The organism is Candidatus Ulvibacter alkanivorans, assembly GCF_003333325.1.
Lineage (GTDB): Bacteria > Bacteroidota > Bacteroidia > Flavobacteriales > Flavobacteriaceae > Ulvibacter_A > Ulvibacter_A alkanivorans.
The window spans coordinates 57,672-114,865 of the sequence record NZ_QOLC01000098.1 but is presented as its reverse complement, the minus strand read 5'-3'; the positions used below and the strand labels follow the sequence as shown (position 1 = coordinate 114,865).

Genomic DNA, 57,194 nt, shown 5'->3' with positions numbered 1-57,194 from the left:
GAATAGGATACGAGATGGTGGCCATGTTTACCGATGCCGGGCATAATGTACTGGCGCTTTCCAGAAATGATGTGCCGGTCTCCGGATTTGAAGAATCGAATTGTCATTGTTTTCCCTGCGATATCACCGACAAGAACGATATAGCAAAGGTGCCAATTTTTATCAAAGAGCGCTGGGGGCATGTAGATGTGCTTATCAACAACTCCGGTTTATTGGTCAACAAACCATTTTCGAAGACCTCAGTATCCGATTTTAAAGAGGTGTACGATGTGAATGTATTTGGACTGGCAGCACTTACCCAAGCCGTACTGCCCTTTATGAATAAAAAGGGACATGTGGTGAATATAAGCAGCATGGGCGGGGTACAAGGCAGTATGAAGTTTCCGGGATTAAGCGCCTATAGCAGTAGTAAAGGTGCGGTCATTAGTCTTACGGAAGTATGGGCAGAAGAATATAAGGAAACCGGTCCTGCTTTTAATGTACTCGCGTTAGGAGCCGTACAAACTGAGATGTTGGAAGAGGCGTTCCCGGGCTACGAAGCGCCATTAACTGCCAAAGAAATGGCTAGCTATATAATGGACTTTTCATTAACCGGACAGCGCTATTACAACGGGAAGTTGTTACAAGTCTCTAGAACTACACCCTAGGAATGGACAAAGTACTTGCTAATTACATCCCTCAAAATGCCGTAGCTCCGGTATTCGAACTTATTAAACAACACCAAGTACATTTAAAGATCGTAAACGAACGTGTTACGCGGCATGGGGATTATAGAAAATTACCAAGCGGGCAACACCAAATAACAGTAAACGCTAATCTGAATCCGTATCGATTTCTCATCACTTTGCTGCATGAGATCGCTCATTTAGTGGCCTTTAATAACTACGGGCGTGCCATTAAACCACATGGACGCGAATGGAAACAGAGCTTTCAAGCAATAATGCTACCCTTTATTCGACCGGAGATCTTTCCGAAGCAATTATTGCCCCTGTTAGCGGTTCATTTTAAAAATCCTAGAGCCACCAGCGATACCGATGCCAAACTATCGCTCGCCTTAAAACAATATGACCCGCCAAACGATAAAAATTATATATTTGAAATACCGTATGGGGCTTTATTTCGTTTGTATAACGGAAAGGTGTTTAAGCGAGGTAATAAACGAATAAAACGCTATGAATGTTTGGAAGTAGCGACAGGTCGTACCTACTTGTTCAACCCCAACGCAGAAGTGGAATTTATAAAAGCAGGAAATGACCAATAACTATTATGCAGTGATCATGGCAGGAGGCATCGGTTCTCGGTTTTGGCCGGTGAGTACTACCCATTTTCCTAAGCAATTTCACGATATGCTCGGCACAGGGAAGAGTTTATTACAAACTACTTTCCATCGGTTGGCGAAAATGGTGCCGAAAGACCAGATCTTAGTGTTAACGAACGATCGCTATGCCAACCTAACATTAGAACAACTTCCGGAAATTACAGAAGCGCAATTAGTTTTAGAACCGGCCATGCGAAATACTGCGCCTTGTATCTTGTTGGCAGCCTTAAAAATTAAAAAAGAGAATCCGAACGCTTTGATGCTCGTAGCACCTAGCGATCATTGGATAGAGGATGAAACGGCTTTTGCGAACGACGTTCAATTGTGTTTCGACGCCTGCCAACGGGAAGACCTGCTAATGACCTTGGGGATAACCCCTACCTTTCCCAACACCGGTTACGGTTATATTGAAGCAGCCAATCAAGCGGCAACTCCCATTAAAAAAGTAAAACAATTTACCGAAAAACCCGATTACGATACGGCAAAGTCATTTTTAGCCGATGGAAATTTTTTGTGGAATGCCGGGATATTTCTATGGAGTGTTACAAGTATCACCGAAGCTTTTGCGCAACATATGCCCGTTATGCATGCGCTTTTTTCTGAAGGAATACCGGTCTATAATACTTCGGAAGAAACCCGTTTTATTAAGACCAACTACGAAAAGGCCGAGAATATTTCGATCGATTACGGCATCATGGAAAATGCCGAAAATGTATATGTAAAAGAAGCAGCATTCGATTGGAACGATCTAGGAACTTGGGGTGCATTGCATGAGAAGTTGGAAAAGGATGAAAATAAAAATGCAGTGGTAAAGGCCATTCCCTACACGCGAGATGCAAAGGGGAATATGATCTTTACCAATTCGGAAAAACTAGTGGTGCTAGACGGTCTCGACGATTATATAGTAGTAGATAAGGACGACGTGTTGCTTATCTTTCCGAAGAAAAAAGAACAGAATATAAAACAATTGTTAGCCGAGATCAATACGAAGTTCGGGAAAAAGTATACCTAAATGAGTGATACAAACAACAAGGAGGATATCAAGGTAACTCCCAACAGCGAGGAATTTGAAAACATAAAACTTACAGCTTGGGAAGGCTTGAAAAAGTTCTTTCGCGAATTGTTCGATATTCGAGCCGATAGCGATCGAGATGCGACCATAGCGGCCGTAAAAAAAGACATTCCCTTTAAAGGACATACCGCTTGGATCTTGATATTTTCGATCTTTGTGGCGTCTATCGGTCTAAACGTAAGTAGCACGGCAGTAGTGATTGGTGCCATGTTAATTAGTCCGTTAATGGGACCCATTGTTGGTGTGGGGCTATCGGTAGCCATTAACGACGTAGATACGTTAAAACGTTCGCTTCTTAACCTTGGGATCATGGTGGTGCTAAGTGTGTTGACAGCATTCTTGTATTTTAAACTTTCACCACTTACCGAAGAAACCCCGGAGCTTATCGCTCGTACTTACCCTACCATTCTCGATGTGCTTGTCGCCATTTTTGGTGGCTTAGGGTTAATTGTGGCGAAGACGAAAAGTGGAACTATAGCGAGTGTGATCTTTGGTGTGGCGATCGCGACCGCCCTTATGCCACCGTTGTGTACGGTTGGCTACGGATTGGCTGTTGGAAACTTTAACTATGCAGGTGGTGCGTTATACCTATTCTCTATAAACGCGGTCTTTATTGCGTTAGCGACCTTTATTGTATCAAAATTACTTCGATTCCCACTGGTTCGTTATGCGAATTCAAAACGAAGAAAACGAACTGCCCAATTAGCATCATTGATCGCTGTCATCGTGATGGTGCCCAGTGTAATCCTTTTTATCAAATTATTAGATGAGCAGGTATTCGAAAACCGAACCAAGGAGTTCGTAAAAGAGATCATTCGTTATGAAGGCGCTGAGGTAGTAAAATCGACCTACGATTACAACACAAAAGATATAGAGGTGTACCTAATAGGACGTCCGGTCCCGCAAAGTAAGATCAACAGTTGGTTGACTGAATTGAAAGAAACCGAAGGACTTGAAGAAAGCGACCTAAAGATCTATCAGGGTGCCGACCAAACAGGAGAACTTGCCGAGAAGATTTCTGGCGATCTAAAGACAGAAATATTAGAAGACCTGTATGTGAACAACGAACAGAAATTACGCGACAAGGACGAGCGTATACAATTTCTAGAAGATGAAATCACCAAACTAAGGGTAAAGGACATTCCTTTCGAGGATTTGAGCAAGGAGGTAAAGTTGGTGTATTCAGACCTCGAGTCTTTTTCCTATGCCAAACAAGTGTCTACTAATTTTTCTAAAGTAGATACGATGCCAGTATTCACTGTCGATTGGAAAAGAAGTGTCTCGTCTCGAGAACGTCGCGAGAATAACGAAAAGTTGGCCGATTGGCTTAAATTTAAACTAAAGCTGGATACGTTAAGGGTCGTGCAATAGCAAATATCGCTATTGCTCGTTGATCTGTATATCACGAATTTTTTTAAACAGATCTGACGAATACACGAAGTTGGTAACGTCTTTGTTGTCGGTTTTAAAGATCTCTTCGTTTGTGCCCTGCCAAACTAAGACACCATTTTTTAAGAAAACTATCTTTTCGCCAATTTCCATTACTGAATTCATATCATGTGTTACCACAACGGTAGTAATATCGTATTCATGAGTGATCTCTTGAATAAGATTATCGATTACCGTAGCTGTCTTAGGGTCTAAGCCCGAATTAGGTTCGTCACAAAATAAATATTTAGGGTTGTTTACGATAGCACGCGCGATCGATACCCTTTTTTGCATTCCACCCGAGATCTCTGCCGGATATTTTTTGTTAACGCCTTCTAGGTTTACACGCGCCAATACTTCGTTTACACGTTCGAGCATTTGGGAGCGCTTCTGTTTGGTAAACATGCGTAAGGGGAACATCACATTTTCTTCAATTGTCATCGAATCGAACAATGCCCCACCTTGAAATAGCATTCCAATTTCTTCTCTTAGATTACGCTGCTGCTCATCATCCATGTTCTGAATGGCTTTGTCTTCATAATAAATAAAGCCTTTCTCAGGTCGAAATAATCCTAATAAACATTTTAGCATCACTGTTTTTCCACTACCACTTTGCCCGATGATCAAATTGGTTTTACCCTTATCGAACACAGTAGAGATGCCGTTTAAAATGGTTTCATCCCCAAAACTTTTATGTATGTTCTCAACTTTGATCATTAGCTTAACAGTAATTGGGTGATTATATAATTCGACAAGATGATCAAGACACTCGTCCAAACAAACGAATTTGTACTTGCTTTACCTACTTCAAGCGCGCCACCTTTCATATAATATCCTTGCCATGAGGGTACCGTAGCTAAGATAAAGGCGAAGACGAACGTTTTTATAAAGGCGTAGGTAAGATGAAAGGGTTCAAAACTGTCTTGCAATCCGGTCGCAAAATCGGTTGAAGTTGTAAATCCGCCATACACTCCGGCAATCCATCCACCTGCAATACCTAGAAACATAGATAGTGCAATTACGAACGGATAAAATGACAATGCAACGATCTTCGGAAACACTAAATAGTTGAGAGAGTTAATTCCCATTACTTCCAATGCATCTATTTGTTCGGTTACACGCATGGATCCAATACTAGAGGTGATGAACGATCCAACCTTTCCTGCCATGATTATAGAAATAAAGGTAGGTGCAAATTCTAAGATGACCGATTGCCTGGTCGCAAATCCGATAAGTGATTTTGGTATAAGCGGATTATCAACATTCAATGCAGTTTGGATCGCGATCACGCCTCCTACAAAGAATGAAATAAACGACACGATACCCAACGAACCAATGATTAGATCATCGATCTCTTTAAAGATCAATTCTTTAATAACCGAACCTTTAGTAAAGCTACTAAAGACCCTTTTGATCATTAAAAAATAAGAGCCAATATCGTGAAGGTATTTCATAGTGTAATAACTCCTGCTAAAGTAACAAAATTAATAGAGTGTACCTTGTTTCCTGTGAAGGTATGCTGCAATTTATTTATTGGTTGTTAACTCGATCATTTTATGGTAGATCTCGGTGTTTTCATAAATTCCACCAAATGTATGGGCTCCAGGTCCGATCGCAAAAACCGGGATCATAGTTGCGCTATGGCCATCGGTTGAAAATGCAGGTGCTATCTTGTTGTAGTTGCTTCCATCGGCCGCAAGAGTAAAACCGCCTGTCTCATGATCGGCAGTTACAATGACCAAGGTGTCGCCATGTTCTTCAGCGAAATCTAATGCCACTCCAATGGTCGCATCAAAATCCAGTAGCTCACTAATGAGGTAGTCAGCGTCTTTCGCATGACCGCCCCAATCGATCTGAGAACCTTCTACCATTAAAAAGAAACCGTTGTCGTCCTTTGATAGAAATTCAAGCGCTTGTTGTGTAGCATTTGGTAAGAAATCTCCACGACCTTCTAACATTTTCGGCATGGCATAATCGGCCAATAGAATGGCGTGTTTTTTAGTTGCTTCGGAAAGTTTTTCGGGCAATTGATCGGTTGTAACACTAAATCCTTGCATGTCTAACTCCTTTAATAGATCTTTCTTATCTTCTCTTTTATTGAAAAATGCTAGTCCGCCACCGGCAAAATAATCAACTTCTGAAGAGGGTAGATAGGTGGCAATTTCCTCATAAAGCCCCCTTGCTTTTACATGTGCAAAAAAGCTGGCAGGTGTAGCATGCACGATAGAGGAGGTTGCGATCAAACCTGTATGCCAATTTTGTTGCGAAAGTGTTTCTACTATCGTTTTTACGGCCGTGGTGTCTTGTGCGACACCAATAGCTCCATTGTAAGTCTTAATTCCGGCGGCATGGGCCGTAGCACTTGAAGCCGAATCGGTGATAAGATCGCTCGAAGATGAGGTTTTTATCAACCCCACTGTGGTAAATCGGTCAAAATTAGAATCCTTTTCATTAAAATACTGACTGGCCGATACTTGACTCAACCCCATACCATCACCAATAAGCAGGATGATGTTTTTTGGTTTTTGCACGTCACTTTCTTGGGCGAAAAGTGTGGCCGATACGAAAAGACTAAAAAGTAATGTGAGTGTAATCGATTTGATGAAATTCATAATGTAGTGTGTGTAGTTTCAAAAATACGGGTTCTTAAAAAAAAACAACTTAGGTAATTCGTATATTTTTTTAAAACAGTTTCTTTTTAATTCCCTTCCATCGCAGTTTCCGAAGAAATTCGCCTTCAGCTTCAGAAACAATAAAAGGCATATTCTCATCTTTTGCCTGATTATAGCCGCGAATACAATTTATATAATACGATAGGCTTTGTTTTTTCAGTGCGAGTTTGGCGGCTGCAATATGGGTAAGCCAGAAGCCATAGCGCATTTTATAAAAGGCTTTACCTTGTTTGTGTTTAGCCGCTGCGGCATACGCATGCCCGGTAGGTTTGAGGTGTTTTACCATTAATTGCGTATCGGCACATACCTTCCAACCGTGGAATTGCGCAAGTAATTCATCAACAGTATCCCAGCCCATGGTATTCTTAAGTCCGCCAATTGCCTTAAAACACGATTTTCTATATGCTTTAAGTGCACCTCGAATATGGTCTTTGTTGGTTAGCGACTCCAATTGCCAGCTGCCGTTTTTTTCAATGCTACAGTGTCCACCTGCCATACCACACGTCGGGTCTTGCTCGAATATTGCGGCAATTTTCTGTAAGTAATCCTTCGGAAAGATCAAGTCGGCATCAAACTTACAGATCACATCATAGGCATCATCTAACAGTTCAAATCCTTTGTAGAATGCATTGATCACTTTACTGCCGGGTAAATGTTCGCCTTCAGAATGAATAATGGTTGAAGTAATAAAGGAGTGTTTGTTAGCAAACCGATCGATGATAGCTTGGGTGCCGTCGGTCGAGCCGTCGTTTACGACGACAATTTTTTTTGGTAATAGGGTTTGCGCTGTTAACGATTGAAGCGTTTTTCCTATAAAAGCTTCTTCATTATACGCCGGTATGACAATGTAGAAATCCATTAGACCCTTTCAGCATAAACAATATAATAGCGAGGTGTGAATCTTCTTAAGATAGGACGGATTCCAATTTTCCTTACAGGATTTGTAAATTTTTCACGACTTCTAATTTTCCAACCGGCCTTTTCTAATAACCAGTCGAACTGCCAATCCTCGAATTCATGATAATGTCGATCTCTTTCATCGGTCTTACTTTGGTAGGCTGAGGCAAACCATAACTTCAATGGAACAGATGCCACTAATTTGTTGGCTTGAATATCTTGAAGCACATTAAATGGAGAAACGAGATGTTCAAAGATCTCGAAGGCAGTAACTACATCATAAGCGTCGGTCTTTACAGCCGAGGTATTTAGGTCAAGATCTTCACCAGAAGTATTGGTTACAGAGTAGCCTGCGTTTTGTAAGATTTCAGAAAATGGGTTGGCAACTCCAAGGTCTAAAATAGAAGCTTCCGGATCAATATGTTTTTTTACAAAACGAAGAGTGTGCTTGTATCTTTTCTTTGGTATTTTGCCGTCGTACATTGTTTAAACCCTATATACAATTGCATTGATGTTCATCCCGGCGCCTACACTTGCAAAAATAACCAGATCCCCTTCGTGTACCTTGTGGTCGTCTAACTTTTCATTATAGACCAACTCGTAAAGGGTAGGGACCGTAGCAACACTAGAGTTTCCTAATTTGTCTATGCTCATAGGCATAACATCCTCTGGAGGTGTGGCATTGTATAGCTTATAGAATCGCTTTACGATAGCCTCGTCCATTTTTTCATTGGCCTGATGGATGAATATTTTCTTAACATCCTCTATTGTGTGACCACTATCGTCTAGACATTTCTTCATTGCATCGGGTACGTTGGTCAATGCAAAATTATAGATCTTTCGTCCATACATTTTTATATAGCGACGTCGGTCTGTAAGCTCTTGATTGTTCGATTCACCAAAGTAAATAAAATGGGCTTCGTCTAAGGTGTATGTAGCACTTGTATGGTTTAGAATTCCGGCCTCTCCTTCGGTTTCCGCTACAATAGCTGCTCCGGCGCCATCACTATAGATCATAGAGTCACGATCGTGTTGATCTACCACGCGAGATAACGATTCTGCGCCAATAACGAGACACTTTTTTGCAATACCCGCTCTAATAAAGGCATTGGCCTGTATCATACCTTCTATCCATCCCGGACAGCCGAACATGATATCATAGCCTACACAAGATGGATTTTTGATCTTAAGCATGTGCTTAACCCGCGAGGCAATACTAGGAACGGTATCGCTTTGTGCCGAACCGTGTCTAACGTCACCATAATTGTGGGCAACAATAATATAATCCAACGATTCTTTGTCAATCTCCGCGTCTTCAATAGCCTTTTCAGCGGCAAAAAACGCGATGTCTGAAGTGTTCAGTTCATTCTTTATATAACGTCGTTCGGCTATCCCGGTGATTGCTTTGAATTTTTCAATGATCACATCATTCTCATGCGGAAACCTCGTACCTTCATCTGTATAGAAATGATGTTGCCCGAAATTTTCATTCGTAGCCACGCCACTGGGGATATAACTCCCTATACCTGTGATTGAAACACCCATGGTCTTTATAATTTTTTGACTAAAATACTGAAAAGTAAATAGGTTTTACTAGATTTTTATTCAAAATAACTCTAGAATCTCCGATTAAGCTTCCATATACGATTCTATTGGTTCGCACGTACAAATAAGATTTCGATCTCCGTACGCATCGTCTACGCGACGTACCGAGGGCCAAAATTTGTTCTCTGCAATATAATCTAAAGGAAAAGCCGCTTGTTGTCTGGTATACGGAAATTCCCAAGTATCATTCGTTAACATGGCTTGTGTATGCGGAGCATTTTTAAGCATATTGTTCGGATTGTCCTTGTCTACCGCTTCGATCTCTTTTCGAATCGATATCATGGCATCACAGAAACGATCTAATTCTTGCTTACTTTCGCTTTCTGTTGGTTCTATCATCATTGTTCCTGCTACAGGAAACGATACTGTTGGTGCGTGAAAGCCATAATCCATTAATCGTTTGGCTATATCCACTACTTCGATCCCGTTGGCTTTAAACGGGCGACAATCTACGATCATTTCATGCGCCGCACGACCTCTTTCTCCGGCATATAACACATCGAAGTGACCTTTTAATCGCTCTTTAATGTAATTGGCATTGAGTATCGCATATTGCGTTGACTTCTTTAGACCATTAACGCCTAACATCGAAATATAAGCGTAAGAAATAAGACATGCCAACGAACTTCCCCAAGGAGCTCCGGAGATAGCAGTTATAGCTTGATCACCACCTGTTTTGATAATTGGATTTGTTGGCAAGAAAGGAACGAGTTGCTTGGCTACGCAAATGGGTCCAACACCCGGTCCACCACCACCATGCGGAATAGCGAAGGTCTTATGTAAATTAAGATGACACACATCGGCGCCGATCGCTCCCGGATTGGTTAACGCTACTTGAGCATTCATATTAGCACCATCCATATAGACCTGACCTCCATTTTCATGAATAATACTTGTGATCTCTCGAATTGCAGATTCGTAAACACCGTGAGTGGAAGGGTAGGTAACCATCAAAGCCGCTAGGTTGTCTTTGTGTTCTTCAGCTTTTGCTCTAAGATCGTCTACATCTATATTACCCTCGTTCGTGGCCTTGGTTACAATTACTTTCATTCCGGCCATTACAGCACTCGCCGGATTCGTACCATGTGCCGAAGATGGGATCAAGCAGATGTTCCTGTGACCTTCATTTCGTGACTCATGATACGCTCTAATCACCATAAGTCCGGCGTATTCACCCTGTGCGCCCGAATTAGGCTGTAAGGAGGTGCCCGCAAATCCGGTGATCTCGGTTAATTGTTCTTCAAGTTTTTTTAGCATTTGTTGGTAACCCCCGGCTTGTTCAAGTGGAACAAAAGGATGCATGTTTCCCCACATAGGATCACTCAATGGAAGCATTTCGGCTGCCGCATTTAATTTCATGGTGCAAGACCCCAATGATATCATCGAGTGATTTAGCGCAAGATCTTTGCGTTCTAGCTTCTTAATATAACGCATCAACTCGGTTTCACTATGATAGGTATTAAATACTTCGTTCGTTAAGAACTCAGTCTTCCGAGCTACTTCTTTTGGGATCGCGTTGCCTTTAGAAAGCTCAGTAATACGAATGGTTTCCTTTTTGGCTGCCTTAGCAAATACAGCAATAATATTGTTAAGATCCTTTAAATTCGTTGTTTCATTCACCGAGATGGAGACAGTATCTTCATTCGGGTAATAAAAATTAATCTCGTTGGCTTCAGCGATGCTACGAATCTTACTAGCCTCTATCTTAATAGCAATCGTGTCAAAATAGGTTTCATTTGCTTGATAATATCCAAGGCGTTCTAAAGCGTCTGCTAAAGTAGCTGCGGTATTGTGCACCTTAGTTGCAATATAGCGAAGGCCCTCTGGTCCGTGATACACACCATACATACCTGCCATGACGGCTAACAGCACCTGAGCAGTACAAATATTGGAGGTCGCTTTATCGCGTTTTATGTGTTGTTCCCGTGTTTGCAATGCCATGCGCAATGCACGGTTGTCATCCATATCTTTGGTAACCCCAATGATACGTCCAGGAATATTTCTTTTGTATTCTTCTTTAGTAGCAAAGAAAGCCGCATGTGGCCCGCCATATCCTAATGGAATTCCAAAACGCTGTGTGGTTCCAACCACCACATCTACACCAAAATTCCCGGGAGATTCTAAAAGTACCAGGCTTAGAATATCGGCTGCCACGGCAACTTTTATTTGAGCGTCTTTTGCTTTTGCGATAAACGAATCGTAATTGTATACTTTTCCGGTGCGCCCAGGATATTGAACTAATACCCCAAAGAAATCTTCTGAAAAATCGAAGGTTTCGTGATCACCAACAACCAACTCGATTCCTAAAGGTTCGCTTCTTGTCTTTAAAAGGGATAAGGTTTGCGGCAGGATCTCTTCGGAAACAAAAAATTTAACCGCATCGTTCTTTTTTTGCTCTCTAGAACGAACTGCGAATAATAATGTCATTGCTTCGGCAGCTGCCGTACTTTCGTCTAACAATGAGGCATTGGCCAAATCCATGCCCGTAAGATCGGTAACCATGGTTTGAAAATTAAGCAATGCTTCCAAGCGCCCTTGGGCGATTTCTGCTTGATACGGAGTATAGGCCGTATACCAACCCGGATTCTCTAAAATATTTCGCTGGATTACAGGTGGTGTAATCGATTGATTATAGCCTAATCCTATATAGTTCTTGAATACCTTATTTTTTGCAGAAAGTTCTGTGATATGCTCGAGATACTCATTTTCGCTCATAGCATCGTCCAATTCAATTTCATTCTTTAAGCGAATGTCATCCGGAATGGTTTCAAATATGAGTTGCTCCAGGCTTTCTACACCTACAGTTTCAAGCATTTTTGGCAGGTCGCTTCTACGCGGACCAATATGTCTAAGGGCAAAAGAATCTGTGTTCATTAATGTGCGATTAAAAAGTGCTACCTTTATCGATAGGCAGCTGCAAAATTACATATTTTTAAGGATAAAAAATGAGTTTTTAACGTATTGAAAGGCACAACTTTTCAACTAAAAATGCAGCTTATGAACAAGCTATTTATTTTTGCCTTATGAAACTTTTTGCGCGCGTCTTTCAGTTCTACATCAATAGCAGTATTCATGTCTCATTGGCGGTGATCGCCCTGGTAGGAATAACCGTCTTCGAGTTCGATCTTAAGGTGCCTACAGCACTGTGGTTTTTTGTTTTCTTCGGAAGTATTACCGGATATAATTTTGTGAAGTACGCACGAATCGCCGGATTACATCATCGCAGTCTCACAAACTCACTTCGCAGCATACAAATATTTTCCTTTCTTTCCTTTGCAGTCTTTCTTTATGTCGCATTTATGCTGTCGTATAAAGTATGGTGGGTCACGCTTTGCTTTGGACTGCTTACAGTATTTTATGCAGTACCATTATTGAAGAATAAGAATCTTAGAAATCTAAGCGGATTAAAGATCTTTGTGGTAGCGGTCGTATGGTCGGGATTAACAGTATGGGTGCCTTTGGTTTCAGTAAACTCGGAGATCGATCTCACCCAATGGATCACTTTCGTACAACGTATACTTTTTGTCGTAGTACTCATACTTCCATTCGAAATTCGAGATCTGCCGTACGATAAAAAGGAGTTAAAAACCCTTCCGCAGAAAATAGGCGTGAACAATACAAAATGGTTAGGATGTGTATTACTGTTGGTTTTACTGGTCTTAGAGTTTTTTAAACAGCCGGCAGCGGTAGCCTATCTGCTAAGTTTACTACCTACGTTGTTGTTAACGTCGGGACTATTGCTATTCGCCACAAGCAAGCGGTCAAGATATTATGCTTCGTTTTGGGTAGAGGGCATTCCTATCTTGTGGTGCTTAATATACTTAATAGTTGGCAAGTTCTTTTTGTAGTCGCTGTTCCAATGCTTCTTTTTGATCGGCCGGCATCGTTGTAATATTCGAATTTTTAATCGCTTTGGTAAGTCGCATATTCCGTGCGGAATATTTACGGCAAAACGAGCAAAACGCAAGATGAATATTGAGCTTTACTTTTTCCCAAAAACTTGCTTCTTTATATTGATTCTTATCACATACGTGATGTGCTTCATTACATTGTAAAAATACACTCATAACGCTATAACCAGTTTTTTTCCAAGCAAGCTGCTAATGATTTTCGCGCCCGATGGATGATTACCCAAAGGTTAGACGGCGTGATATTATATTCATTACAAATTGCTTCCGTTTCGTAATTATCGATCGTTTTTAACTTAAAAATAGTGGCCTGCTTTTCATTTAAGGCATCGAGACATTCCATGATGGCGATACCCAGCTCTTCATTTTCCATGGTGTCCTCTGCGGTACGGTCGAAGGGATCTTGCACTCGTTCTTCCAACCAGTCGCCTTCGGCGTCATCGTCTGTGTAATTTATATGTACTTCAGCCTTGCCTTTTTTTGAATTGATCTTTCGATAATAATCGATGATCTTCCGTTTTAATATAGCGATAAGCCAAGTTCGCTCAGTCGATTGCCCTTTAAAATTGTGTTTCGATTTTAACGCTGCCAAAAAAGTTTCAGAAATAAGATCTTGCGCGACCTCATGATCGTTAACCCTCACAATGGTATAATTGTACAGGTAGTCTGCATATCTGGAAACCCAGTGTTTAGGATCTATAAGATTTTCTGACATAGTAGGGAGGTGTCGCTGATTTTCCCAAAAATAAGAAACATTCTGTTAGCACTGTAAAAACAGCCGATTTATATTAAACGTGTACTTATTACAATAATTGTCACTATCGTTTTACATTAAATACATCGAATCGCTTTCCGAAATAATTAAATAGACGAGCATCGCAAAGTACGGCATTTTAAAGTTAAGCGGGTATCAAACCTGCTCTTCTTAAAAGCGCATCAGGGTCGGGTTTTCTTCCTCTAAACTTAACGTATAGGTCCATCGGGTCTTGGGTGCCACCCTTGGAAAGTACGAACTCCTTAAATTTGTCGGCCACAGTGTTATTAAATATGCCTTCTTGCTTAAAATAGTCGAATGCATCGGCATCTAGTACTTCTGCCCATTTGTAACTGTAATACCCTGCCGAATAGCCGCCCTGAAAAATATGTGCAAAGGAAGTACTCATACAATTTTCGGGCACATCGGGATATAATTTAGTAAGTGCAAAGGCTCCTTTTTCGAACGCCTTTACATCGGTAATCTTAGAAGGATCGTTGCCGTGCCATGCCATGTCTAACATTCCAAAACTCAGCTGCCGCAAAGTTTGCATGCCTTCATGAAAAGTGGCAGATTCTTTAATCTTTTCCACATATTCCATTGGTATTATTTCACCGGTTTTATAATGGGTCGCGAACAGTGCCAACGTCTCTCGTTCATAACACCAGTTCTCTAAGATCTGACTGGGTAATTCGACAAAGTCCCAGTACACATTCGTTCCCGATAGTCCCGAATAGGTCGTGTTGGCTAACATCCCGTGTAGAGCATGACCAAATTCGTGAAATAAAGTAGTTACTTCATTAAAAGTAAGCAATGATGGTTTACTGGCAGTTGGTTTCGTAAAATTGCACACAATAGAAACGTGTGGACGTTCATTAATACCGTCTTTAATTTGTTGCGATTTGTAAGAGGTCATCCAAGCGCCTCCTCGCTTACCGGGTCTTGGGTGAAAATCGGCGTAGAACAAGGCGACCAATTCGCCTTCTGTATCGGTAACCTTATAGGTTTTTACATCGGAATGGTATACGTCTATGGTGTTGGTTTCCTCGAAGCTAAGTCCGAAAAGTTTTTCGGCCACCGTAAAGACGCCGTTAATGACGTTCTTCAATTCAAAATACGGCTTTAGTTTTTCATCATCAAGATCGAATCGTTCTTGCTTCAGTTTCTCGGCATAGTAAGCACCATCCCATTTTTGTAGGGTTTCGATGCCGTCCAATTCTTTAGCATAGTCTTGTAATTCGGTAAATTCTTTTTCAGCGGCAGGTTTTGCCTTCCGAAGAAATTCGGTTAAAAACGATTGTACCTTTTGCGGTGTCTCTGCCATTCGCTCCTCTAATACAAAGTGCGCATGATTTCGATATCCCAGTAATTTTGCTCGTTGGTGGCGTAATTCGGCAATTCGCAACACATTTTGTTTGTTGTCCAGCGCATCGCCATGAAACCCTTTTGCACCAAAAGCGATCGCCATTTTTTTGCGAAGTTTTCGGTTCGCCGCATATTTCATAAAAGGGATGTAACTGGGATAATCGAGTGTGAAAACCCATCCTTTTTTATCTTTTTCGGCGGCAGTTTGAGCTGCTGCTTCCATTGCTCCTTCGGGTAGACCTTCAAGCTGTGCTTCATCGGTAATGTGCAATTCAAAGATATTGGTCTCTTTCAAGATATTCTCTCCAAAATTTAATTTCAATCTGGACAGGTCACTGTCGATCTTTCGTAATTTCTCTTTTTTCGCTTCGGAAAGATTGGCACCATTTCTTGAAAATCCCTTATACTGTTTTTCAAGCAAGGTCGATTGCTCCGGACTTAGTGTCAACGATTCCCTTTGATCGTAAACGTGCTTCACACGCTCGAACAATGCTTCATTAAGTAGCAGATCATTCTTAAAATCTGATAATAACGGGGACACTTCTTGAGCGATTGCCTGAATGGTATCGTTGGTTTCTGCACTATTCAAATTGAAGAATATGGCAGTCACTCTATTTAATTGTTCTCCGGTGCGTTCCAGTGCTTCTACTGTATTTTCAAAAGTAGGAGCATCGTCCTGCGTCGCAATCGAATCGATCTCGGCCTTGGTTTCTTTTATAAGTTGTTGTATGGCCGGTAAAAAATGTGCGTCCTCTATTTTAGAAAAAGGAGCTGTGTCAAAGGGAGTGAGTAAAGGGTTGTTCATTATAGAAATACTAAAGTTGATCAAGTATACGCAGGAAACTGTAGTTGTCCATACAGATACTGTTAATTGATATAGAACGAACTGTTAAAAATCGCTAAGACGAACGAAGCTTTTTGGCACCTTCTTCTACTTTTAATTGCAACCCTTTTTTATAGGCGATCACTTTGTCGAGTACACAATTGTCTGAGGTACCAATAATTTGTGCTGCAAGGATCCCGGCATTCTTGGCACCGTTAAGAGCTACTGTAGCCACCGGAACTCCGCCGGGCATTTGTAGAATAGACAATACCGAATCCCAGCCGTCTATAGAATTGCTCGATTTAACCGGAACGCCTATCACAGGCAGTGGAGAAAGCGATGCTATCATTCCAGGAAGATGCGCAGCACCTCCTGCACCGGCGATGATCACTTTTATATCACGTGTATGTGCATTTTTGCCGTAGTCAAAAAGCTTATCGGGTGTACGGTGTGCCGAAACGATATCGACCTCCGTTTCAATATCGAACCCTTTTAAAATATCGATTGCATCCTGCATGACCGGCAGGTCACTCGTGCTTCCCATTATAATTCCTACTTTCATAGCTTAGATTGTTTGTCGCTTATTTACTAATTACTTTAATGGTCTTTTTAACTTGTTCGGCTACCTTTCTTGCTTCAGCTATATCTGAATTTACTATGGTCACGTGACCCATTTTTCTAAACGGACGTGTTTGTTTCTTTCCATAGATATGAGGTGTTACTCCGCCTAGCTTGAGAATATCCACTATATTTTCATAGGTCACATTTCCGGTATGCCCTTCAGCACCTACAAGATTTACCATGATCCCACCAACTTTACTATCGGTATTTCCTAATGGCAGATCCAAGATAGCACGCAAATGCTGCTCAAACTGATTGGTATAACTGGCTTCTATACTGTAATGTCCGCTATTATGAGGTCGTGGTGCTACTTCGTTCACCAAGATCTCATCCGCTTCGGTTTGAAATAATTCGACCGCTAATAGACCAACATGTTCAAAGGCTTCCGAAACTTGTGCCGCTACGGCTCGTGCCTTCTCGGCTACGCCATCGCTAATCCGCGCCGGACAGATCACATATTCTACTTGGTTGGCGTCGGGATGAAATTCCATTTCTACCACCGGATACGTAGTAACGGCACCGGACACAGATCGTGCTACGATCACTGCCAATTCATTTTTAAAGGGGATCAATTTTTCGGCAATACAGGCTCCTTCGGCTAACGGGATCACATCTTCGGCATCCCTAATAATACTAACACCCTTTCCGTCGTAACCGCCGGTACAACTTTTCCAAACAAAAGGAAAGTGCAGTTCTTTACGAACAATGGCTTCATTAAGGTCGTATTTGTCTTTATATACCTTAAATGGCGAGGTGGGAATGGTATGCTGTTTATAAAATTGCTTTTGTGTGCCTTTATTTTGAATGTTTCGCAAGGTTTCAGAAGAAGGATAGACCTTCTTGCCCTCAGCTTCCAATTTTTCCAAGGCATCCAGATTTACCGTTTCTATCTCGATGGTCAATACATCTACCTTTTTTCCGAAGGCATAGACCGTATCGTAATCCATTAGATTCCCTTGCTCAAAATAATCACAGGCGATCCGTGAAGGCGCTTCAGCACTGGGATCAAGCACATGGGTTTTTATATCAAATTTGCGCGTTTCGTAGAGCAACATTTTGCCCAACTGGCCACCGCCAAGAATTCCTAAGGTGAAGTCTGAAGAAAAATAGTCTGTCATAAAGGTTTCTTTACACAAAGGTACAATCTTCTTTGCAATTGTTATCTTTGCAACTTCGTTATGTGGCGATTTTTAAAATTATTAGGTAAGTACAAAAAGCAACGAATGACAAACATTGTATTATTTGGACCTCCGGGAGCAGGAAAAGGAACTCAGGCAGAAGTGTTAAAAGAAAAATATAAATTGGTACACATCTCTACCGGCGATGTGTTTCGCTATAATATAAAGAACAAGACCGAATTGGGAACCTTGGCAAAATCGTATATGGACAAGGGCCATTTGGTGCCGGATACGGTCACCATCGACATGCTACAAGCTGAGGTTAAAAAGAACAGCGATGCCAACGGATTTATCTTCGATGGATTCCCGCGTACCGAAGCTCAGGCCGAAGCATTATCCAACCTTATGGAGCAAATGGATTCTCAGATCAATGCCATGGTCGCGTTAGAAGTCGAAGATGAGGTATTGGTAAAACGACTGTTGGAGCGTGGAAAATCAAGTGGTAGGGCCGATGATGCAAATGAAAACGTGATCCGTGAGCGCATAGCAGAATATTACCGAAAGACCGATATCCTTAAGGCCTATTACCAAAAACAAGACAAATATTACGGCGTAAACGGGGTGGGAAGTATCGATGAGATCACCCAACGCCTTAGTGAGGTGGTAGATACACTTTAGGGCGTTACCCGCCTATGGCGCGTCAGGTCGTCCGCTATATCTTTTACGGAACGTAAAAGGATGCCGCTGCCACCCTTAACGCAAACAGCTAATTTAAATAAATACACCCATTTAGTTGGGCTTTGATCATGACTGAAGGAAATTTTGTAGACTATGTAAAAATTCACGTTACCTCCGGTAAAGGAGGAAAAGGGAGTGCACACCTGCGCCGGGAAAAATACATCCCGAAAGGTGGTCCCGATGGCGGTGATGGTGGTCGAGGCGGTCATGTCATTGTCAAAGCAAATAAGAATCTCTGGACACTGTATCACTTAAAGTTTAAACGTCACTTTAAGGCCGGACACGGAGAAGCAGGAGGGAAACAAACCAGCACAGGCGCCGATGGTGAAGATGTCTATATTGAAGTACCGCTAGGCACCGTTGTACGAGATACCCAGACACAGAACATCCTTTTCGAGATGACCGAAGATGGCGAAGAACGTATTATCGCCAAAGGTGGAAAAGGAGGGCTGGGAAATAGTCACTTTAAAAGTGCCACACGCCAAACACCTCGATATGCACAACCCGGACTGGAAGGTGAAGAGGTAGATGTTACCATCGAACTTAAAGTACTGGCCGATGTAGGTCTGGTAGGCTTTCCAAATGCAGGAAAATCTACCTTGCTCTCTGTAATTACCGCAGCCAAACCAAAGATCGCCAACTACGTGTTTACAACCTTGAAACCAAATTTAGGAATTGTAGAATATCGCGATTATCAAACGTTTGTAATGGCCGATATCCCCGGGATCATAGAAGGAGCTGCCGAGGGTAAAGGTCTGGGACATTACTTTCTGCGTCATATAGAACGCAATTCAACCTTGTTGTTCCTTATTCCCGCAGACGCCAAGGACATTCGTAAACAGTACGAGATCTTACTCGACGAGCTACGACGTTACAATCCGGAACTACTGGACAAAAAACGATTGGTGGCGATCTCAAAAAGCGATATGCTCGACGCCGAACTACAAGCCGAAATGAAACAATTATTGGATAAGGAGTTTAAAGATATTCCGTATTTGTTCATCTCGTCGGTAGCACAACAAGGCTTAACAAAACTAAAAGATACGTTGTGGGCAATGCTTAACGAGCAGCCCGAGAAATAAGACGCTCTTATTGGGTCTTTAAAAGGATCCATTCTTTGATCGCAGTAAGTACACTAGGCGAAATAGTTTCATCTATCGATTCATATTCTGCCAGCATCCCGGTTTCCGAAGTTTGAAATAAATGATTTAGCCCGGGAAATTCCATCACGGTCACATCTTTATTATTAGCTTTATCTAGACCGGCTTCTATCGCAGGTAAATTCAAGTCTGCCAACACTTGAAAATCTTTTTCACCATTAATGGCGAGAACAGGACATTGTACGTCTTCTAAGAACTCTTGCGGATTCGATTTAATAAAGTAAATCATCCATGGCGTTGCAAAGGTCTCCGCTTGTTGGGCGATGGCAGTTTCAGTGATCGTACTACTAATGGGTGCATCGGGATGTTGCGCCTTATAAGCCAAAAGATATTCGGCGATTTGCGACTGTATCCGAATCGGATCGGAAGTCGATCGTACCACATCAAACATGCCTTGCATGATCTCGTCATTTGCGTCTAAAAATTCTTCAGGAGCTCCTGCCAATTCAGCAGCTCGACGACTTTGTGTTACTAATATTTCTGCGCCGCTTATACCGGGACCGGCCATTAACACAATAAACGCAACCGAACTATCTTTCGAGGCTACCATGGGAGCAATTAATCCTCCTTCGCTATGACCTATCAATCCAATGTTGTTCGTGTCTATATCGTTTCTTTCTTTTAAAAAGGCAATGGCGGCTTGCGTATCGGTTGCAAAATCGGCTGTAGTCGCAGTTGCATGTGATCCCTCACTCTCGCCAACACCTCGGTCATCGTAACGTAGAACGGCAATTCCATTGCGTGATAAATGATCTGCAAGTACCCAAAACGGACGATGATTAAAGATTTCCTCATCTCTATTCTGAGGTCCAGAACCACTTATTAAAATCGCTACCGGCGGATTCTCAACATCGTTGGGAATTGTAAGCGTACCTGCAAGCTGTATGTTTTCCGCTGTCCGATTTACAAACCTTACATCTTCCACCGAATAGGGAAAGGGTTCTACGGGGTCTTGCGAACGCTTAACAGGAGCCGGAGCCACAGGTTTTTCACGCGTCATGATCAAAGGAATGTCAAAACCATTTTGCGTGAATGTACCTTCTAGACCCTTTGCGGTAAGGGTGCCAACGTATTTAATTTTTAGATCATCCATGGTGATGGTTAAAGTACCTTCATCATACACAGTTGCCGTGGTAGCCACTCCAGCTGCGCCTTGATTGGGGCTGTCCATGGTCGTGACCAGTCCATTATCTTCTTCTGTAATATGAAATACCAAAGGTAATTGTGTGCCCTGTGCTTGTAACACACCGTACCAATCTCCGGTTATATCTTGAGCACCCAATTGAATTGTTGCAATCGAATAGGTAATTACTAGTAAAAAGAATGATCGTATCATAGTTGTGTTTTTAAAAAGAGTTCAGCAGTGTACTACGCTGTGAATCATAACAGGTGTAACTTAAAATTACTCATTTGAACGATAAATTAATTAATAATCACCATTAATTGTGTTAAAGAATATCAAAACTCAAATCTGCTGGCTCGCTTTTTGCGTATTTTTAAAGAAAATGCTCTTTATGCGATTTATATATTTATTAAGTATTGTATTTCTTCTTAACGCATGCGGTCCTACAGTCGATATCGATTACGACCCCCAAATTAACTTTTCCCAGTATAATACCTATGCTTTTTTTCCTACCATCGAATCTGGATTGAACGATCTCGATGAAAAACGAATTATACGAGTAACCGATAGTCTTTTACAAGCACGCGGATTTCAACGATCAGACACTCCACAATTTCTTATTAACTTCTACGCGAACGAATCCATTTCCAACTCTCGAAATACCATTGGGATCGGTGTAGGCGGTGGTGGCGGTAATGTAGGCGTAGGCGTAAGTGGCGGCATTCCCATTGGTGGTCGTATGGTAAATCAAGAGTTGACCATCGACTTTATCGATGTGCAAAATGATGACCTGGTCTGGCAAGCCGTAGCAAACGACGACTACAAAGAACGAGCCACCCCTAAACAAAAAGAGGCGTATTACGCCGCCGTGATCGAAAAGATGCTAAAAAAGTATCCGCCTAAAAATTAATACAACTATAATTTTATCTTTGAATCCCAAAACCACACTATGCGAATTTTATTATTAGTGCTACTTTTTCCACTATGTACAATAGCTCAATCCGACTTTGAGAAGGCGGAAGACTATTTTAAAAAAGAGCAGTTTAGCAAAGCAAAACCACTTTTCGAGCGCTATTTAGACAATCATCCCAACGATAAGAAAACACTTGAATACCTTGGTGATATTGCGGGCTATGCAGAAGATTGGGATACTGCCATAGACTACTACGAAACCTTGGTAGATTCCGAAGAAAACAATGCTAATTACCACTTTAAATACGGCGGTTCCTTAGGAATGAAAGCCTTGTCCATAAGCCGAATTCGAGCTGCAACCTACATAGGAGATATCAAAGAACATTTTGAAAAAGCCGCAAAACTCGACCCTCACCACATCGAAGTGCGCTGGGCATTGGTCGAATTCTATATACAGTTACCCGGCATCATTGGTGGCAGCGAGCGTAAGGCTACAAAATACGCCAACGAGCTGTTGCGAATTTCACCCGTAGACGGCTATCTGGCAAACGGCTATATTGCCGAATATAGCAATAGGCCGGAGGATGCAGAACGTTTTTATAAAAAGGCGATCGAGATTGGCGACTCACCCCATACCTACGAAAAACTCGCCGAACATTATGAAAAGAACAATAAGCCAAAAGAGGCTATTGAGACCGCAACTAGATCCCTTAAAAAACACAAACGCAATCAGCTAAATTATCAAATCGGAAAAATTGCCGCACAATACAACTTGGATGCAGAGCTGGGTATCGATTGTCTTCAGGCTTATATAAAAAATCATTCGGCCAAAGATGGGGTTCCAAAGGATTGGGCGTATTATCGCCTCGCACAGATCTATAAGAACATCGGCAAAAAACAAACTGCCTTGCTATGGATCAACAAAGCACTGGAAGACCGCCCCGATTTTAAAGAAGCTAGACAAGAGAAAGAGCAAATTCTTGCGCTCTAATTTTTTTGGGCAAGCCCCGCTGCAGGTCACTTCTCGACCTGTATAGGAACGCACCCCACTTCATGACCCTACAGCGGGTCGGGCTATTGGCTGTAGTTTTGCTACGCAAAAGCTACTTGCCGCTATCCCTCTTGCAGCATAAATTGTATCTTTACTAAAAATTAATTGAATCTATGCGCGTACATTTTATAGCCATTGGAGGCAGTGCCATGCACAACCTAGCTCTGGCCCTACACCAAAAAGGAGCTACAATAACCGGAAGTGATGACGAGATCTTCGATCCTTCAAAGAGCAGATTAGAAGCCAAAGGATTATTACCCGAATCTTACGGATGGTTTCCCGAAAAAATAACCACACAATTAGATGCGGTTATTTTAGGAATGCACGCAAAAGAAGACAACCCGGAACTCTTAAGAGCAAAAGAGCTGGACCTCACCATTTATTCCTATCCCGAATTTTTATACGAACAGACAAAGAACAAAACCCGAGTAGTTATTGGAGGATCGCATGGCAAGACCACCATAACCTCTATGATCCTACACGTGATGCATTACCACGGCATCGCAGTAGACTATATGGTTGGAGCCCAGCTCGAAGGATTTGATACCATGGTGCATCTTACCGAAAACAACGATTTTGTAGTGCTAGAGGGAGATGAATACCTTTCATCACCCATAGATCGTCGTCCAAAATTTCACTTGTACAAACCTAATATTGCACTCTTAAGCGGAATTGCTTGGGACCATATTAATGTGTTTCCTACCTACGAAAACTACGTTTCACAATTCGAAATCTTCTTAGAACAGATCACCGATGGCGGTGCAATTATATACAACGAAGAAGATACCGAAGTAAAACGCGTTGTGGAGAACTCAGACAGTCTTATCAAAAAATACCCATATAGAACACCAGAATATATGGTAGAAGATGGTACGACCTTGTTAGAGACTCCCGAAGGTCAAATGCCCATCGAAGTTTTTGGCCGTCACAATTTGAACAACTTAGAGGGAGCACGTTGGATCTGCCAATTAATGGGCGTTGATGCAGATGATTTCTATGAAGCCATAGCCACTTTTAAAGGAGCTAGCAAACGATTAGAAAAGATCGCTGAAAACGAACACGCAGTGGCCTATAAAGATTTTGCTCACTCTCCCAGTAAAGTACAAGCAACTACCAAAGCTGTAAAAAATCAATACCCCGACCGTAAATTGATCGCTTGTCTCGAGCTGCATACCTATAGCAGCTTAAATCCGGATTTTCTTAAAGAGTATAAGAACACCTTGGATGCGGCCGATCAAGCCGTAGTATTCTATTCACCACATGCGGTATTAATTAAAGGACTTGAGGCCATAAAAGGAGAACAGATCGAAGCCGCCTTCGATCGGGAAGATTTAAATGTGTTTACCAACCCGGCCGACTTTAAGACATATTTGTTCTCTCAAGACTATAAAGATTCTTCCTTGTTGCTTATGAGTAGTGGGAACTATGGCGGATTAGATTTTAACGAGATCAAGGAGTATATAAAATAAATAGTAGTTGTATCTCGTTATAATACCACACTAATGAAAACCAAAAGGTATGAAAAAATTATTGTTTCTAGTGCTATTTACTTCCTTATTTTTTAGTTCTTGTAGCGACGATGATTCGAACCCAGACAATACAGAAGAAGCTAATTTTTATGCATTAAAGGTAGGCAATACTTGGAATTACAATTTCTTTAGAAGAATTGGACAAACAGCAGAGTTTGAAAATCTTGGTGTGAATGAGACTGTAGAGATCATTGGAACTGAGAACTTAGATGGAAGTCAATACTTTACTTTACAAATCACAACAACAGGGAATGACAACAATTATGCCCCTTGTTCAGAAAATGGTGTAGAACAATTAAAAGTTCGAGACTCCCTGGGATATCTTGTATCTTTAGAAGGAGAAATACACTTTTCAAATGAAGTCGCCGAACCTTATTCCCTTAGTGAAAATGAATGGGGAAATGTGTTTGGTGTATTAGAGCAAGATTCCGAGGAAATTACGGTCGAAGCCGGAACTTTTATGGCCGTAAGTAACCGTATTTATGCAGTCGATCCAAATGATGGCACAGAATTTCCGGGTAAGGATCAAGTGTACTACGCACCAAATACCGGACTTGTATTTAGGAGTTATTCAACTGTAAATCATCCACAACATAGGTGGGAAAAGCGACTTCAGAGTTTTGTCGAAGGAATCGATTAACCTTTTTTACAAATCATAAATTGTATTAATGAATCCGGTTGCAGATGCACCGGATTTTCTTATAAGTGCTTCTTTTGCACGCTCGTAATCTGTAGGATTTTTGTCTTGCGACAATTTAAATTTTCCTTCCCAATGAGTGGGTGTAATGGTAAAAGCCTGTATGTAATGCACCAATCTATCCATAGACGGATTGTCATGCTTAAGTTCATAGGCAGGATCTGGACCTTCTAAAAAGCTGGTCATTGCCAGCATCGATTCCTTAGCAACTGTAACATCATCGATCAATGTCACTGTCCCTGTAACGTGTACGATGATATAATTCCATGTAGGCAGCTGTTCGGTTGTATAGATGGATGGTGAGATATAACAGTCGGGACCTTTAAAGATCACGGTCACCTCACTGTTATTGGTAAGTGATTCTAATTGCGGATTGTTCTTGTCTATATGCGCAACTAATTTACCGGTTTCCTTATTATAAATAAAGGGCAGATGTGTAGTATACGGCCTGTTTTGTCTAGCAGTTACTAGCATTCCCAACGGGTAATGTTCGATAACAGCAATTATTTTTTGCCTGTCATCGGTTTGATGGTGAGGAGGTGGGTACATAATTAAAAAATACGATAAATTGTTGGAGAAATAGGTGTTTGCGAATGGTTTTTATTAGAGTCCGAACTGTCGCAAATGATGATCTAAGTGCTTGTATTGCATTTTTCCCCATTGTTCTTTGGTAAGGGTGCCAAAGGCCGGATGTGGACCCCAATCGTCTTTGGATCTTTTAGTTTCCACTTCGTTGACCAGCTCTAACAGTGTCGATTTTTCTTTAGATAAGTCACGTTCGTCTTTAATGCGAAAGCGTGCCATGGTAGGTAGGTTCTTCTTCCATAATTTATCACTATACATGGCTTTCTTAAAAAAGATCTTAGCAAACCAATTTGGCTTTAGGTCGTAATCCTCTTTTTCTAGCATGATATTTAATGGTAATTGACAATGATGCGCCATTTGAGCGGGTGTCATCTTTCCCCATTGACGCTCCGAATCTTCAGAGAGTTGATCAATTCTGTTTTTTACTTCGGAAATTGCTTCAGTTTCAAATAATGATTTCATGCCAGACCCAATTAAAAAATGAAGTCTAAGGTACGAACAAATATTTAAGTTTCATATCTTTATACTACTTCTCTTGCTTCAACTCCCGTTGGTTCGTTTCGGATGCCTTTCCGAAGAAAACCCTATACACAGTTTAGATGAAGCAACCTACATCCTCATTTTCTATTAAGAACTGGAATGAAAACGATCGTCCGCGAGAAAAATTAATTCACAAAGGAAAAGCCGCCTTAAGCGATGCCGAACTGCTGGCAATTCTAATTGGGTCGGGAACAAAGAAAGAAAGTGCCGTCGCCTTAAGTCAGCGAATATTAGCTTCCGTAACAAATAACCTAGTCGAGTTGGGAAGACGCGAGCTCCATGAATTGATGGAATTCAAAGGAATAGGAGAAGCGAAGGCGATCACTATTACAGCGGCATTGGAAATTGGAAGACGACGACGTAGCGAACAGGCCTTGGAGCGTAAAAAGATAACTTCTAGTACGTCAGTGTTCGAGCTTATGCAACCCGTGTTGGGTGATTTACCACATGAAGAATTTTGGATCATCTATTTAAATAATTCGAACAAGATATTACAACGATCACAATTAAGTAAAGGAGGAATTACAGGTACCTTGGTCGATATTCGATTGGCCTTTAAAATTGCCTTGCAGCTTGGTGCAGTTGCAGTTATATTGGTGCATAACCATCCCTCGGGCACTTTACGACCTAGTACGGCCGACAAAGAGCTTACTGCAAAGATTCAACGAGCCGGAGCAAGCCTCGATATAAAAGTACTCGATCATTTAATCGTCACCGAAAATGCGTATTTTAGCTTCGCAGACGAATCTTTGCTCTAACCTTGTATGCTGTTAATTTACACTCAAAAACCTAGCTCGCGAATCACCTACAGTGTTAAACATATCTGTACTCGTATACTAGGAATTGAGGTTCAGATCACTTCAGTAATTGAAGAATTGATCTCTTATACCGGTCCAAAACTCTCGTATGGAAAACAGCCGCTAGGAAACGAATTCTTTATTCAAAGTCACGAACTACTCACACAACAGGGTTTTGAAGCGATCGAAATTGTGGTAAAAGATTGGAACGACACTAAATGCTTTTTCGCTGTTAGTGATAAAAGTGCCTTGCCATTCGATATTTTTGCAGCTAGTTTTTATTTGTTAAGTAGGTATGAAGAATACCTCCCACACGTAAAAGATGAATATGGTAGATTCCCTGCTTCGGAGAGTTTGGCATACAAAGAAGGCTTTATACGACAACCAGTGATCGATATGTGGGCCGGTTATTTTAAGGCTGCGCTACAACAAGTTTTTCCGAAGTTGGTATTTCCCAAAAAAGAAATGTCGATACATAATTTAGTAGTGGCTACACAACCATTTGCCTTTAAACAGAAAGGACTTTTTCGATCGGTTGTAGGCTACGGCTACGATATTCTAAAAGGCCGATTTAAACAGCTAGGCACGAGGACAAGAGTGTTACTCGGATTGCAATCAGACCCCAACGATACATTTGCCTGGATGGTCGATGTCGTGAAGCAAAGCAAGACGCCTTTAACGGTTTTTTTTCTATTAGGTGAGACCACACAATTTGAAAACAGCTTGAACACTCACAGACAAAAATTTAAAATGCTAGTGAAGTTCGTTTCCGACTATAAGGAGGTCGGACTTATTTGTTCAAAATCTGCACTCACGGCCTACGAAACACTAAAGTTGGAAAAGAGGCGGATGGAAACAATTACCAATAGAACCCTGGATAGCGCTATAAACGCCGAATTGTTAGTCGACCTACCAGATATTTATCGCGACCTGGTCGAACTAGAGATTAAAAGAGATCATACCATGGTCTACGAAGATACAGCTGGATTTAGAGCTGGAACATGTACGCCTTTTCTGTTCTACGATCTGGATTACGAAATTAAAACACCACTAATTATACATCCTATAGCAATGACCACCCAAGGTCTAAAAAAGGATGATGCTATTGAAGGCGTCGTCGATGAAATGATGCAAACGGTAGAAGCCGTAAAGGGCACCTTTTCCATTTTGTTTTCGAATACCGATTTTTCGAACGCAACGACGCAACAAGAATGGCGTACTATTTTTTCTGAAAAACTTCAACAATATGCTTAAACAATCGATTACCGATGTATTTTTCGATCTGGATCATACGTTATGGGATTTTGATAGAAATTCGCAGTTGGCCTTTCAACGCGTTTTTGTAAAGCATCAAATACAACTTGAGCTGCAAGATTTTATCCGTGCCTATGAACCAATTAACTTACGGTATTGGAAACTTTATCGAGAAGAAAAAGTGACCAAGGAACAATTGCGCCGAGGGCGGTTGACTGAGACATTCCAGCAATTTAGTATCGCATATCCTATAGAAACTATCGATGCCTTAGCTGTAGCTTATATAGACGAATTACCTATAGACAACCATTTGTTAGAGGGTAGCATGGAAGTGTTGGAGTATTTAAAACCCAAATACAAGCTGCATATTATCACCAATGGTTTTAAAGAAGTTCAGCATTTAAAATTGGCCAATAGCAAGATCGCTCCCTTTTTTGAAACGATTACCACTTCCGAAGAAGTAGGCGTAAAAAAACCCAATCCATTGGTGTTCAAGACCGCAATGAAGAAAGCGAAGACATCTGCCGAAAGCAGTATTATGATTGGTGATAGTTTGGAGGCCGATATCGAAGGAGCTGCGGCAGTGGGAATGAACACACTTTTTTATAATTACAGGAAAGAACAACTAATAGACGATATCTATGCAATAGACCAATTAATAGAGATCAAAAACTTTTTGTGAGTATAATAAATGATATCTCGGGTCGTTCATAATAGATAGTCCCCAACACTATGAAGACAAACCTAACAATTCCCGTACTGGGAGTGCTTTCCTTTTTACTTACCGTAGCCTGCGTGAAAGACACCGATTTCGATCAAGCCGAGGAGGTGCTGTTAACTCCAGTGGTTGAGTTAGACCTCATTTATTTTAATCTAGAAGCCGAAGAATTTTACGATGAGGCTACGAATTCTGAAATTTTAACAGTAACCGATACGACCGAGATCCGTTTTTTGGATGATACCGAAATTCAAGAAAGTTTAGTGAAAGCCGAATTTTTTTTCCGTTTCACCAATAGCATTCCAAGAGATTTTACAGTCGATTTCGACTTTCTAAGCGAACAAGGTGAGTTAACGTATAGCACCGGTACCAATGTGTCTAGTGGCGACACTCAGGACCCTGTGATCACCGAATTTACCGAAACAGTAGAAGGCGATGAGATAACGCAACTCACCATGGCCGATCGAGTAGTGGTCTCAGTTACTATTCCGTCGTCTAACGCCTCCTTGCAAGGTGCTCTCAACCTCAAATCGAAGACGACTTACTTTTTAGAGATAACCGATAGAGAATAACTACTATGAGAAGTATGCTATTTGGATTAATGGTCTTTGGACTAACGGTTTCTTTTGCTCAGAACAAACAGGTGCTCTATGGTTTAGAGGAAGTTCCACAGTCATTATTGTTGAACCCGGGTGTTAAGGTGCCCCAAAAAATGCATTTTGGAATTCCGTTCTTATCTCAGTTTCACGTTAACGGAGGTGCATCGGGAGTATCGGTTTTTGATATCTTCGGAAACTCAAGCGTTGATATTAATACCCGTATTCGAAACAAGATCTTCGAAATGAAGAACACCGATTTCTTTACTGCCACCCAGCAGTTAGAATTGATCAATTTTGGTTGGAGAACGAGAAATGACATCTATTTTTCGGGAGGCGTTTATCAGGAATTCGACTTTATTTCATATTTCCCCAGAGATCTGGCCATATTGGCATGGGAGGGAAATAGAGATTATTTGGATTATGAATTTGACCTGGGCGAAGTAAGTACGACCGGCGATCTAACGGTGGTCTATCATTTTGGAGCCAACAAACAACTTACCGAAAAACTTACAATGGGGGTCCGCGCCAAATTGTATTCTAGTATGTTCAGTTATCGCAGTACCAACAATAGTGGAACTTTTGTGACACGGTTTGCGGGTCCCGACAGTCCAAACATTTATGAACACACGGTACAAAACGCCGATATGACAGTCGAAACCTCCGGCTATGCCTCATTACGCGAACTCGATGGTCCGTCTGAGGTAATAGGAGAGGTGTTGGGAAGAGCTTTTTTCGGCGGCAATATAGGAGTGGGGGTAGACCTTGGTGCTACCTACGAAATTACCGATAAACTCACCTCAAGCGCTAGTGTATTAGATGTAGGAACAATTTTTCATTCTAATGATGTTGAGTCCTATCGCGCATCCGGAACTTATACATTGGACGGTATCGAGTTGCTTTTCCCGCCACTATCTGATGGTGAATCAACATTGCCCTATTACGACGATTTGGAAGACGAAATAGAACGTGAGATTCCTATAGACACCTTGAATAATGCCTATACGCAACTTCGACCGGTTAAAGTAAATGCCGGACTTAGTTATAACTTCGGAAGAGTGCTAGGTGGCGGTGAATGTGATTGCAGAAACATGGGTGGTGGATTGGATAGAAATCAGGCGGTCGGATTACAATTCTACAGTATTTTTAGACCCAAAGGACCTCAAATGGCCGGAACCGTTTATTATTATCGCCGCATTTGGGAGTTCCTTTCTGCTAAAGCCACATATACGGTAGATCCGTATTCTGCTTCTAATGTTGGCCTTGGATTAGTTACAGACATGGGAAAGGTCAATTTCTATATTGCAGCCGATAATATACTTCGCTACGGAAATATCGCAAAAGCAAAAAGTGTATCTTTACAATTCGGATTCAATATAAAAATCGACAACGAATGAAAAATGTGATAAGTGTAGCTTGCTTCTTACTGCTAACACTACTTGGATATGCGCAACAATCACTTAATGACTACAGTTATGTCGTAGTGCCGGAGCAGTACGATTTCGTTACCGGGAAAGATCGCTATCAGTTAAATTCTATGACCAAGTTCTACCTTAAAAAACATGGTTTTAATGCCTTTCTTTACAGCGAAGTACCTAATGTTATGAAGTGCGACGGCCTATATGCAGATGTTATTAAAGAGAACGCCATCCTGAACACAAAGTTGGTCTTGGTATTAAAAGATTGTAAGGATAACATTATTTTTAAAAGTAACGAAGGCGTTTCAAAATTCAAAGAATGGGAGGCGGCCTATCAGGACGCCTTACGAGACATATTTAAAAGCTTTAATACCCTTGACGTTTCACAAAAAGATATTGTGGTATACGATCAAAAGGAAACAATTTCGACAGTTGATGATGCTACGACCAAGTCTGACTCCCAAAGCACAGCAGTAGTAAAAAAGAATACTGCAGTGGTCACGACTTCTTCGGATGCCAAAACGACTACATTAGCGCGAATGCCTACAACCCAATATGCGAATTACACCCGTAATGGGAAGTCGTATTTACTAAGAAAAACCAATGACGGATTTTCGCTGTATGAAGATACAGAAACTGCTAATTTGGTCCTCCAAGGTAAGATCTCACTTCAAGAAGCCGGATTGAAATTTACAGACACAGCCGCGAATAGCTACGATGCCTATTTTGACGAGGCGTATAATCTAACCATATTTAAAGACAATACTCCGGAAACATATACTGTTCAACGTTAAAAGTTGTACTTATCTTTCCAAAGCTGGTTAAGGTAGTTTTTTAATTGTTGCTCTTTAGGATTATTTCCCGGTTCGTATAGTTTACTCCCTTCAATAGATTCGGGCATAAATTCATGGGCTACAAAGTTCCCTTCATAATTGTGTGCATAGGCATATTCTTTACCGTAGCCTAGTTCTTTCATTAATTTGGTAGGAGCATTTCGTATCGACAATGGAACTGACAGATCACCGGTTTGCTTTACTAACTGCTGTCCTTTATTAATTGCCATATATGCCGCATTGCTCTTTTGCGAAGTAGCCAGATAAATTGTGCATTGACTCAGCACGATTCGAGCTTCAGGATAACCAATAGTGTTCACAGCTTGAAAGGTCGAATTTGCAAGTACTAATGCCGTGGGATTTGCAAGGCCAATATCTTCCGAAGCCAATATAACAAGTCTTCTCGCAATAAATTTTACATCCTCACCACCTTCGATCATTCGGGCAAGCCAATAGACGGCCGCATTGGGGTCACTGCCGCGGATCGATTTAATAAATGCTGAAATTATATCGTAATGCTGTTCTCCGGTTTTATCGTACAACACTGTATTTTGTTGTACCTTTTGTTTTACCAGCGCGTTAGTGATTGTAATTGTATCCTTTTTTTCTGAAAGAATCACAAGTTCTAAGATATTTAGCAATTTTCGAGCGTCACCGCCGGAAAGACGAATAAGCGCTTCTGTTTCGGCTAATGTGACATTCTTTTCTGAAAGCAACTCGTCCTTTTTTAGCGCTCGGTGCAACAGGGCTTCCAAATCTTGCTTGCTAAATGATTCAAGTACGTAGACTTGGCAACGAGATAAAAGTGCAGGGATAACTTCAAAACTCGGGTTTTCGGTAGTGGCTCCAATAAGGGTAACCCATCCTTTTTCAACAGCACCTAATAATGAATCTTGTTGAGATTTGCTAAATCTATGGATCTCATCTATAAACAGTATAGGGTTTTTAGTTGAAAAAAGCGTATCACTTTTTTTTGCTCGTTCTATCACTTCTCGTACTGCCGCTACACCACTGTCTACCGCACTTAATGTATAAAATGGTCTACCTGATGTTTCGGCAATGATATTCGCTAAGGTGGTTTTCCCGGTGCCCGGTGGGCCCCAAAAGATCATTGAAGAGATCACGCCCGAACTAAGTTGAGTGGTTAATGCACCCTTTGGGCCAATGAGGTGTGACTGACTTAAATATTCGTCAAGCGTTTTGGGGCGAATTCGTTCTGCAAGCGGTGTGTTCATTTGGGTTTAAAATTACGATATTTATGGTTGCAGTACTACTGACAATTTATCATACAAGTTATTTTAGGTGTATTTTTTGAAAGTGTTGTTATATGTCCGGATCTAAAGAATTACCGTTTTCATTGCATATGCTCGTCTATCCCTTGATGATCGTATTCGCTATGTGGTTGGTATATTGGGCCGAGACTCGTTTTAATATGAATTTAAATTATTTGGGGATCCTTCCACAGAAAATTGAAGGACTTAGGGGAATTATTTTTGGACCATTTATACATAGCAGTTTACGGCATTTATTCAATAATTCGGTGCCTATGCTGGTCCTAACTACAGCATTATTTTATTTTTACCGAAATATCCCTTGGCGTATTCTTATTCTAGGAACCCTTTTAACCGGATTGCTTACATGGAGTTTTGCGCGCCCGGCGATGCATATTGGAGCTAGTGGGGTTGTCTATATGCTTGTTGCTTTTTTGTTCTTTAAAGGAATACTGTCGAATCATTTTCGATTAATTGCTTTCTCGTTGGTGGTAGTGTTCTTATACGGAGGATTATTTTGGTATTTATTCCCAATCGATGCAAAGATTTCTTGGGAAGGTCACTTATCGGGATTTGTTGTGGGCGTTGTATTTGCTTTGGTGTTTAAGAATAATACCGTAACAACGAAATTATATGAATGGGAACGCGAGGATTACGATCCGGAGCAAGATCCATTTTTGCAGCAATTTGATGACGATGGGAATTTCATTGAAAAAGCACCTTCGATCGAAAATGAAGCGGAAACAGAGAAAGAGGCCCCGAAATTTGTGATTCGTTATTCAATTAAGAAGAATAAGGATGCTTCAGAATAACGATTAAAGCCTGCGTTGGCGAACGGTCTCATATAGAAACGCGCCACATGCTACCGATACATTTAAAGAATTGATCTCACCAAGCAGTGGAAGCGCAGCGGTTTCATCTACCAATTGTAATACCGACCTAGAGACACCTTTCCCTTCCGAACCCATGATGATTGCTAAGGGTTTATTAAGATCGGTTTCGTAAATGCTGGTATCGGTTTTTTCCGAAGCAGCAATAGTTGTTACACCAGAGCCTTGTAGATAAAATATAGCGTCCTTTATATGATCTACCTTACAAATAGGAATATTGAAGATCGCTCCCGCTGAAGTTTTTACAGTATCACCACTTACGGGGGCGCCTCCTTTTTTCTGAACGATGACAGCATCTACCCCTGTGCATTCTGCGGTTCGTATGATGGCACCAAAATTTCGAACATCACTTATTTGATCTAGAATAACAAATAGTGGTTTCTTCTTATTCTCCAATGTCTTCTCAACAATTTCCTCTAAAGTATAAAATGAAATAGGGGAGGTTATAGCAACAATTCCTTGGTGATTACCGGGTGTTAAACGATTTAATTTTTCGACCGGTACAAAATTGATAGAAGCGCCTTGCTTTTCCAAAGACGCAACAATAGCGTCTATTTTGTCGTTCGCAGAGTCTTTTTGCACATAGACCTTGTCGAATGTCACATCTGATTTAATTGCTTCCTTAACCGGATAGATTCCAAAAATAGTATTTTCTTTTTTGCTCATAGATAAAAAAATCGCTGACACAAAACGGCTTATTCTGTATCAGCGATAAAAGTAAGTATTTTATTTCTTACTGGTTCAACGGCCACTCGTAAAAGTACGCGTGTCGTTCAAAAACTAAAAATGCTTCTAAATTAGAAGGATCATCTACGACATTTCCATCGGCATCTCTACTTCTTCCTCTAAAGTATACGCTGCCGGTATCAAGATCGGATACAGGTACATTTAAAGCGTTAGCTACTGCTTCCTTCGTAAAAATTAATTCGGTAGGGAAGGAGGTTATCGTGGCTAGTAACACATCTGATTCGAGCGGTGCAGTGGAATCGTTACTATCGAAACCAACATACACTTCGTGAGAAACTATGTTGTTGTCTTGCGAATCATATTCGATACGCACTTGGTTGCCATCATTCTCGGCTGTCAATTGAAATGACCAGAAATTATTACCTACGATATCTTCAAGATCTTCATTTCTATCTTGTATTGAAACGTATGGCACTCGGGTGTCATCGTTAAATATTTGATCTCCGAAAAAGCTGTCATCACCTTCACATCCTGTGAATGCGATACTCACAAGGCATATTGTTAAAATTAGTTTTATATAATTTTTCATGGTGTATGTTTTAGAAATTTAGATTAAAGTTAGTTCCTTCTGCCCACCACACTTTTAAGCCAACAGATTCTTTTTGAGTTGCATCAGGACTGTTGTTGTTGTTAACATGTACCGAAGGATACAACATACTGTTGGTGAAAGTTCCCGGTGTTGGGTCCAAAGAAGGTGCAAGATCTGAAGGATAACTGGTTCTTCTGAAATTGTTATAGATTTCAATACCATTACCCCATAGTGATTTGTAATACTCGGTTATGATCACATCTAATTTTCCTTGGTTTCCGCCGGCATCGTTGAATCTAGTTATAGCATCGGCGATATAGTCATCAATATCAGCTTGACTTGGCTCCGGTGCTCCTGCTGGGATAGCACCAGACTGGAAGTTTGTTACTTTATCCATAGATGCGGTTATTCCATTTTCTAACGCTGCTCGTGCGGCTCCAACGTTATTGTTGAGCATAAGTTCTGCTTCGGCAATTAAAAACTGCGTAAAAGCGTTGGTCATTATAATAGATGCACCTGCCCCCATAGCACCATCGGTAGGTGCTCCGGGACCTGTAGATCCGTCGTTATACTTTCCTCCGGCAGGATAAAGTCCGTGAATTGTAATGTCCCGAAACTCGGAAGCAACATTCGGACTAGTATCACCGTGCTCACGGCCAAAAATAGATCCATTTTGAAGATAGAAGTAATAATTAAATCGTGGATCGTCTTCCATTCTTCTTATAAAAGGAGCAGACATATAAATACTCGCTCCGCTAATGTATTGTAGCGTAAATAATGGGTGACGACTTTCTGGAGCTCCAGAAGTTGAGTAATCGAATTGGAAGTCACCATTATTGTTATTTATAAATCCTCCACCGTTAATCACTGCATTTGCCTGACTTGCTGCTTGCGGGTTGTTAAGTCTTGAGTTTACTGCTAATTTCAATAAAATTGAATTTGCTAAAGCTCTCCATTTACTCATATCTCCACCGTAATACAAATCGCTAGGTAGATCAACACTTCCTCCGGCATCTATTTTGGCAATGGCGTCTAATAGCAAGACACGCGCAGCGGCATAAATATCTTCACCACGATCGCGAGCCGGGTCTAGGTTATTTCCACCTTGTAATGCTTCGGAATAAGGTACATCACCAAATGTATCTACCAATGTAACGATAATGTAAGACTCAAGAATTTGCGCTGCCGCAATAATATTATTACCATTTATTTCATCGCTCTCAAGGTCGGCAGCTAGCATTTTAAGCTGATTCAATTCAATCAAACAGTTTGCATAAGCCGTGATCCATGTGCCATTAAATGTGTCGGCATCAAATTGGTTTGCGTAGGTTGCAGAATTTCGCATTAACTCCATTCGCGTGACCTGTGCTTCGCTAAACTGTAAATTTTGAAAAAAGCTATTGAATGCTAACTGACTTTGATTAAAAATAAATGGAATCGAAGCATCGTCCGGATTCAGGTTATTCGGGTTCTCGGTCAGGTCGGTTTCAACGGTTTCACATGAAGAAACCAAGGCGAGTATAAAGAATACTGACAGAAACCTGGTTATTATATTGTTATATGTTTTCATAACTGTGTATTTTTTGTTTTTAAAAGGATGCTTTAATACTTACTCCAACTCTCCTCGATGAAGGGCTCACTCCAAGTTCTATACCTGCACCATTACTGTTAACTCCTGTTCCTATAGAATTGGTATCTACATTTAATCCATCCGGAATATTGATCGCTTTAAAATATAGGTTTTCACCCACTAAAGAAATCGACATATTTCCGAAGGGAGTTCTGTCTAAGGCCTTATCACTAAATCTATAGGTTAAAGCAACTTCCTGTAATCGAATTGTGGTACCATCAAAAATACCAAACTCATCAGGTCCGTTATTGTATAGGTTGAAGTAGGCGTCTCCTGTACTAATCACCACGTCATTTTCCATATTAGTGTCTGTATTAATACCAGGAAGAATGAAACCAGCGTTTTGAAGTCCATCGGTATCGGTTGTTAAACCACGACCTAGTAATGAACGTGCTGTGCTAGAATAAATATCTCCACCTTGGCGGTACTGAAGATTCGCTGTAAGCGAGAGGTTCTTATAATTCATAGCAGTAAAGAATGAAGCCACCCAATCCGGTGTAGGATCACCAATGATGGCAATTTCAGGATCAACGGCGTATTCTCTACCATTGTTCAATAAATTTCCATTCTCATCACGTTGTACGATAGAACCAAGTATGATCCCAACAGGCTGTCCTTTTATAAGGTAGTTACCAAGTTCTCCTGACCCTGCAAATTGAAATTGATCTACATCAAGTTCCGTTACCTCTGAATCGGTTTTGGTGAAGTTACCACCTATGTCCCAACCGAAGTTCTCTGTATCGAATACCTTTACATTTAAATTTAACTCAATACCATCAGATTCAAATTCGTTGATGTTCTGCGGTCCGTTAGTAAATCCGGTAGCAGGATCAAAATTGGTGTTAAATATAAGGTCGGTAGTGGTACGTGTATAATAACTTGCGTCCAACGTAACACGATTATTAAAGAATTTAGACTCTATACCAAATTCTATTTCTTCCACAAGGGAAGGTCCAATCTCTTGGTTTGCTAAGCTGTTGTCGATTGCGTCGATAGCAATTACGTCACCATTAGCTGTGACAAAAGAGTTCGGATTAGAGTTAATTGTTTGAGAGGTCGGGTATATACTTCCCGGCACACTAAATTCGGCAGAACTACCGTAACCAGCACGAAGTTTTAAATACGTAAGTGCATCACCTTTTAGTCCTTCGAAGGCGGCAGTTGGTAAAAACGAGACACCTACACCCGGATAAAATTGAGAATTGTCGATAAAGTTAGAAGTCCAGTCGTTACGTGCATTTCCGGTTATGTATAGGAAATTGTCTATATCGAATGTCGCTTGAGCGAATATACCAGGACGATTGATCGCGAACTGGCTATTGAATCCTTGCGATGCCGTAAAGAAGTCATGATTAAATTGTCCAAAGACTGTTTGTTCCGAACTATTTGCTCCGTCGAATGTTTCTTCATTTCGGCTTACGTCACCACCAATATTGGCTTGAATACCAAACATATCATCTGCAAATCGATTTTCATAGTTTAATAGTAACGTATGGTTGGTAACGGTTTGTCTTCTTGTGGAAGTAGTTAACGCACCATCGACATTTGCACCTCCGGTACTTCCTCTATTTACAAACACTTTGCGTTGTTCAATACTAACGTCTATACCATATCGATAGGTGGCTGTAAAGTTGTCACTAAAGTTGTAAGTGGTAGAGATTTGACCAAAAGCTCTGTTTACTTCTTCATTAATTCCAGAATTGTTCACAAACCAATATGGGTTGGAAGCTCCTGCATCGTTCTGGAAATTAATTTCCTCACCGGTCAATGGGTGTTGCGAAGGAAACCCTGCAAGGTCGATACTTCTAGGGGTGTTTAAAAGACCTGTAAAGATAGGTCCTGTAAATGGAGAAGTAAATTTAGTGTTTACGTAGTTTAAGGTTGAACTTACACTAAAGTTGTTACTAAGTTTTGCATTACCTCCTAACGCAATTGCGTTACGATCTAATTTGTTTCCTGGTAGGAAACCTTCGTCATCTAAATTACTAAATGAGAGGTTATAACCTACGTTTTCTGTACCTCCATTAACCGAAACATTAATATTTTTTACTAGGCCTGTTTCAAAGAAGTTTTCTTGTGACTTGTAATTTCTATAATCCACACGGGCGTCTTCTTGATCTGGAAAGCCATCTACAAAGACGGGGCTGTTCAATGCGTATGGGTGCGAAGTTTGGCCTTGCGCATCTATATTTCCGTAATTAGGTCTTCCAAAGGTGGCACCCCAGTTTCCGAAGAAATTATAATAAGCATCATAATACCCTTGACCTCTTTCATCGGTGAAATCGGGCAGTGAAGCGATCTCGTTTATAAAAGTTGAGACCGTTACCGAAACCTCATTCTTTTTATTGAAGTTACCTCCAAGTTGTCCGGCTTTGGTAGTAATTACGATCACACCGTTTTTACCATCTGCACCATAAAGAGTAGTTGCATTAAGTCCACGTAGAACGTTCACACTAGCTATATTGTTTGGGTCTATATCAAGGGATCGACTCGTACCCGACAACCCTGTTCCATTGGTGTTCGAATTAAAGCGAACCCCATCAACAACATATAGTGGTTGGTTGTCTCCCGTTGTGGAAAGTCCACGAATTACAATACTTGATCCGGCGCCCGAAAGTCCACTGGCATTAATTACATCCACACCGGCGGCTTTACCACGTAGAATCTTCGTGATATCTCCTGTAGCTCGTTGCTCAAGATCTTCAGCGTCTAGTGCTGTAACCGCATAACCTAGCGCCTTTTTCTCTTTTTTAATTCCAAGTGCTGTTACTAAAACTTCGTCAAGTTCGGCGGCACTTTCATCTAAAGAGATGTTTATAGTGTTCGTGTTTTGTGTCACCGGCACTTCTTGTGAAGTAAAACCTACATAACTAAACACCAGTGTTTCGCCAACAGACGCTACAATTGAATAGTTTCCATCAAAGTCTGACTGTGTTCCGTTGGTTGTATTTTTGACAATAATATTTACACCCGGGAGTGGTAAACCATTATTATCGGTTACAGTTCCAGAAATTGTTTTTTCCTGGGCCAATACAATTTGTGTGGCCAGTAACAGAAACACGCTAATGATCCTACATAGTTTTGTTTTCATATTTGGTTGATCTTGATTTATATTCTACAAAAATGCTAATTATATGTTAATAAAGCAATAAAATTTAACATTAATCGTAGCATTCAAAATCAGAGGCCAATTTGGTTAAAAAAAAAGACCGCCCATTGGGCGGTCTTTTTAGATTTATGCTTACTCTGATTAGTAACCAGGATTCTGCTGTAGGTTCGGGTTTACAATGATCGACGATTGGTCGATAGGCAATTGTAATTTGAAACTTCCTGCAGGAAGAACTAGCTCATCAGAAGGAGTGCCATCTCCATCTTCTAGGTCACCGAAATCTGCTCTTGTTACACCAAGACCCCATCTCTTAAGATCGAAGAATCTTTGGTATTCGAAAGCAAATTCCAATCTTCTTTCAAGACGGATCGCATCTCTTAATGCAGTTCCAGACTCTCCAGAAGGTGGGTTCTCGTATCTACGAGTTCTTACTTCGTCTAAAGCAGCTCTTGCAGCAGTTTCTTGTCCTAATTCATACAAAGCTTCCGCCTTGTTTAAACGAGCTTCTGCAGCTCTTAAGATCTTGATGTCTACCAAACCATTAGTTTGACCATCACGCCCTAAGTACTTTTTAATTCCATTAACTGCCAAACCTGAGTTTGTAGTTCCATCGAAAATATAAGCTTCTTTACGGATGTCGTTTCCGGCATCATATAATTGATCTAATTCGTAAGAAGCAACATATTCAGGAATTAAAGCAGTCTGGCTACCCTGACTCCACTGTACACCAATGTTGTTGTTCAATCCTTCGTTAGTGTTAGGGATATAGAATACTAATCCAGATGTATTTGCATCTGTCCATACTCCAACTACGTCACTTCTTGGTGCGATAGGAGCAGTCACAAGGTTCGCTGCATCAACAGCATCTTGGTAACGACCCATGTATAGGTATACTCTAGATAAGATTGTAGCTACTGCCTGCTTGCCCATACGGCCATCAGGATTAGAAGCGTTTATCAAAGCATATGCATCAACAAGGTCTTGAACGATTAAGTTGTACACTTCACCTACCGGTTGTCTTGGGTTTTGTGCTAAAGGATCGGTTTCAGTTTTGTAAACGATACCTAAACTTCCATTTGCGTCACCAGATTGTGTAGGTATTTTTGCAAATACTTTTACATTATCAAAGTGAGCAAGTGCTCTAAGTGCTAAAGCTTCTCCAGTAATGTTATTCTTGGAGTCACCATCAAATCCATCAATAAATTCTAAGATCTGGTTAGCACGGTAAATTACAGTGTAGGTGTCTTGGTAAAGACCTCTGTATCCTGTAGCTGCGTTGTACTGCCAGTTGTGGATTGTAAATTTAGTTCCACGTCCACTACGAGAGAATGTTACATTGTCTGCAAGAACGTCTGGGTTTGCTAGAAAAGCTCCTCCGTAGTACGATCCGCGGTTTAAGGCAGAATAGGCACCACGAATGGCATTTTCAAAATCGGCCGCAGTGACAAATGCGTTTTCAGTCGCAAAAGAGTCAAAGGGAATTTGATCCAATTCGTCATCACAAGAAGTTACTACTCCTGCTACGAAGAGGAAAAGAATTGATTTAATTAATATGTTTTTCATTGTTTTCATTTTTTTTATTAAAGACTAACATCTATACCAAAAGTAACAGACTTCAAAGTAGGGTAGCTATATAGTGTAGCTTCACCTGGAGCAACTGTAGCTGCTTGTGAAATCGTCTCACCAGAAGAGATACCAACCTCAGGATCTCCGAAGAAATCTGTGAAAGTTAATAAGTTCTGTCCTTGAGCATAGATACGAATCGAGTTAAAAGGTGTTCTATCTAAATATCTTCTTGGGAAAGTATAAGATAGTGTTACGTTACGTAATCTCACAAAATCACCTTTTTCTAAGAATCGGTCAGAAGCTTGTTGTGCGTTTGCACCGTAAATCGGGCTAGGTAGTACGTTTGTATCACCTGGTTGTTGCCAGTAGTTGAATGCTCCAACATCTTGGTTGTCATCAACTGCTAAACCGTCACTTAACACATTACTTCTTACGAAGTTGTTGATGTAGTTTCCGAATCGGTATACGAAGTCAGTTCTTAGTCCAAAACCTTTATAGTTTACGGTTGTAAAGAATCCACCTTCGATATCAGCGTTTGGAGACTTGTCTAGCAATACACGGTTTTCACCTTCAGGAAGATCGTCAAAGAACACTGAGTTCCCGTCTGCATCTAAATAAAGTGGACGACCTGTTGCAGGATCTACACCATCATAACGCAATAAGAAATAAGCGTTAATTTCTTCACCTTCTCTAAAGATCGTGCTAAATGTGTTTGGCTCGATATCGTCACCAACACCGTCACCGTCATTGTCAGGTAATTCAACAATCTTGTTGTCTAAGAATACCACGTTACCTCCTAAAGACCATTTTAGATCCTCAGTTCTGATGATGTCTGCAGATAATTCTACTTCCACACCAGAGTTTTCGATCTTACCTAAGTTACTTGCGATAGAGAATCCAGGGATACCTGATTCGTCTGGAGCAGGAACGTTAAATAAAAGCTTGTCGGTTTCTTTCTTAAAGTAGTCAACTACTGCACTTACTCTGTTGTTGAACAATCCTAATTCTAATCCAATATCCAAGATTGCAGTTTCCTCCCATTGTAGGTCAGGGTTTGCAATGTTTACAGGAATAGTAGAAGAACCACCTGGGTACGTTCCGAAACCTACAGTTCCTTGAGACGCATAACGTCCAAGTGCACCACGGTTACCTACCGTACCATACGATCCTCTAATTTTAAGATCATCTACCCAGTCTACTGCGAAGAAATCTTCCTTAGCTACGTTCCAACCAGCACTCGCACTGTAGAAAAGACCGTATTGGTTATCGTTACCAAAGTTAGAAGAACCATCATAACGAACAGAAGCTCCTAAAAGGTACTTCTCTTTAAAGTCATAGTTTGCGAACAAACCATAAGATACAAGTGTTAAACGGTTTCTGTTTGTAGTTCCGGCATCAATACGCGCAGCATTCGTTTGTGTTGTTAGCTGTGCAGATGGGAAACCACTACTACTAAGGCGGTAACGATTTTCTTCGTTAAAGTTATATTCAAAAAGACCATACGCGTTGAAGTTGTGTACTTCATTGTTCAATGTATAGTTCAAAGTGTTGCTAATTGTGTAATCAACTTCTTGGAAACCATTGTCGGTCTTAATTCCAGGGAAGTCAGGATCTCCAACGAAGAAATCTAAACGGTTACCTGGTTGTACATAGTACTCTCTTCTAAAGTTCTCGTGGTTTAATGAGAACTGTAATCTGTAGTTCCAGCTGTCACTGAAGATTACATTTGCATACGAATTGAAGAATGTAAGATTCTGGATCTCATCTTCAGGAGTCGTAGCAATCGCTTCAGTAATCAAGAAACCTGTATGGTTAAAGTTATATAAAGGATCTCCGTTGTCATCAAAAACTACGTTTCCTTGGTCATCCAAAATAAATTCTGGCTCATAAGCATTGTAGTCAAAGATCGCTCTAAACGGGTTCTGAACGTTGTTTCTATCACGTGGCTCATCACTCTTAGATCGAGAGTAAGCAATACTTGCTCCTACATCTAACCAACTTTTTGCGTTGAAGTTAACATTTAAACGACCGTTTAAACGCTCAAATCCGGAAACACCATCGATAATACCAGTGTTTCTGTCATGACCTAAAGAGAAGAAGTAATCTACTTTTTCTTCACCGCCACTAAAGGAGATGTTGTTAGATTGAATGATTGCTTCTCTTAAAACGATTTCTTCCCAATCTACTGCATTGGCAATAAGGAAAGCTCTCTCTGCAGGAGTTGCAGTTGCACCAGGCAAACTTTGAGCTGCCGGTACTCCAGGGTTACCAGTTTCTGGGTTTACTAGGGCAGCCAATTCTGCCTCATAGCGAAGCTTTTCTTCAGCAGTCATAATATCGATATCGGTATTAGCTCTATTAGCTACACCATATCGAGAGCTGAAACGAATTGTTGCGTCTCGGTTCTTTTTACCTTTTTTGGTAGTAATTACAACTACACCATTCGCACCACGCGAACCGTACTGAGAAGTTGTTGCTGCATCCTTAAGGATAGAGATACTCTCAATTTCATTGTTTGGTATAGCGTTAAGGTCTTGCTCATCAATTGGCGCTCCATCAACTATATATAGCGGTGAAGATGCACCTGCTACTAGTGAGCTCGTACCACGAATTCTTACGAATGCGGTAGAACCTGGTTTACCATTGGCAGATGTTACTTGTACACCCGCAGCCTTACCTTGAAGTAAGTTATCCACAGAGGTTGTAGAAACTAACTCCTCTAGTTCTTCTGCTGTTACCAGCGATACAGCCGATGTTAATACATCTTGCTTGCTATTACCGTAACCGGTAATAACCACCTCTTCGAGTACCGAACCAGGCTGTAGAGCGATGTTGATAGCAGGTTGAACACCTACAGTAACTTCTTGAGTTTCGAATCCAACATAACTAAATGTTAAAACCTCACCCACAGCAGCACTGATGGAGTACTCACCATCAAAATCTGTTTGAGTACCAGTATTGGTACCTTTAATAATTACGTTGGCACCGGGCAATGGAAGACCTTGGTCATCCGTCACAGTACCTGTAATCGTTTTTGTTTGCGCAAACGATAGTTGCACAACTAACGCTAGTAATAGCGTTAAAATTCCACTAAACTTTGTTCTCATTTTATAAATTATTTGAATTAGCCAATGCCAAAAGTCACAATAAAAAGTTAATTACACAACTTTTTAAACTTAAAATTTGGTTTTTTTTTAAACTTGGTGTTAAGCTATTACTAAGTTTTTTTAGAATCGAGAAGTTAAGCTAATATGGATTTTTGTATTCGAAAAATTAAAATTCATGCCTTCCCTATTTCCATTGGCAAAATTGATGTTAAATAGTCCTGCTTTACTCTGTAGACCTAGTCCGATTCCAAAACTGTAAAGCTTTTGCTTTAATTCCATAATATCATTTTCAAAATAGCCCAGATCAATTATACTATGAATGTATAGCCCAGGATTGAACATATAGCGATATTCGGTGTTTAATACCGAGAATAGAGAGGCGTCTATGCTGTTCTCGTTGAATCCGCGAATACTGTTAATGCCGCCGAACCTAAATAATTCATTCGTAAGATAGGTGTCACTTAACAATGCTTGGGTGGTATTTTGAATATACAGTGAGTTTTCTGTGTTTAAGTTTATTATGTGATTGGCGGTAAACAAAAGACGAATTTGATCTTCTTGGGTGTCTTTTAATTCACGGGTTCCAATCTCGGTGTCTATCGCCGCGGTGGTCTTTATTGGAAACAAGTTGCTGTTTTGCGGCTTTTCATATGCGGCTCCGGCGATAATATAGTTGGCCGTATAATCTTGTACTGGGTTGCCTACGAGCACTTCGTCTTGTAAATTACTGGATTCATATCCTTTGTATCCTGCATATACAGCGCTTCGAGGAGTGACTTGATAAGTTAATCTCGCTTGTTGGTCTGTTGTGACAAAGGTACTGTCCCTCTTAAAGATCTTTAACTCTAATGCGAGTCCAAAGGGAGTGTTGAACAAATAAGGCAGTGTTGTCTTGGCCCTAAAATTTACTTGCTCATCACCATCGGCTTTATAATTGATCAATAGTTGTTCTCCAAAATTGAGATTGTTGTTTAGTTCCAGGTTTAAGTAGCCGTTAAATTGAACGCGTTGTGTTTCTTCATCGGTGGCAAATCCCAAAATCCCATCGAAGTTGTTGAAGTTCTTCTTCTGAAGATAAAAATAGACAGTAGTCGAATCTTTTTGAAATAATGCTTCCGGTGGTTTTAAGGTGCTAACAAATCCAAGGCTGTTAAGCAATTCGTTTTGTGCGATTAGCTTTTTTTGGTTAAAGAGGGTTTTTTTCTTAATGCCGGCGTAATATCTTAAATATGACTTCGGAAACTTTTCGTACCCTTTTATCACGATCCCATCTATGGTTCGTTGCGATCCGTTTACTAGCACTAATTGTGCTTGGAGTGAGTTGGGGGTGTTGGCGGTTATTTCTGAAAGGCGTAATCTTCCGAAGGCATTTCCCGATGCCGTTTGAAAACTGTTTAATTTTTGCAAGGCAGCTTCTGCTGTTTGGAATGGAAGTGTAAAATATTCGGGCTGTACTTCGGAAGCTATTGCTTGCAGTTCTTTTTTTCTGAAACTTCCTTCGGAATAATATACCTTAATATAATCGATTCTTCTTCCGAAGAAATAACGAGCCGTGTACAGGCTGTCATTTTGCTTTTGAAGCGTACGCAATTCGCTGTTAATATATCCCATGCGTTGCACCTTTTGCAGTAAGGTGTCTGCTTCTTGTTTTAGCGACTCGAAATTGGGGTGGTTTTGCTTAAAATCCAAGGAGTCACGAAATGCTTCTGTGATAGGTGTGACACCCTCTACCGAGAGCTGTAATTCTTGCGCCACACTTTCCGAAGAAAAAAGGGTATATATATTAAGGTATAAAAAAAGATAGCAAAATGCCTTCAAAAGGAGCGGTGTTTGGGTTGTAAAATTAACGTTTCAATGTGGTTTTTAATATCTGAATTTCAAAATAATAAAAAAGCATTGAAAATTAAGTTGGTAACGTTTGATTAATTGATTTTTATTTCTACCTTTGCAAGCCCTTAAAAAGAGGGATTTTATATTTAATAACATATTTTATATGCCAACAATTTCACAATTAGTACGAAAAGGAAGGTCCAAAATAACCAAGAAGAGTAAATCGGCTGCCTTAGATTCGTGCCCTCAACGTCGAGGAGTGTGTACGCGTGTATATACTACCACACCTAAAAAACCAAACTCTGCGATGCGTAAAGTAGCGCGTGTAAGGTTGACAAACGGTAAGGAAGTAAACGCATACATCCCTGGTGAAGGTCACAATCTACAAGAGCACTCGATAGTATTGGTTAGAGGCGGAAGGGTAAAAGATTTGCCGGGAGTTAGATATCACATTGTTCGTGGAGCTTTAGACACCGCAGGTGTTGAAGGTAGAACACAACGTAGATCTAAGTACGGTGCAAAACGCCCAAAGAAGTAATTAAAAACTTTTAAAGAGAAGACATGAGAAAAAGACAGGCCAAAAAAAGACCGCTTTTACCAGATCCGAGGTTTAACGACCAGTTGGTGACACGTTTTGTAAACAACATGATGTGGGACGGAAAAAAATCGGTGGCTTTTAAAGTGTTCTACGATGCAATTGATATCGTAGAAGAAAAGAAAACAGACGACGAAAAAACAGGTTTAGAGCTTTGGAAAGATGCCCTTTCTAATGTAATGCCTCACGTAGAAGTACGTAGCCGTCGTGTGGGAGGAGCAACCTTCCAAATCCCGATGCAAATACGTCCGGATCGTAAGATATCTACTGCGATGAAATGGTTGATCCTTTTCGCGCGTAAGAGAAACGAAAAATCCATGGCCCAGAAATTGGCTGCTGAGATCTTAGCAGCGGCTAAAGAAGAAGGTGCAGCTGTTAAAAAGCGTACCGATACTCATAAGATGGCCGAAGCAAACAAAGCATTCTCACATTTCAGATTCTAAAAAATGGCACAAAGAGATTTAAAATTTACAAGAAATATAGGTATTGCTGCGCATATTGATGCCGGTAAGACCACCACAACAGAGCGTATCCTTTACTATACGGGAGTGAGCCACAAAATAGGTGAAGTGCACGATGGTGCTGCAACTATGGACTGGATGGAACAAGAGCAAGAGCGCGGTATTACGATTACATCGGCTGCAACAACTTGTACTTGGAAGTTCCCATTAGAGAACGCTCAACCTACAGAAGAGACAAAAGATTACAACTTTAATATCATCGATACTCCTGGTCACGTAGATTTTACCGTAGAGGTAAACCGTTCGTTACGTGTCTTGGACGGATTGGTATTCTTGTTTAGTGCCGTTGATGGTGTAGAACCACAGTCGGAAACTAACTGGCGTCTTGCAGACAACTATAAAGTACCTCGAATTGGATTCGTGAATAAGATGGACCGTCAAGGGTCTAACTTTATGGCAGTATGTCAGCAGGTAAAAGATATGTTGAAGTCGAATGCTGTGCCAATTGTATTGAACATTGGTGACGAAGCAGACTTTAAAGGAATTATCGACTTGGTAAAGAACCGTGCTATCATATGGCATGAGGAAACCATGGGTGCTACTTTCGATGTAGTAGATATTCCTGAAGATATGAAAGAAGAGGCAAGAAAGTACAGAGGGTTGCTTATTGAAGAAGTGGCTGCTTATGACGAGAACTTGCTAGAAAAATATATGGAAGATGAAGATTCTATTACTGAAGATGAAGTGCATGCTGCACTTCGTGCTGCGGTAATGGATATGTCTATTATCCCAATGATCTGTGGATCTGCCTTTAAGAACAAAGGAGTTCAGTTCCTATTAGATGCGGTATGTCGTTATTTGCCTTCACCGGTAGATAAAGAAGGTATTGTAGGGATTAATCCAGAGACGAACGAAGAAGAACTTCGTAAGCCGGATGTAACTGCACCTTTCGCAGCCTTGGCATTTAAGATTGCTACCGATCCATTTGTAGGTCGTTTGGCATTCTTCCGTGCGTATTCAGGTCGTTTGGACGCAGGATCTTATATCTTGAACAATCGTTCAGGAAAGAAAGAGCGTATCTCTCGAATCTATCAAATGCACTCTAACAAGCAAAACGCTATCGATTATATCGAAGCCGGAGATATTGGAGCAGCAGTTGGTTTTAAAGATATTAAGACCGGTGATACAATGACCGACGAGAAACATCCAATTGTTTTGGAAAGTATGGACTTCCCTGATCCGGTAATCGGTATTGCGGTTGAGCCAAAGACCAAGGCAGATGTTGATAAGTTAGGTATGGCATTGAGCAAGTTGGCCGAAGAAGATCCAACGTTCCAAGTACGTACCGATGAAGCTTCCGGACAAACCATTATTTCTGGTATGGGTGAGCTTCACTTAGATATCATCGTAGATCGTCTAAGAAGAGAATTTAAAGTAGAGGTAAATCAAGGTCAGCCTCAGGTTGAGTATAAAGAAGCGGTAACGCGTAAAGCACAGCACCGTGAAGTATACAAAAAGCAATCTGGTGGTCGTGGTAAATTCGCAGATATTGTATTTACACTTGAGCCCGCTGAAGAAGGAACTACCGGATTGGAATTTGTTTCTGAAATCAAAGGTGGAAACGTTCCTAAGGAATTTATCCCTTCTATCGAGAAAGGATTTAAAATGGCCATGGTCAACGGTCCGTTGGCTGGTTATGAAGTAGACGCAATGAAAGTTACGTTAACCGATGGGTCTTACCACGATGTGGATTCCGATCAGTTATCGTTCGAATTGGCTGCAAAGCTAGGATTCAAGAATGCTGCAAAAGCTGCGAAGGCAGTGATCATGGAGCCTATTATGAAGCTGGAGGTAATTACTCCGGAAGAAAACATGGGTGATATTGTAGGAGATTTGAATCGTCGTCGTGGACAAGTAAACAACATGGGAGACCGTGCAGGTGCAAAGGTTGTAAAAGCTGATGTGCCACTTTCTGAAATGTTCGGATATGTTACAACATTGAGAACCTTGTCTTCAGGACGTGCAACATCAACTATGGAATTTTCACATTATGCTGAAACGCCTTCAAATATTTCTGAAGAAGTGATCGCAGCAGCAAGAGGAACCGCTAACGTATAATAATTCAGCAATGAGTCAAAAAATAAGAATCAAACTAAAATCTTACGATCACAATTTGGTGGACAAATCTGCTGAAAAAATCGTTAAGACCGTAAAAAGCACAGGAGCTGTAGTAACTGGGCCAATCCCATTACCAACGCACAAAAAGATTTTTACTGTATTGCGTTCACCTCACGTGAACAAGAAGAGTAGAGAGCAATTCCAGCTAAGTTCGTACAAGCGCTTGTTGGATATCTATAGCTCTTCTTCAAAAACCATCGACGCACTCATGAAATTAGAGTTGCCAAGTGGAGTAGAAGTAGAGATTAAGGTATAAGTAACTGTGTTGTGATCTTGAGCAAAAGCTTAGGAGTTACAATAGAAAACATGTCCTCAACGATGGTTGGGGAAAAACGGAGCACAAAATAACATTCAGGGTTGAATTTATTTTGACCCTGTTTTTTTGAAATAGAATTAAATAAGTAATAACTAATAATTAATAAATATGTCTGGGTTAATTGGAAAAAAGATAGGGATGACCAGCATCTTTGACGAGAGAGGAAAGAATATTCCTTGTACCGTAATTGAAGCAGGACCCTGTGTTGTTACCCAAGTCAGAACCAAAGAGGTTGACGGGTATGAAGCGCTTCAACTTGGTTTCGATGACAAAAAGACTGCTATTAAAGCTGCCGAAGGCCACGCTAAAAAAGCAGGAACCGTTGCAAAACGTAAAGTCGTAGAATTCCAAGGTTTCGAAGAGGAGTATAAATTAGGTGATACGATCACCGTAGAGCACTTTACCGAAGGTGAGTTCGTAGATATTTCTGGAACTTCCAAAGGAAAAGGATTCCAAGGAGTTGTAAAACGTCACGGTTTTGCTGGTGTGGGTCAAGCGACGCACGGTCAGCACAACCGTTTAAGAGCTCCTGGATCTATTGGTGCGGCATCTTATCCTGCGAGAGTATTCAAAGGAATGAAGATGGCTGGCCAAATGGGGAATGAAAAAGTGAAAGTTGAAAATTTAAGAGTTTTAAAAGTGGTTCCTGAAAAGAACTTGCTTGTGGTTAAAGGATGCGTTCCTGGTCACAAAAACGCTTATGTAATGATTCAGAAATAATGAAGGTAGCTGTATTAGATATAAACGGAAAAGACACAGGTAGGAAGGTAGAACTTTCTAAAGATGTGTTCGGAATAGAGCCTAACAATCACGCCGTATACCTTGATGTGAAGCAATACCTTGCGAACCAACGCCAAGGGACACATAAAGCTAAAGAGCGTGCAGAGATCACTGGTTCAACCAGAAAGATCAAAAAGCAAAAAGGAACAGGTACGGCCCGTGCGGGAAGTATCAAATCTGGTTTGTTTAAAGGTGGGGGTAGAATGTTTGGTCCAAGACCAAGAAACTATTCGTTCAAATTGAACAAAAACTTAAAGCGATTGGCACGTCGTTCTGCGTTGAGTATGAAAGCAAACGATAAGGCAATTGTAGTGATTGAGGACCTTTCTTTTGATGCACCAAAAACCAAGGAATTCACTTCTGTTTTAAAGACTTTAGGCCTTGAAAACAAAAAATCCTTGTTTGTGTTGGGAGAGTCAAATAATAACGTATATTTGTCGTCTCGTAATTTGAAAAGTACAGAAGTTATAACTAACTCAGAATTAAGTACTTACAAAATTATGAATGCGAACAGCCTAGTGTTGTTTGAAGGTTCTTTGGAAGGAATTGAAACAAACTTAAGTAAATAGAAACGAGATGAGTATCTTAATTAAACCTATAATTACGGAAAAAGCTACAACAGATGCGGAAGTAAATAACCGTTACGGATTTGTAGTAAACCCTCAGGCGAATAAGGTAGAAATCAAGAAAGCAGTTGAGTCTGCTTACGGCGTTTCTGTTGAAAAAGTTCGCACAATGAATGTCCGCCCGGATCGTAAAACTCGTTATACAAAAACGGGGATCCAAACTGGTAAAACAAACGCTTACAAAAAAGCGATTGTACAGGTGGCGGAAGGTGATACAATAGATTTTTACAGTAACATCTAAGTTCGCTTAGATTTAATTAGACAACAATGTCAGTAAGAAAATTAAAACCTATCACCCCAGGTCAGCGATTTAGAGTTGTAAATGGATTTGACGCCATTACAACTGACAAGCCGGAGAAAAGTTTATTAGCTCCGAACAAAAGATCTGGTGGTAGAAACAGTCAAGGAAAGATGACCATGCGTTATATAGGTGGTGGTCATAAGAAAAAATATCGAATTATCGATTTTAAGCGTGACAAAGCAGGGATTCCTGCTACCGTTGCGACCATAGAATACGATCCAAACCGTACTGCGTTTATCGCATTAGTTAATTACCAAGATGGTGAAAAACGCTATGTGATCGCACAAAACGGTCTTCAGGTTGGTCAAAATATCGTTTCTGGCGATAGCGTTGCTCCCGAAATTGGGAACGCAATGACCTTAGCAAATATTCCATTAGGTACTATTATTTCATGTATTGAATTACGTCCTGGGCAAGGAGCGGTTATGGCACGAAGTGCCGGAGCGTTTGCACAGCTTATGGCGCGTGATGGAAAATATGCAACTGTTAAGTTGCCATCTGGCGAGACCCGTTTGGTCTTAGCTGCATGTATGGCGACCATAGGTGCAGTATCTAATAGTGATCATCAGTTGTTGGTGTCTGGTAAGGCTGGACGTTCAAGATGGTTGGGTAGAAGGCCTCGTACAAGACCAGTGGTTATGAACCCGGTTGATCACCCAATGGGTGGTGGTGAAGGTAAATCTTCAGGAGGACACCCACGTTCAAGAAACGGTATCCCTGCAAAAGGATATAGAACACGTTCTAGAACTAAATCGAGTAATAAATATATCATCGAACGTAGAAAGAAATAAGCTATGGCAAGATCGTTAAAAAAAGGACCTTACGTTCACTATAAGTTAGAACAGAAAGTTCAACAAAATGTGGAGTCTAACAAAAAGACTGTGATCAAGACTTGGTCACGTGCATCTATGATTACTCCCGATTTCGTTGGACAAACCATTGCGGTACATAACGGACGACAATTCGTGCCGGTATATGTTACTGAGAATATGGTAGGACATAAATTAGGAGAATTTTCACCAACGAGATCCTTCCGTGGTCACGCAGGTGCAAAAAACAAAGGAAAAAAATAATAGGCCATGGGAGTTCGTAAAAGAGAAAGAGCAGAGCAGATCAAGGAAGCAAAGAAGACACAATACTTTGCTAAATTGAACAATTGTCCTACATCACCTAGAAAAATGCGCTTGATGGCGGATTTAATTCGAGGTGAGAAAGTAGACAAGGCGCTTAATATTTTAAAGTTCAGCTCAAAAGAGTCATCACGTCGTTTAGAAAAATTGGTTTTGTCGGCTATAGCTAACTGGCAAGCAAAGAACGAAGATGCTTCTTTAGAAGATGCAGACCTATTTATTAAGGAGATCCGTGTAGATAGTGGAACGATGTTAAAGCGACTTCGTCCTGCGCCACAGGGTCGTGCACATAGAATTAGAAAACGTTCCAATCACGTAACTGTGATATTAGGAGCTAACGATAACACACAAAGTAATTAATTAAATGGGACAGAAAACAAATCCAATCGGGAATCGCCTTGGAATTATCAGAGGATGGGAATCCAACTGGTACGGAGGTAACGACTACGGTGATAAATTAGCCGAAGACGACAAGATTAGAAAGTATATTCACGCTCGTTTAAGTAAAGCTAGTGTGTCTAGAGTAATCATTGAGCGCACACTTAAACTTGTAACCGTTACTATCACTACCGCTCGTCCGGGAATTATTATCGGAAAAGGGGGGCAAGAGGTAGACAAGTTAAAAGAAGAGCTTAAGAAGATTACTGGTAAAGAGGTACAGATTAATATCCACGAGATCAAGAGACCTGAATTAGATGCTCATTTGGTAGCTGCCAGTGTTGCAAGACAAATTGAAAACAGAATTTCATACCGTCGTGCAATTAAAATGGCGATTGCTGCTGCTATGCGTATGAACGCAGAAGGTATTAAGATTCAGATTTCTGGACGACTTAATGGTGCTGAAATGGCACGTTCTGAGGCGTACAAAGATGGACGTATCCCTTTATCTACATTTAGAGCCGATATAGACTATGCTTTAGTTGAGGCACACACTACTTATGGTAGATTGGGTGTTAAAGTATGGATTATGAAAGGTGAAGTATATGGAAAAAGAGAACTTTCTCCCTTAGTTGGTTTATCCAAAAAAGGTGGTAAAGGCGGTTCCGGACGAGGTGGAAATAACAAACCACGTCGTAGAAAGTAATTTTTTAAATAGAAGAAAATGTTACAACCTAAGAGAACAAAATACCGTAAACAACAAAAAGGCCGCATGAAAGGTAATGCCGGTCGTGGTAACCAATTGGCATACGGTACGTTTGGTATTAAGTCTTTAGATTCAAATTTTTTGACAGCGCGTCAAATTGAAGCAGCACGTATTGCCGCTACCCGATATATGAAGAGAGAAGGGTCTATCTGGATTATGATATTTCCAGATAAGCCAATTACAAAGAAACCTTTAGAGGTACGTATGGGTAAAGGTAAAGGGGCTGTAGAGTATTGGGCTGCTGTAGTAAAACCTGGTAGAGTATTGTTTGAAGTTTCTGGAGTATCTGTTGAAACTGCCAAAGAAGCACTACGCTTAGCTGCACAAAAGCTTCCGGTACGAACAAAATTTATCATGTCTAGAGACTATCAAGCTTAATTTTTTGAACGATGAAACAATCAGAAATAAACGAAGCATCCACAGCGGAACTACAGGAAAGATTAGCCGATACAAAAAAGGCGTATTCAGACCTGAAAATGGCACACACCATTTCACCGTTGGAAAATCCAATTCAATTGCGATCTCATAGAAGAAGCATCGCTAGAATTGCGACCGAACTAACTAAAAGAGAAGTGCAATAGTACGAAGCTGAAAGATGGAAAAAAGAAACTTAAGAAAAGAGCGTATCGGTGTAGTTACTAGTAACAAAATGGAGAAATCTATCGTTGTTGCGGAAGTAAAAAAAGTAAAACACCCTATATACGGAAAGTTCGTGTTAAAAACGAAAAAATACGTTGCGCACGACGAGACAAACGACTGCAACGAAGGTGATACAGTAAAGATCATGGAAACAAGACCTTTAAGTAAAACCAAGTGTTGGAGATTAGTAGAAGTAATTGAAAGAGCGAAGTAATTATGGTACAACAAGAATCAAGACTTAGAGTGGCCGACAACACGGGAGCAAAAGAAGTGCTTACAATTCGTGTGTTAGGTGGTACAAAAAAGAGATATGCTTCTATTGGAGACAAAATCGTAGTAACTGTAAAGGAAGCTACACCCAATGGAAACATTAAAAAAGGTGCCGTTTCTACTGCTGTAGTGGTACGTACCGTAAAAGAAGTTCGTCGACCAGATGGATCCTATATCCGTTTTGACGATAATGCATGTGTCCTTTTGAACCCACAAGGGGAAATGAGAGGAACACGTGTGTTTGGACCGGTTGCCAGAGAACTTCGTGACAAACAATTTATGAAAATAGTATCATTGGCACCAGAGGTGCTTTAATACGAAACTAAGATGGCAAAGCTTAAAATAAAATCAGGAGATACTGTAGTAGTTACAGCCGGAGAACACAAAGGTTCCGAAGGTAAAGTAATGAAGGTACTTCTTGACAAGAACAAAGCAATAGTAGAGGGAGTAAATACAGTAAAGAAACACGAGAAGCCTAGTGCTGCTAATCCTCAAGGTGGAATTACTGAAAAAGAAGCTCCAATTCATATTTCTAACCTCTCGTTAATCGATCCAAAATCTGGAGAAGCAACACGAGTAGGGTACAGAATGGAAGATGGTAAAAAAGTACGATTTTCTAAAAAATCGAATCAAGTATTATAGTGATGGGATATACACCAAGACTTAAAGAAGAATATAAGAACCGCGTATTAGGGGCTCTTACCGAAGAATTTGGTTACACAAATGTAATGCAAGTACCAAAACTAGAGCGTATTGTTGTCTCTAGAGGAGTTGGTGCTGCAGTAGCAGATAAAAAGTTAATTGAGAATTCAGTTGATGAATTATCTCACATTACTGGCCAAAGAGCTGTAGCAACGATCTCAAAAAAGGATGTTGCAACCTTTAAATTACGTAAAGGTATGCCAATTGGTGCGAAAGTGACATTGCGTGGTGAGCGTATGTACGAATTTTTAGACAGACTTATCACTACGGCACTTCCAAATGTGCGTGATTTCAACGGAATTAACGCAACTGGTTTCGATGGTAGAGGTAATTACTCTTTGGGTATTACCGAACAAATCATCTTCCCTGAAATCGATATCGACAAAGTGAAGAAGATAGAAGGAATGAATATTACATTCGTTACGACTGCTGAAACCGATAAGGAAGCAAAATCATTATTAACCGAATTAGGTTTACCTTTTAAAAAGAACTAAGAGATGGCTAAAGAATCAATGAAAGCCCGTGAGGTGAAGAGACAAAAATTGGTAAAAAAATATGCTGCCAAGCGAAAAGCTTTAAAAGAAGCTGGAGACTGGGAAGCACTACAAAAATTACCGAAAAATTCTTCGCCGGTACGTTTACACAACCGTTGTAAATTAACCGGTAGACCAAAAGGGTATATGAGAACTTTTGGAATTTCACGTGTAATGTTTCGTGAGATGGCTAATAAGGGTCTTATTCCAGGGGTTAGAAAAGCAAGCTGGTAACAATATAAACTGGTTGAAGGTTCGATATGCAAGACAGATGTATCGAAAACCACATCCGCAAATACAAATAAATGACAACAGATCCAATCGCAGATTTTCTAACTAGAGTTAGAAATTCGATTAAAGCAGGACACCGCGTCGTAGAGGTGCCAGCATCAAATCTTAAAAAAGAGATCACAAAGATCTTATTTGATCAAGGATATATCTTGAGCTATAAATTTGAAGACGATAATGGGCCGCAAGGAACTATTAAAATCGCTTTGAAATACGATAAGCTTACTAAAGACCCTGTGATCAAAAAGATTCAAAGAATAAGTAAACCTGGTTTACGTAAGTATGCAAGTTCATCTGAACTTCCACGTATTTTGAACGGTCTAGGTATTGCTATAGTGTCGACTTCTCATGGAGTAATGACAGGAAAGCAAGCGCAGGCTGCGAATGTTGGAGGTGAAGTATTGTGTTACGTTTACTAAAAAAAAGACAAAGAAATGTCAAGAATAGGTAAAAACCCGGTAGCAATTCCAGAAGGAGTTACAGTTGATGTAAAAGACAACGTAATTACCGTAAAAGGAAAATTAGGAGAGTTAACGCAGGAATACACTGACGTGACTATTAAAACTGAAGAGAACAGCGTAATCGTTGAACGGTCTTCAGATTTAAAAGATCAAAGAGCAAAACACGGTCTGTACAGAGCGTTAATTAATAATATGATTGAAGGAGTATCCAAAGGATGGACCAAAGAACTAGAGTTGGTTGGAGTTGGATACCGAGCTAGCAACCAAGGACAAAAATTAGACTTGGCTGTTGGATTCTCTCATAATATAGTGTTGGATATCGCTCCTGAAGTGAAAGTTGAGACCGTAAGTGAAAAAGGAAAGAATCCAATCGTAAAACTAACCTCATACGACAAACAATTGGTTGGACAGGTTGCCGCAAAAATTCGCGCCTTCCGTAAACCTGAACCTTACAAAGGAAAAGGAATCAAGTTTGTTGGTGAACAAATTAGAAGAAAAGCAGGTAAATCTGCATAAGCAATAACGTTATGGCATTATCAAAACAAGATAGAAGAAATCG

At 40.7% G+C, this 57,194-nt stretch carries 61 protein-coding genes and 1 pseudogene (2 of these 62 cut by a window edge); 39 read left to right on the top strand and 23 right to left on the bottom strand.

All coding sequences use genetic code 11. The annotated features are described in order from the left end of the window. The 4 genes in view from DWA30_RS11270 to DWA30_RS11255 are tightly spaced (at most 2 nt apart) and all read left to right on the top strand, a layout consistent with a single transcriptional unit that may run on beyond the window. Positions 1-647, top strand: partial view of an SDR family NAD(P)-dependent oxidoreductase gene (locus tag DWA30_RS11270; RefSeq protein WP_114492644.1) — the 3' portion only. The gene continues 37 nt to the left of window position 1, outside the view; 647 of the gene's 684 nt are visible here — the last part of the coding sequence; the start codon falls outside the window, past its left edge; the stop codon is at positions 645-647. A gap of 2 nt (positions 648-649) precedes the next feature. Further along, positions 650-1,261, top strand: a complete 612-nt coding sequence (locus DWA30_RS11265) for a SprT-like domain-containing protein (RefSeq protein WP_114492643.1) — start codon at positions 650-652, stop codon at positions 1,259-1,261. After that, positions 1,251-2,330 carry a mannose-1-phosphate guanylyltransferase gene (locus DWA30_RS11260; RefSeq protein WP_114492642.1) on the top strand — a complete coding sequence of 360 codons (1,080 nt, stop codon included), beginning with the start codon at positions 1,251-1,253 and terminating at the stop codon, positions 2,328-2,330. The genes DWA30_RS11265 and DWA30_RS11260 overlap by 11 nt, the downstream gene beginning before the upstream one ends. Then, a complete protein-coding gene (locus DWA30_RS11255) occupies positions 2,331-3,761 on the top strand; it encodes a DUF389 domain-containing protein (RefSeq protein ID WP_114492641.1) in 1,431 nt (476 codons plus the stop codon). Positions 3,762-3,770: 9 nt separating this feature from the next. Here the strand turns inward: DWA30_RS11255 and DWA30_RS11250 are convergent, their stop codons facing one another. From DWA30_RS11250 to gcvP, 7 genes are all read right to left on the bottom strand, one after another. Next, the gene (locus DWA30_RS11250; protein WP_114492640.1) at positions 3,771-4,535 is read right to left on the bottom strand and encodes an ABC transporter ATP-binding protein; all 765 of its coding nucleotides are present in this window, start codon (positions 4,533-4,535) and stop codon (positions 3,771-3,773) included. Continuing rightward, entirely contained in the window at positions 4,535-5,272 is a 738-nt protein-coding gene (locus DWA30_RS11245) for an MlaE family ABC transporter permease (RefSeq protein WP_114492639.1), read from the bottom strand. Before DWA30_RS11245 ends, DWA30_RS11250 begins: the two co-directional genes overlap by 1 nt. 72 nt (positions 5,273-5,344) lie before the next feature. Further along, positions 5,345-6,430, bottom strand: coding sequence for an alkaline phosphatase (locus tag DWA30_RS11240; RefSeq protein WP_114492638.1), 1,086 nt, complete (start codon positions 6,428-6,430; stop codon positions 5,345-5,347). Positions 6,431-6,500: 70 nt separating this feature from the next. Continuing rightward, on the bottom strand, positions 6,501-7,349 hold the full coding sequence (locus tag DWA30_RS11235) for a glycosyltransferase family 2 protein (protein ID WP_114492637.1): 849 nt from the start codon (positions 7,347-7,349) through the stop codon (positions 6,501-6,503). Beyond that, positions 7,349-7,870: a methyltransferase domain-containing protein gene (locus tag DWA30_RS11230; RefSeq protein ID WP_114492636.1), complete on the bottom strand. Its 522-nt coding sequence runs from the start codon at positions 7,868-7,870 to the stop codon at positions 7,349-7,351. The genes DWA30_RS11235 and DWA30_RS11230 overlap by 1 nt, the downstream gene beginning before the upstream one ends. Positions 7,871-7,873: 3 nt before the next feature. Continuing rightward, positions 7,874-8,932, bottom strand: coding sequence for a 3-oxoacyl-ACP synthase III family protein (locus DWA30_RS11225; protein ID WP_114492635.1), 1,059 nt, complete (start codon positions 8,930-8,932; stop codon positions 7,874-7,876). A gap of 84 nt (positions 8,933-9,016) precedes the next feature. Continuing rightward, a complete protein-coding gene (gene gcvP / locus DWA30_RS11220; protein ID WP_114492634.1) occupies positions 9,017-11,866 on the bottom strand; it encodes an aminomethyl-transferring glycine dehydrogenase in 2,850 nt (949 codons plus the stop codon). Between the two features lie 149 nt (positions 11,867-12,015). Between gcvP and DWA30_RS11215 the strand changes: the two genes are divergently transcribed. Further along, entirely contained in the window at positions 12,016-12,840 is an 825-nt protein-coding gene (locus DWA30_RS11215) for a UbiA prenyltransferase family protein (RefSeq protein ID WP_114492633.1), read from the top strand. On the opposite strand, the gene DWA30_RS11210 is transcribed toward DWA30_RS11215, so the two are convergent. The 5 genes from DWA30_RS11210 to purK form a co-directional block, all read right to left on the bottom strand. Then, positions 12,814-13,059 carry a hypothetical protein gene (locus tag DWA30_RS11210; RefSeq protein ID WP_114492632.1) on the bottom strand — a complete coding sequence of 82 codons (246 nt, stop codon included), beginning with the start codon at positions 13,057-13,059 and terminating at the stop codon, positions 12,814-12,816. The two genes, DWA30_RS11215 and DWA30_RS11210, sit on opposite strands and share 27 nt — an antisense overlap. A gap of 4 nt (positions 13,060-13,063) precedes the next feature. Continuing rightward, positions 13,064-13,615 carry a sigma-70 family RNA polymerase sigma factor gene (locus DWA30_RS11205; RefSeq protein ID WP_114492631.1) on the bottom strand — a complete coding sequence of 184 codons (552 nt, stop codon included), beginning with the start codon at positions 13,613-13,615 and terminating at the stop codon, positions 13,064-13,066. Positions 13,616-13,799: 184 nt separating this feature from the next. Beyond that, the gene (locus DWA30_RS11200; protein WP_114492630.1) at positions 13,800-15,824 is read right to left on the bottom strand and encodes a M3 family metallopeptidase; all 2,025 of its coding nucleotides are present in this window, start codon (positions 15,822-15,824) and stop codon (positions 13,800-13,802) included. A gap of 94 nt (positions 15,825-15,918) precedes the next feature. Further along, on the bottom strand, positions 15,919-16,404 hold the full coding sequence (gene purE, locus DWA30_RS11195) for a 5-(carboxyamino)imidazole ribonucleotide mutase (RefSeq protein ID WP_114492629.1): 486 nt from the start codon (positions 16,402-16,404) through the stop codon (positions 15,919-15,921). Between the two features lie 19 nt (positions 16,405-16,423). Then, complete coding sequence (gene purK / locus DWA30_RS11190; protein ID WP_114492628.1) at positions 16,424-17,581, bottom strand: 5-(carboxyamino)imidazole ribonucleotide synthase; 1,158 nt, start codon at positions 17,579-17,581, stop codon at positions 16,424-16,426. A 93-nt stretch (positions 17,582-17,674) separates the two neighbouring features. On the opposite strand from purK, the pseudogene DWA30_RS11185 reads away from it, so the two are divergent. Both DWA30_RS11185 and obgE read left to right on the top strand, forming a co-directional pair. Beyond that, positions 17,675-18,259 (top strand): annotated as a pseudogene (locus tag DWA30_RS11185) (adenylate kinase); the annotation flags it as partial. 128 nt (positions 18,260-18,387) lie between these two features. Continuing rightward, positions 18,388-19,401: a GTPase ObgE gene (gene obgE / locus DWA30_RS11180; protein WP_114492627.1), complete on the top strand. Its 1,014-nt coding sequence runs from the start codon at positions 18,388-18,390 to the stop codon at positions 19,399-19,401. Positions 19,402-19,408: 7 nt separating this feature from the next. Here obgE and DWA30_RS11175 read toward each other — a convergent pair whose 3' ends face one another. Continuing rightward, positions 19,409-20,815: an alpha/beta hydrolase family protein gene (locus DWA30_RS11175; protein ID WP_114492626.1), complete on the bottom strand. Its 1,407-nt coding sequence runs from the start codon at positions 20,813-20,815 to the stop codon at positions 19,409-19,411. Positions 20,816-20,993: 178 nt separating this feature from the next. On the opposite strand from DWA30_RS11175, the gene DWA30_RS11170 reads away from it, so the two are divergent. The 4 genes from DWA30_RS11170 (at position 20,994) to DWA30_RS11155 (ending at position 24,734) form a co-directional block, all read left to right on the top strand. After that, positions 20,994-21,512: a DUF4136 domain-containing protein gene (locus DWA30_RS11170; protein WP_168421770.1), complete on the top strand. Its 519-nt coding sequence runs from the start codon at positions 20,994-20,996 to the stop codon at positions 21,510-21,512. 39 nt (positions 21,513-21,551) lie between these two features. After that, complete coding sequence (locus DWA30_RS11165; protein WP_114492624.1) at positions 21,552-22,505, top strand: tetratricopeptide repeat protein; 954 nt, start codon at positions 21,552-21,554, stop codon at positions 22,503-22,505. 173 nt (positions 22,506-22,678) lie between these two features. Beyond that, positions 22,679-24,034, top strand: a complete 1,356-nt coding sequence (locus DWA30_RS11160; RefSeq protein ID WP_114492623.1) for a UDP-N-acetylmuramate--L-alanine ligase — start codon at positions 22,679-22,681, stop codon at positions 24,032-24,034. Between the two features lie 49 nt (positions 24,035-24,083). Beyond that, complete coding sequence (locus DWA30_RS11155; protein WP_114492622.1) at positions 24,084-24,734, top strand: hypothetical protein; 651 nt, start codon at positions 24,084-24,086, stop codon at positions 24,732-24,734. A 6-nt stretch (positions 24,735-24,740) separates the two neighbouring features. Here DWA30_RS11155 and DWA30_RS11150 read toward each other — a convergent pair whose 3' ends face one another. Both DWA30_RS11150 and DWA30_RS11145 read right to left on the bottom strand, forming a co-directional pair. Then, complete coding sequence (locus DWA30_RS11150) at positions 24,741-25,340, bottom strand: FMN-binding negative transcriptional regulator (RefSeq protein ID WP_114492621.1); 600 nt, start codon at positions 25,338-25,340, stop codon at positions 24,741-24,743. Positions 25,341-25,394: 54 nt separating this feature from the next. Then, complete coding sequence (locus DWA30_RS11145) at positions 25,395-25,838, bottom strand: DUF1569 domain-containing protein (RefSeq protein ID WP_114492620.1); 444 nt, start codon at positions 25,836-25,838, stop codon at positions 25,395-25,397. Positions 25,839-25,975: 137 nt separating this feature from the next. Between DWA30_RS11145 and radC the strand changes: the two genes are divergently transcribed. Genes radC through DWA30_RS11115 form a run of 6 tightly spaced genes read left to right on the top strand, consistent with a single transcriptional unit; the run spans position 25,976 to position 31,493 of the window. Then, positions 25,976-26,674, top strand: a complete 699-nt coding sequence (gene radC, locus DWA30_RS11140; RefSeq protein WP_114492619.1) for a RadC family protein — start codon at positions 25,976-25,978, stop codon at positions 26,672-26,674. A 6-nt stretch (positions 26,675-26,680) separates the two neighbouring features. Then, on the top strand, positions 26,681-27,967 hold the full coding sequence (locus DWA30_RS11135) for a DUF7033 domain-containing protein (RefSeq protein WP_114492618.1): 1,287 nt from the start codon (positions 26,681-26,683) through the stop codon (positions 27,965-27,967). After that, positions 27,960-28,649 carry a YjjG family noncanonical pyrimidine nucleotidase gene (locus DWA30_RS11130; RefSeq protein ID WP_114492617.1) on the top strand — a complete coding sequence of 230 codons (690 nt, stop codon included), beginning with the start codon at positions 27,960-27,962 and terminating at the stop codon, positions 28,647-28,649. Before DWA30_RS11135 ends, DWA30_RS11130 begins: the two co-directional genes overlap by 8 nt. A gap of 50 nt (positions 28,650-28,699) precedes the next feature. After that, entirely contained in the window at positions 28,700-29,257 is a 558-nt protein-coding gene (locus DWA30_RS11125) for a hypothetical protein (RefSeq protein WP_114492616.1), read from the top strand. A gap of 5 nt (positions 29,258-29,262) precedes the next feature. Further along, positions 29,263-30,678, top strand: coding sequence for a DUF5723 family protein (locus tag DWA30_RS11120; protein WP_114492615.1), 1,416 nt, complete (start codon positions 29,263-29,265; stop codon positions 30,676-30,678). Beyond that, positions 30,675-31,493, top strand: coding sequence for a hypothetical protein (locus DWA30_RS11115; RefSeq protein ID WP_114492614.1), 819 nt, complete (start codon positions 30,675-30,677; stop codon positions 31,491-31,493). Before DWA30_RS11120 ends, DWA30_RS11115 begins: the two co-directional genes overlap by 4 nt. On the opposite strand, the gene DWA30_RS11110 is transcribed toward DWA30_RS11115, so the two are convergent. Next, positions 31,490-32,767: a replication-associated recombination protein A gene (locus tag DWA30_RS11110; RefSeq protein WP_114492613.1), complete on the bottom strand. Its 1,278-nt coding sequence runs from the start codon at positions 32,765-32,767 to the stop codon at positions 31,490-31,492. The two genes, DWA30_RS11115 and DWA30_RS11110, sit on opposite strands and share 4 nt — an antisense overlap. A 92-nt stretch (positions 32,768-32,859) precedes the next feature. Between DWA30_RS11110 and DWA30_RS11105 the strand changes: the two genes are divergently transcribed. Further along, positions 32,860-33,615: a rhomboid family intramembrane serine protease gene (locus DWA30_RS11105; RefSeq protein WP_114492612.1), complete on the top strand. Its 756-nt coding sequence runs from the start codon at positions 32,860-32,862 to the stop codon at positions 33,613-33,615. Between the two features lie 3 nt (positions 33,616-33,618). Here the strand turns inward: DWA30_RS11105 and rlmB are convergent, their stop codons facing one another. The 7 genes from rlmB to DWA30_RS11070 all read right to left on the bottom strand — a co-directional run bounded on the left by rlmB (position 33,619) and on the right by DWA30_RS11070 (position 46,199). After that, positions 33,619-34,359: a 23S rRNA (guanosine(2251)-2'-O)-methyltransferase RlmB gene (rlmB, locus tag DWA30_RS11100; protein ID WP_114492611.1), complete on the bottom strand. Its 741-nt coding sequence runs from the start codon at positions 34,357-34,359 to the stop codon at positions 33,619-33,621. A 67-nt stretch (positions 34,360-34,426) separates the two neighbouring features. Next, positions 34,427-34,969: a hypothetical protein gene (locus DWA30_RS11095; protein WP_114492610.1), complete on the bottom strand. Its 543-nt coding sequence runs from the start codon at positions 34,967-34,969 to the stop codon at positions 34,427-34,429. Positions 34,970-34,979: 10 nt separating this feature from the next. Continuing rightward, positions 34,980-36,539: a SusD/RagB family nutrient-binding outer membrane lipoprotein gene (locus DWA30_RS11090; RefSeq protein WP_114492609.1), complete on the bottom strand. Its 1,560-nt coding sequence runs from the start codon at positions 36,537-36,539 to the stop codon at positions 34,980-34,982. 19 nt (positions 36,540-36,558) lie between these two features. Beyond that, positions 36,559-39,690: a SusC/RagA family TonB-linked outer membrane protein gene (locus DWA30_RS11085; protein ID WP_114492608.1), complete on the bottom strand. Its 3,132-nt coding sequence runs from the start codon at positions 39,688-39,690 to the stop codon at positions 36,559-36,561. A gap of 159 nt (positions 39,691-39,849) precedes the next feature. Further along, the gene (locus DWA30_RS11080) at positions 39,850-41,271 is read right to left on the bottom strand and encodes a RagB/SusD family nutrient uptake outer membrane protein (protein WP_114492677.1); all 1,422 of its coding nucleotides are present in this window, start codon (positions 41,269-41,271) and stop codon (positions 39,850-39,852) included. Between the two features lie 17 nt (positions 41,272-41,288). Beyond that, positions 41,289-44,381 (bottom strand): SusC/RagA family TonB-linked outer membrane protein, encoded by a 3,093-nt coding sequence (locus DWA30_RS11075; protein WP_114492607.1) that lies wholly within the window; start codon positions 44,379-44,381, stop codon positions 41,289-41,291. 120 nt (positions 44,382-44,501) lie between these two features. Beyond that, positions 44,502-46,199 (bottom strand): POTRA domain-containing protein, encoded by a 1,698-nt coding sequence (locus DWA30_RS11070; RefSeq protein ID WP_114492606.1) that lies wholly within the window; start codon positions 46,197-46,199, stop codon positions 44,502-44,504. 175 nt (positions 46,200-46,374) lie between these two features. Between DWA30_RS11070 and rpsL the strand changes: the two genes are divergently transcribed. The 21 genes from rpsL to rplR all read left to right on the top strand — a co-directional run. After that, positions 46,375-46,749 carry a 30S ribosomal protein S12 gene (rpsL, locus tag DWA30_RS11065; protein ID WP_114492605.1) on the top strand — a complete coding sequence of 125 codons (375 nt, stop codon included), beginning with the start codon at positions 46,375-46,377 and terminating at the stop codon, positions 46,747-46,749. Between the two features lie 23 nt (positions 46,750-46,772). After that, a complete protein-coding gene (gene rpsG, locus DWA30_RS11060; RefSeq protein WP_114492604.1) occupies positions 46,773-47,249 on the top strand; it encodes a 30S ribosomal protein S7 in 477 nt (158 codons plus the stop codon). A 3-nt stretch (positions 47,250-47,252) separates the two neighbouring features. After that, positions 47,253-49,385 carry an elongation factor G gene (gene fusA / locus DWA30_RS11055; protein WP_114492603.1) on the top strand — a complete coding sequence of 711 codons (2,133 nt, stop codon included), beginning with the start codon at positions 47,253-47,255 and terminating at the stop codon, positions 49,383-49,385. 10 nt (positions 49,386-49,395) lie between these two features. Next, complete coding sequence (rpsJ, locus tag DWA30_RS11050; RefSeq protein ID WP_010181931.1) at positions 49,396-49,701, top strand: 30S ribosomal protein S10; 306 nt, start codon at positions 49,396-49,398, stop codon at positions 49,699-49,701. A 168-nt stretch (positions 49,702-49,869) separates the two neighbouring features. Next, positions 49,870-50,481, top strand: coding sequence for a 50S ribosomal protein L3 (gene rplC, locus DWA30_RS11045; RefSeq protein WP_114492602.1), 612 nt, complete (start codon positions 49,870-49,872; stop codon positions 50,479-50,481). Further along, positions 50,481-51,110, top strand: coding sequence for a 50S ribosomal protein L4 (rplD, locus tag DWA30_RS11040; RefSeq protein ID WP_114492601.1), 630 nt, complete (start codon positions 50,481-50,483; stop codon positions 51,108-51,110). Before rplC ends, rplD begins: the two co-directional genes overlap by 1 nt. A gap of 7 nt (positions 51,111-51,117) precedes the next feature. Further along, positions 51,118-51,408, top strand: a complete 291-nt coding sequence (rplW, locus tag DWA30_RS11035; protein ID WP_114492600.1) for a 50S ribosomal protein L23 — start codon at positions 51,118-51,120, stop codon at positions 51,406-51,408. Positions 51,409-51,434: 26 nt separating this feature from the next. Next, entirely contained in the window at positions 51,435-52,259 is an 825-nt protein-coding gene (rplB, locus tag DWA30_RS11030) for a 50S ribosomal protein L2 (RefSeq protein WP_114492599.1), read from the top strand. 3 nt (positions 52,260-52,262) lie between these two features. Beyond that, on the top strand, positions 52,263-52,541 hold the full coding sequence (rpsS, locus tag DWA30_RS11025; RefSeq protein WP_105214611.1) for a 30S ribosomal protein S19: 279 nt from the start codon (positions 52,263-52,265) through the stop codon (positions 52,539-52,541). A 6-nt stretch (positions 52,542-52,547) separates the two neighbouring features. Next, positions 52,548-52,958: a 50S ribosomal protein L22 gene (gene rplV / locus DWA30_RS11020; protein WP_114492598.1), complete on the top strand. Its 411-nt coding sequence runs from the start codon at positions 52,548-52,550 to the stop codon at positions 52,956-52,958. A 4-nt stretch (positions 52,959-52,962) separates the two neighbouring features. Further along, positions 52,963-53,682, top strand: coding sequence for a 30S ribosomal protein S3 (rpsC, locus tag DWA30_RS11015; protein WP_114492597.1), 720 nt, complete (start codon positions 52,963-52,965; stop codon positions 53,680-53,682). A gap of 18 nt (positions 53,683-53,700) precedes the next feature. Beyond that, entirely contained in the window at positions 53,701-54,120 is a 420-nt protein-coding gene (gene rplP, locus DWA30_RS11010; RefSeq protein ID WP_114492596.1) for a 50S ribosomal protein L16, read from the top strand. Positions 54,121-54,131: 11 nt separating this feature from the next. After that, positions 54,132-54,323 (top strand): 50S ribosomal protein L29, encoded by a 192-nt coding sequence (gene rpmC / locus DWA30_RS11005; protein ID WP_114492595.1) that lies wholly within the window; start codon positions 54,132-54,134, stop codon positions 54,321-54,323. 14 nt (positions 54,324-54,337) lie between these two features. Continuing rightward, a complete protein-coding gene (rpsQ, locus tag DWA30_RS11000; protein ID WP_114492594.1) occupies positions 54,338-54,595 on the top strand; it encodes a 30S ribosomal protein S17 in 258 nt (85 codons plus the stop codon). Between the two features lie 2 nt (positions 54,596-54,597). Next, positions 54,598-54,966: a 50S ribosomal protein L14 gene (rplN, locus tag DWA30_RS10995; RefSeq protein WP_114492593.1), complete on the top strand. Its 369-nt coding sequence runs from the start codon at positions 54,598-54,600 to the stop codon at positions 54,964-54,966. Between the two features lie 12 nt (positions 54,967-54,978). Further along, positions 54,979-55,293 (top strand): 50S ribosomal protein L24, encoded by a 315-nt coding sequence (gene rplX / locus DWA30_RS10990; protein WP_114492592.1) that lies wholly within the window; start codon positions 54,979-54,981, stop codon positions 55,291-55,293. 2 nt (positions 55,294-55,295) lie between these two features. After that, a complete protein-coding gene (rplE, locus tag DWA30_RS10985) occupies positions 55,296-55,847 on the top strand; it encodes a 50S ribosomal protein L5 (RefSeq protein ID WP_114492591.1) in 552 nt (183 codons plus the stop codon). 3 nt (positions 55,848-55,850) lie between these two features. Next, the gene (gene rpsN, locus DWA30_RS10980) at positions 55,851-56,120 is read left to right on the top strand and encodes a 30S ribosomal protein S14 (protein WP_114492590.1); all 270 of its coding nucleotides are present in this window, start codon (positions 55,851-55,853) and stop codon (positions 56,118-56,120) included. A gap of 71 nt (positions 56,121-56,191) precedes the next feature. Beyond that, positions 56,192-56,593: a 30S ribosomal protein S8 gene (gene rpsH / locus DWA30_RS10975; protein WP_114492589.1), complete on the top strand. Its 402-nt coding sequence runs from the start codon at positions 56,192-56,194 to the stop codon at positions 56,591-56,593. A gap of 15 nt (positions 56,594-56,608) precedes the next feature. Beyond that, positions 56,609-57,151 (top strand): 50S ribosomal protein L6, encoded by a 543-nt coding sequence (gene rplF / locus DWA30_RS10970; protein ID WP_114492588.1) that lies wholly within the window; start codon positions 56,609-56,611, stop codon positions 57,149-57,151. Positions 57,152-57,162: 11 nt separating this feature from the next. Beyond that, positions 57,163-57,194 carry the 5' portion of a 50S ribosomal protein L18 gene (gene rplR, locus DWA30_RS10965; protein ID WP_114492587.1) on the top strand. 325 nt of this gene lie beyond the right edge of the window, so only the first 32 of its 357 coding nucleotides appear in the window; the start codon lies at positions 57,163-57,165; its stop codon lies beyond the right edge, outside the window.

Excerpts from the sequence above, each read along its gene's own strand:
- DWA30_RS11265 (WP_114492643.1), top strand. The coding sequence starts at position 650 with ATGGACAAAGTACTTGCTAATTACATCCCTCAAAATGCCGTAGCTCCG.
- DWA30_RS11260 (WP_114492642.1), top strand. The coding sequence starts at position 1,251 with ATGACCAATAACTATTATGCAGTGATCATGGCAGGAGGCATCGGTTCT.
- DWA30_RS11255 (WP_114492641.1), top strand. The coding sequence starts at position 2,331 with ATGAGTGATACAAACAACAAGGAGGATATCAAGGTAACTCCCAACAGC.
- DWA30_RS11250 (WP_114492640.1), bottom strand. The coding sequence starts at position 4,535 with ATGATCAAAGTTGAGAACATACATAAAAGTTTTGGGGATGAAACCATT.
- DWA30_RS11245 (WP_114492639.1), bottom strand. The coding sequence starts at position 5,272 with ATGAAATACCTTCACGATATTGGCTCTTATTTTTTAATGATCAAAAGG.
- DWA30_RS11240 (WP_114492638.1), bottom strand. The coding sequence starts at position 6,430 with ATGAATTTCATCAAATCGATTACACTCACATTACTTTTTAGTCTTTTC.
- DWA30_RS11235 (WP_114492637.1), bottom strand. The coding sequence starts at position 7,349 with ATGGATTTCTACATTGTCATACCGGCGTATAATGAAGAAGCTTTTATA.
- DWA30_RS11230 (WP_114492636.1), bottom strand. The coding sequence starts at position 7,870 with ATGTACGACGGCAAAATACCAAAGAAAAGATACAAGCACACTCTTCGT.
- DWA30_RS11225 (WP_114492635.1), bottom strand. The coding sequence starts at position 8,932 with ATGGGTGTTTCAATCACAGGTATAGGGAGTTATATCCCCAGTGGCGTG.
- gcvP (WP_114492634.1), bottom strand. The coding sequence starts at position 11,866 with ATGAACACAGATTCTTTTGCCCTTAGACATATTGGTCCGCGTAGAAGC.
- DWA30_RS11215 (WP_114492633.1), top strand. The coding sequence starts at position 12,016 with ATGAAACTTTTTGCGCGCGTCTTTCAGTTCTACATCAATAGCAGTATT.
- DWA30_RS11210 (WP_114492632.1), bottom strand. The coding sequence starts at position 13,059 with ATGAGTGTATTTTTACAATGTAATGAAGCACATCACGTATGTGATAAG.
- DWA30_RS11205 (WP_114492631.1), bottom strand. The coding sequence starts at position 13,615 with ATGTCAGAAAATCTTATAGATCCTAAACACTGGGTTTCCAGATATGCA.
- DWA30_RS11200 (WP_114492630.1), bottom strand. The coding sequence starts at position 15,824 with ATGAACAACCCTTTACTCACTCCCTTTGACACAGCTCCTTTTTCTAAA.
- purE (WP_114492629.1), bottom strand. The coding sequence starts at position 16,404 with ATGAAAGTAGGAATTATAATGGGAAGCACGAGTGACCTGCCGGTCATG.
- purK (WP_114492628.1), bottom strand. The coding sequence starts at position 17,581 with ATGACAGACTATTTTTCTTCAGACTTCACCTTAGGAATTCTTGGCGGT.
- obgE (WP_114492627.1), top strand. The coding sequence starts at position 18,388 with ATGACTGAAGGAAATTTTGTAGACTATGTAAAAATTCACGTTACCTCC.
- DWA30_RS11175 (WP_114492626.1), bottom strand. The coding sequence starts at position 20,815 with ATGATACGATCATTCTTTTTACTAGTAATTACCTATTCGATTGCAACA.
- DWA30_RS11170 (WP_168421770.1), top strand. The coding sequence starts at position 20,994 with ATGCGATTTATATATTTATTAAGTATTGTATTTCTTCTTAACGCATGC.
- DWA30_RS11165 (WP_114492624.1), top strand. The coding sequence starts at position 21,552 with ATGCGAATTTTATTATTAGTGCTACTTTTTCCACTATGTACAATAGCT.
- DWA30_RS11160 (WP_114492623.1), top strand. The coding sequence starts at position 22,679 with ATGCGCGTACATTTTATAGCCATTGGAGGCAGTGCCATGCACAACCTA.
- DWA30_RS11155 (WP_114492622.1), top strand. The coding sequence starts at position 24,084 with ATGAAAAAATTATTGTTTCTAGTGCTATTTACTTCCTTATTTTTTAGT.
- DWA30_RS11150 (WP_114492621.1), bottom strand. The coding sequence starts at position 25,340 with ATGTACCCACCTCCTCACCATCAAACCGATGACAGGCAAAAAATAATT.
- DWA30_RS11145 (WP_114492620.1), bottom strand. The coding sequence starts at position 25,838 with ATGAAATCATTATTTGAAACTGAAGCAATTTCCGAAGTAAAAAACAGA.
- radC (WP_114492619.1), top strand. The coding sequence starts at position 25,976 with ATGAAGCAACCTACATCCTCATTTTCTATTAAGAACTGGAATGAAAAC.
- DWA30_RS11135 (WP_114492618.1), top strand. The coding sequence starts at position 26,681 with ATGCTGTTAATTTACACTCAAAAACCTAGCTCGCGAATCACCTACAGT.
- DWA30_RS11130 (WP_114492617.1), top strand. The coding sequence starts at position 27,960 with ATGCTTAAACAATCGATTACCGATGTATTTTTCGATCTGGATCATACG.
- DWA30_RS11125 (WP_114492616.1), top strand. The coding sequence starts at position 28,700 with ATGAAGACAAACCTAACAATTCCCGTACTGGGAGTGCTTTCCTTTTTA.
- DWA30_RS11120 (WP_114492615.1), top strand. The coding sequence starts at position 29,263 with ATGAGAAGTATGCTATTTGGATTAATGGTCTTTGGACTAACGGTTTCT.
- DWA30_RS11115 (WP_114492614.1), top strand. The coding sequence starts at position 30,675 with ATGAAAAATGTGATAAGTGTAGCTTGCTTCTTACTGCTAACACTACTT.
- DWA30_RS11110 (WP_114492613.1), bottom strand. The coding sequence starts at position 32,767 with ATGAACACACCGCTTGCAGAACGAATTCGCCCCAAAACGCTTGACGAA.
- DWA30_RS11105 (WP_114492612.1), top strand. The coding sequence starts at position 32,860 with ATGTCCGGATCTAAAGAATTACCGTTTTCATTGCATATGCTCGTCTAT.
- rlmB (WP_114492611.1), bottom strand. The coding sequence starts at position 34,359 with ATGAGCAAAAAAGAAAATACTATTTTTGGAATCTATCCGGTTAAGGAA.
- DWA30_RS11095 (WP_114492610.1), bottom strand. The coding sequence starts at position 34,969 with ATGAAAAATTATATAAAACTAATTTTAACAATATGCCTTGTGAGTATC.
- DWA30_RS11090 (WP_114492609.1), bottom strand. The coding sequence starts at position 36,539 with ATGAAAACATATAACAATATAATAACCAGGTTTCTGTCAGTATTCTTT.
- DWA30_RS11085 (WP_114492608.1), bottom strand. The coding sequence starts at position 39,690 with ATGAAAACAAAACTATGTAGGATCATTAGCGTGTTTCTGTTACTGGCC.
- DWA30_RS11080 (WP_114492677.1), bottom strand. The coding sequence starts at position 41,271 with ATGAAAAACATATTAATTAAATCAATTCTTTTCCTCTTCGTAGCAGGA.
- DWA30_RS11075 (WP_114492607.1), bottom strand. The coding sequence starts at position 44,381 with ATGAGAACAAAGTTTAGTGGAATTTTAACGCTATTACTAGCGTTAGTT.
- rpsL (WP_114492605.1), top strand. The coding sequence starts at position 46,375 with ATGCCAACAATTTCACAATTAGTACGAAAAGGAAGGTCCAAAATAACC.
- rpsG (WP_114492604.1), top strand. The coding sequence starts at position 46,773 with ATGAGAAAAAGACAGGCCAAAAAAAGACCGCTTTTACCAGATCCGAGG.
- fusA (WP_114492603.1), top strand. The coding sequence starts at position 47,253 with ATGGCACAAAGAGATTTAAAATTTACAAGAAATATAGGTATTGCTGCG.
- rpsJ (WP_010181931.1), top strand. The coding sequence starts at position 49,396 with ATGAGTCAAAAAATAAGAATCAAACTAAAATCTTACGATCACAATTTG.
- rplC (WP_114492602.1), top strand. The coding sequence starts at position 49,870 with ATGTCTGGGTTAATTGGAAAAAAGATAGGGATGACCAGCATCTTTGAC.
- rplD (WP_114492601.1), top strand. The coding sequence starts at position 50,481 with ATGAAGGTAGCTGTATTAGATATAAACGGAAAAGACACAGGTAGGAAG.
- rplW (WP_114492600.1), top strand. The coding sequence starts at position 51,118 with ATGAGTATCTTAATTAAACCTATAATTACGGAAAAAGCTACAACAGAT.
- rplB (WP_114492599.1), top strand. The coding sequence starts at position 51,435 with ATGTCAGTAAGAAAATTAAAACCTATCACCCCAGGTCAGCGATTTAGA.
- rpsS (WP_105214611.1), top strand. The coding sequence starts at position 52,263 with ATGGCAAGATCGTTAAAAAAAGGACCTTACGTTCACTATAAGTTAGAA.
- rplV (WP_114492598.1), top strand. The coding sequence starts at position 52,548 with ATGGGAGTTCGTAAAAGAGAAAGAGCAGAGCAGATCAAGGAAGCAAAG.
- rpsC (WP_114492597.1), top strand. The coding sequence starts at position 52,963 with ATGGGACAGAAAACAAATCCAATCGGGAATCGCCTTGGAATTATCAGA.
- rplP (WP_114492596.1), top strand. The coding sequence starts at position 53,701 with ATGTTACAACCTAAGAGAACAAAATACCGTAAACAACAAAAAGGCCGC.
- rpmC (WP_114492595.1), top strand. The coding sequence starts at position 54,132 with ATGAAACAATCAGAAATAAACGAAGCATCCACAGCGGAACTACAGGAA.
- rpsQ (WP_114492594.1), top strand. The coding sequence starts at position 54,338 with ATGGAAAAAAGAAACTTAAGAAAAGAGCGTATCGGTGTAGTTACTAGT.
- rplN (WP_114492593.1), top strand. The coding sequence starts at position 54,598 with ATGGTACAACAAGAATCAAGACTTAGAGTGGCCGACAACACGGGAGCA.
- rplX (WP_114492592.1), top strand. The coding sequence starts at position 54,979 with ATGGCAAAGCTTAAAATAAAATCAGGAGATACTGTAGTAGTTACAGCC.
- rplE (WP_114492591.1), top strand. The coding sequence starts at position 55,296 with ATGGGATATACACCAAGACTTAAAGAAGAATATAAGAACCGCGTATTA.
- rpsN (WP_114492590.1), top strand. The coding sequence starts at position 55,851 with ATGGCTAAAGAATCAATGAAAGCCCGTGAGGTGAAGAGACAAAAATTG.
- rpsH (WP_114492589.1), top strand. The coding sequence starts at position 56,192 with ATGACAACAGATCCAATCGCAGATTTTCTAACTAGAGTTAGAAATTCG.
- rplF (WP_114492588.1), top strand. The coding sequence starts at position 56,609 with ATGTCAAGAATAGGTAAAAACCCGGTAGCAATTCCAGAAGGAGTTACA.